The sequence below is a fragment of the Salinisphaera orenii subsp. halophila YIM 95161 genome, assembly GCF_003732545.1.
GTDB lineage: Bacteria > Pseudomonadota > Gammaproteobacteria > Nevskiales > Salinisphaeraceae > Salinisphaera > Salinisphaera orenii_A.
In genome coordinates this window covers 1-53,913 of record NZ_AYKF01000071.1, presented here as the reverse complement: position 1 = coordinate 53,913, position 53,913 = coordinate 1, and the positions used below count along the sequence as shown (strand labels likewise).

47 protein-coding genes are annotated in these 53,913 nt (G+C 70.1%); 27 read left to right on the top strand and 20 right to left on the bottom strand.

Annotated elements, in window-relative coordinates; all coding sequences use genetic code 11:
* The 6 genes from SAHL_RS06940 to SAHL_RS06915 all read right to left on the bottom strand — a co-directional run.
* On the bottom strand, nt 1–373 hold a 373-nt coding region (locus tag SAHL_RS06940; protein WP_184947465.1), incomplete at its 3' end, for an O-methyltransferase.
* A 65-nt stretch (nt 374–438) separates the two neighbouring features.
* Complete coding sequence (locus SAHL_RS06935; protein ID WP_123590680.1) at nt 439–1,284, bottom strand: ABC transporter ATP-binding protein; 846 nt, start codon at nt 1,282–1,284, stop codon at nt 439–441.
* Entirely contained in the window at nt 1,281–2,315 is a 1,035-nt protein-coding gene (locus SAHL_RS06930) for a FecCD family ABC transporter permease (RefSeq protein ID WP_123590683.1), read from the bottom strand. Before SAHL_RS06930 ends, SAHL_RS06935 begins: the two co-directional genes overlap by 4 nt.
* Nucleotides 2,316–2,377: 62 nt before the next feature.
* Nucleotides 2,378–3,370, bottom strand: a complete 993-nt coding sequence (locus SAHL_RS06925) for a FecCD family ABC transporter permease (RefSeq protein WP_123590682.1) — start codon at nt 3,368–3,370, stop codon at nt 2,378–2,380.
* A gap of 47 nt (nt 3,371–3,417) precedes the next feature.
* Nucleotides 3,418–4,344 carry an ABC transporter substrate-binding protein gene (locus SAHL_RS06920; protein ID WP_123590679.1) on the bottom strand — a complete coding sequence of 309 codons (927 nt, stop codon included), beginning with the start codon at nt 4,342–4,344 and terminating at the stop codon, nt 3,418–3,420.
* 94 nt (nt 4,345–4,438) lie between these two features.
* The gene (locus tag SAHL_RS06915; RefSeq protein WP_123590678.1) at nt 4,439–6,400 is read right to left on the bottom strand and encodes a ligand-gated channel protein; all 1,962 of its coding nucleotides are present in this window, start codon (nt 6,398–6,400) and stop codon (nt 4,439–4,441) included.
* Nucleotides 6,401–6,546: 146 nt separating this feature from the next.
* Here SAHL_RS06915 and SAHL_RS06910 point away from each other — a divergent pair, with 146 nt between their 5' ends.
* The 3 genes from SAHL_RS06910 to SAHL_RS06900 all read left to right on the top strand — a co-directional run bounded on the left by SAHL_RS06910 (nt 6,547) and on the right by SAHL_RS06900 (nt 10,759).
* Complete coding sequence (locus SAHL_RS06910) at nt 6,547–7,473, top strand: LysR family transcriptional regulator (RefSeq protein ID WP_123590677.1); 927 nt, start codon at nt 6,547–6,549, stop codon at nt 7,471–7,473.
* Between the two features lie 77 nt (nt 7,474–7,550).
* Nucleotides 7,551–8,837: a Glu/Leu/Phe/Val family dehydrogenase gene (locus tag SAHL_RS06905; protein WP_123590676.1), complete on the top strand. Its 1,287-nt coding sequence runs from the start codon at nt 7,551–7,553 to the stop codon at nt 8,835–8,837.
* 593 nt (nt 8,838–9,430) lie between these two features.
* Nucleotides 9,431–10,759 carry an alpha/beta hydrolase family protein gene (locus SAHL_RS06900; RefSeq protein WP_245968426.1) on the top strand — a complete coding sequence of 443 codons (1,329 nt, stop codon included), beginning with the start codon at nt 9,431–9,433 and terminating at the stop codon, nt 10,757–10,759.
* Nucleotides 10,760–10,929: 170 nt separating this feature from the next.
* Here the strand turns inward: SAHL_RS06900 and SAHL_RS06895 are convergent, their stop codons facing one another.
* Nucleotides 10,930–11,916, bottom strand: a complete 987-nt coding sequence (locus tag SAHL_RS06895; protein ID WP_123590675.1) for a TerC family protein — start codon at nt 11,914–11,916, stop codon at nt 10,930–10,932.
* Nucleotides 11,917–12,151: 235 nt separating this feature from the next.
* On the opposite strand from SAHL_RS06895, the gene SAHL_RS06890 reads away from it, so the two are divergent.
* From SAHL_RS06890 to SAHL_RS06870, 5 genes are read left to right on the top strand one after another with little or no spacing between them, the layout of a single operon-like run.
* Nucleotides 12,152–13,528, top strand: coding sequence for a hypothetical protein (locus SAHL_RS06890; RefSeq protein WP_123590674.1), 1,377 nt, complete (start codon nt 12,152–12,154; stop codon nt 13,526–13,528).
* A 39-nt stretch (nt 13,529–13,567) separates the two neighbouring features.
* Nucleotides 13,568–14,167 carry an LOG family protein gene (locus SAHL_RS06885; RefSeq protein WP_123590673.1) on the top strand — a complete coding sequence of 200 codons (600 nt, stop codon included), beginning with the start codon at nt 13,568–13,570 and terminating at the stop codon, nt 14,165–14,167.
* A complete protein-coding gene (locus SAHL_RS06880) occupies nt 14,164–15,645 on the top strand; it encodes an SLC13 family permease (protein ID WP_123590672.1) in 1,482 nt (493 codons plus the stop codon). Before SAHL_RS06885 ends, SAHL_RS06880 begins: the two co-directional genes overlap by 4 nt.
* A gap of 25 nt (nt 15,646–15,670) precedes the next feature.
* The gene (locus tag SAHL_RS06875) at nt 15,671–16,267 is read left to right on the top strand and encodes an exonuclease domain-containing protein (protein ID WP_184947463.1); all 597 of its coding nucleotides are present in this window, start codon (nt 15,671–15,673) and stop codon (nt 16,265–16,267) included.
* A gap of 57 nt (nt 16,268–16,324) precedes the next feature.
* Nucleotides 16,325–17,272: an oxygenase MpaB family protein gene (locus tag SAHL_RS06870; RefSeq protein WP_123590670.1), complete on the top strand. Its 948-nt coding sequence runs from the start codon at nt 16,325–16,327 to the stop codon at nt 17,270–17,272.
* A gap of 178 nt (nt 17,273–17,450) precedes the next feature.
* On the opposite strand, the gene SAHL_RS06865 is transcribed toward SAHL_RS06870, so the two are convergent.
* The gene (locus SAHL_RS06865; protein WP_221177869.1) at nt 17,451–18,497 is read right to left on the bottom strand and encodes a M23 family metallopeptidase; all 1,047 of its coding nucleotides are present in this window, start codon (nt 18,495–18,497) and stop codon (nt 17,451–17,453) included.
* Between the two features lie 161 nt (nt 18,498–18,658).
* On the opposite strand from SAHL_RS06865, the gene SAHL_RS06860 reads away from it, so the two are divergent.
* From SAHL_RS06860 to SAHL_RS06845, 4 genes are all read left to right on the top strand, one after another.
* Nucleotides 18,659–20,080 (top strand): amidase, encoded by a 1,422-nt coding sequence (locus tag SAHL_RS06860; RefSeq protein WP_123590668.1) that lies wholly within the window; start codon nt 18,659–18,661, stop codon nt 20,078–20,080.
* A gap of 194 nt (nt 20,081–20,274) precedes the next feature.
* Nucleotides 20,275–20,937, top strand: a complete 663-nt coding sequence (locus SAHL_RS06855; RefSeq protein ID WP_123590667.1) for a hypothetical protein — start codon at nt 20,275–20,277, stop codon at nt 20,935–20,937.
* 322 nt (nt 20,938–21,259) lie between these two features.
* Nucleotides 21,260–22,552, top strand: a complete 1,293-nt coding sequence (locus SAHL_RS06850; protein ID WP_148045513.1) for an alpha/beta hydrolase — start codon at nt 21,260–21,262, stop codon at nt 22,550–22,552.
* Entirely contained in the window at nt 22,549–23,325 is a 777-nt protein-coding gene (locus tag SAHL_RS06845; RefSeq protein ID WP_123590665.1) for an MlaA family lipoprotein, read from the top strand. Before SAHL_RS06850 ends, SAHL_RS06845 begins: the two co-directional genes overlap by 4 nt.
* A 278-nt stretch (nt 23,326–23,603) precedes the next feature.
* Here SAHL_RS06845 and corA read toward each other — a convergent pair whose 3' ends face one another.
* On the bottom strand, nt 23,604–24,560 hold the full coding sequence (gene corA / locus SAHL_RS06840) for a magnesium/cobalt transporter CorA (protein ID WP_123590664.1): 957 nt from the start codon (nt 24,558–24,560) through the stop codon (nt 23,604–23,606).
* A 37-nt stretch (nt 24,561–24,597) separates the two neighbouring features.
* A complete protein-coding gene (locus SAHL_RS06835) occupies nt 24,598–25,734 on the bottom strand; it encodes a glycerate kinase (protein WP_123590663.1) in 1,137 nt (378 codons plus the stop codon).
* A 114-nt stretch (nt 25,735–25,848) separates the two neighbouring features.
* Here SAHL_RS06835 and SAHL_RS06830 point away from each other — a divergent pair, with 114 nt between their 5' ends.
* From SAHL_RS06830 to SAHL_RS06820, 3 genes are all read left to right on the top strand, one after another.
* Nucleotides 25,849–27,186, top strand: coding sequence for a sigma 54-interacting transcriptional regulator (locus tag SAHL_RS06830; RefSeq protein WP_184947461.1), 1,338 nt, complete (start codon nt 25,849–25,851; stop codon nt 27,184–27,186).
* A 300-nt stretch (nt 27,187–27,486) separates the two neighbouring features.
* Nucleotides 27,487–28,203 carry an RNA polymerase sigma factor FliA gene (fliA, locus tag SAHL_RS06825; RefSeq protein WP_184947459.1) on the top strand — a complete coding sequence of 239 codons (717 nt, stop codon included), beginning with the start codon at nt 27,487–27,489 and terminating at the stop codon, nt 28,201–28,203.
* Between the two features lie 346 nt (nt 28,204–28,549).
* Nucleotides 28,550–29,092: a gamma-glutamylcyclotransferase family protein gene (locus SAHL_RS06820; RefSeq protein WP_148045511.1), complete on the top strand. Its 543-nt coding sequence runs from the start codon at nt 28,550–28,552 to the stop codon at nt 29,090–29,092.
* 271 nt (nt 29,093–29,363) lie between these two features.
* On the opposite strand, the gene SAHL_RS06815 is transcribed toward SAHL_RS06820, so the two are convergent.
* The 6 genes from SAHL_RS06815 to SAHL_RS06790 form a co-directional block, all read right to left on the bottom strand.
* The gene (locus SAHL_RS06815) at nt 29,364–29,690 is read right to left on the bottom strand and encodes a hypothetical protein (protein WP_148045510.1); all 327 of its coding nucleotides are present in this window, start codon (nt 29,688–29,690) and stop codon (nt 29,364–29,366) included.
* A gap of 163 nt (nt 29,691–29,853) precedes the next feature.
* The gene (locus SAHL_RS06810; RefSeq protein ID WP_123590658.1) at nt 29,854–30,963 is read right to left on the bottom strand and encodes a glycosyltransferase family protein; all 1,110 of its coding nucleotides are present in this window, start codon (nt 30,961–30,963) and stop codon (nt 29,854–29,856) included.
* Nucleotides 30,964–31,034: 71 nt separating this feature from the next.
* Nucleotides 31,035–32,000: a chorismate transformation FkbO/Hyg5 family protein gene (locus tag SAHL_RS06805; RefSeq protein WP_123590657.1), complete on the bottom strand. Its 966-nt coding sequence runs from the start codon at nt 31,998–32,000 to the stop codon at nt 31,035–31,037.
* Between the two features lie 70 nt (nt 32,001–32,070).
* Nucleotides 32,071–33,171, bottom strand: a complete 1,101-nt coding sequence (locus SAHL_RS06800; protein WP_123590656.1) for a glycosyltransferase family 9 protein — start codon at nt 33,169–33,171, stop codon at nt 32,071–32,073.
* Between the two features lie 80 nt (nt 33,172–33,251).
* The gene (locus SAHL_RS06795; RefSeq protein ID WP_123590655.1) at nt 33,252–34,535 is read right to left on the bottom strand and encodes a sensor histidine kinase; all 1,284 of its coding nucleotides are present in this window, start codon (nt 34,533–34,535) and stop codon (nt 33,252–33,254) included.
* Entirely contained in the window at nt 34,525–35,205 is a 681-nt protein-coding gene (locus SAHL_RS06790) for a response regulator transcription factor (protein ID WP_123590654.1), read from the bottom strand. Before SAHL_RS06790 ends, SAHL_RS06795 begins: the two co-directional genes overlap by 11 nt.
* Before the next feature lie 121 nt (nt 35,206–35,326).
* Between SAHL_RS06790 and SAHL_RS06785 the strand changes: the two genes are divergently transcribed.
* The 3 genes from SAHL_RS06785 to SAHL_RS06775 all read left to right on the top strand — a co-directional run bounded on the left by SAHL_RS06785 (nt 35,327) and on the right by SAHL_RS06775 (nt 38,159).
* Nucleotides 35,327–36,157 carry an HAD-IIB family hydrolase gene (locus SAHL_RS06785; protein WP_123590653.1) on the top strand — a complete coding sequence of 277 codons (831 nt, stop codon included), beginning with the start codon at nt 35,327–35,329 and terminating at the stop codon, nt 36,155–36,157.
* 1 nt (nt 36,158) lies between these two features.
* Complete coding sequence (locus tag SAHL_RS06780) at nt 36,159–37,391, top strand: glycosyltransferase family protein (protein ID WP_123590652.1); 1,233 nt, start codon at nt 36,159–36,161, stop codon at nt 37,389–37,391.
* Between the two features lie 324 nt (nt 37,392–37,715).
* Entirely contained in the window at nt 37,716–38,159 is a 444-nt protein-coding gene (locus tag SAHL_RS06775) for an Ivy family c-type lysozyme inhibitor (protein ID WP_184947457.1), read from the top strand.
* A gap of 46 nt (nt 38,160–38,205) precedes the next feature.
* Here the strand turns inward: SAHL_RS06775 and SAHL_RS06770 are convergent, their stop codons facing one another.
* Nucleotides 38,206–39,921, bottom strand: a complete 1,716-nt coding sequence (locus SAHL_RS06770; protein WP_123590650.1) for a sugar phosphorylase — start codon at nt 39,919–39,921, stop codon at nt 38,206–38,208.
* A 266-nt stretch (nt 39,922–40,187) separates the two neighbouring features.
* Between SAHL_RS06770 and mnmG the strand changes: the two genes are divergently transcribed.
* The 6 genes from mnmG (at nt 40,188) to SAHL_RS06740 (ending at nt 47,907) form a co-directional block, all read left to right on the top strand.
* Nucleotides 40,188–42,101, top strand: coding sequence for a tRNA uridine-5-carboxymethylaminomethyl(34) synthesis enzyme MnmG (mnmG, locus tag SAHL_RS06765; RefSeq protein WP_123590649.1), 1,914 nt, complete (start codon nt 40,188–40,190; stop codon nt 42,099–42,101).
* 66 nt (nt 42,102–42,167) lie between these two features.
* Complete coding sequence (locus SAHL_RS06760) at nt 42,168–43,808, top strand: peptide ABC transporter substrate-binding protein (protein ID WP_184947454.1); 1,641 nt, start codon at nt 42,168–42,170, stop codon at nt 43,806–43,808.
* 19 nt (nt 43,809–43,827) lie between these two features.
* Complete coding sequence (gene oppB, locus SAHL_RS06755; protein ID WP_123590647.1) at nt 43,828–44,745, top strand: oligopeptide ABC transporter permease OppB; 918 nt, start codon at nt 43,828–43,830, stop codon at nt 44,743–44,745.
* On the top strand, nt 44,742–45,626 hold the full coding sequence (locus SAHL_RS06750) for an ABC transporter permease subunit (protein WP_123590646.1): 885 nt from the start codon (nt 44,742–44,744) through the stop codon (nt 45,624–45,626). Before oppB ends, SAHL_RS06750 begins: the two co-directional genes overlap by 4 nt.
* Before the next feature lie 20 nt (nt 45,627–45,646).
* The gene (locus tag SAHL_RS06745) at nt 45,647–46,459 is read left to right on the top strand and encodes an ABC transporter ATP-binding protein (protein ID WP_123590645.1); all 813 of its coding nucleotides are present in this window, start codon (nt 45,647–45,649) and stop codon (nt 46,457–46,459) included.
* Nucleotides 46,456–47,907, top strand: coding sequence for a phospholipase D-like domain-containing protein (locus tag SAHL_RS06740; protein WP_123590644.1), 1,452 nt, complete (start codon nt 46,456–46,458; stop codon nt 47,905–47,907). Before SAHL_RS06745 ends, SAHL_RS06740 begins: the two co-directional genes overlap by 4 nt.
* A gap of 291 nt (nt 47,908–48,198) precedes the next feature.
* Here the strand turns inward: SAHL_RS06740 and SAHL_RS06735 are convergent, their stop codons facing one another.
* Nucleotides 48,199–49,005, bottom strand: coding sequence for an endonuclease/exonuclease/phosphatase family protein (locus tag SAHL_RS06735; protein WP_245968425.1), 807 nt, complete (start codon nt 49,003–49,005; stop codon nt 48,199–48,201).
* Nucleotides 49,006–49,088: 83 nt separating this feature from the next.
* On the opposite strand from SAHL_RS06735, the gene SAHL_RS06730 reads away from it, so the two are divergent.
* Nucleotides 49,089–50,096 carry an ABC transporter ATP-binding protein gene (locus tag SAHL_RS06730; RefSeq protein WP_123590642.1) on the top strand — a complete coding sequence of 336 codons (1,008 nt, stop codon included), beginning with the start codon at nt 49,089–49,091 and terminating at the stop codon, nt 50,094–50,096.
* A gap of 6 nt (nt 50,097–50,102) precedes the next feature.
* Complete coding sequence (locus SAHL_RS06725) at nt 50,103–51,308, top strand: amidohydrolase family protein (RefSeq protein WP_123590641.1); 1,206 nt, start codon at nt 50,103–50,105, stop codon at nt 51,306–51,308.
* A gap of 342 nt (nt 51,309–51,650) precedes the next feature.
* Here SAHL_RS06725 and SAHL_RS06720 read toward each other — a convergent pair whose 3' ends face one another.
* Together SAHL_RS06720 and SAHL_RS06715 are read right to left on the bottom strand one after the other, a co-directional pair.
* Nucleotides 51,651–51,923: an RNA recognition motif domain-containing protein gene (locus SAHL_RS06720; RefSeq protein WP_123590640.1), complete on the bottom strand. Its 273-nt coding sequence runs from the start codon at nt 51,921–51,923 to the stop codon at nt 51,651–51,653.
* Nucleotides 51,924–52,106: 183 nt separating this feature from the next.
* A complete protein-coding gene (locus tag SAHL_RS06715; RefSeq protein ID WP_123590639.1) occupies nt 52,107–52,886 on the bottom strand; it encodes a M48 family metallopeptidase in 780 nt (259 codons plus the stop codon).
* Between the two features lie 151 nt (nt 52,887–53,037).
* On the opposite strand from SAHL_RS06715, the gene SAHL_RS06710 reads away from it, so the two are divergent.
* On the top strand, nt 53,038–53,913 hold an 876-nt coding region (locus SAHL_RS06710), incomplete at its 3' end, for a UvrD-helicase domain-containing protein (protein WP_148045509.1).

Below are 53,913 nucleotides of genomic sequence, written 5' to 3'. Positions count from 1 at the left end.
CGGTGAAGATGTCGAAGACCCGATATCCGCTCAATCGGCAAGCCGCGCCGCTTAAGTGAACGGCATTACGCGCATGGTCGGCCTTGTGGGCGTGCATCTCCATGGTGGTGACGTGCCCGCCGGCCGCACGTGCCGCCTCGCCGAGCCAGATCGTCGAATAACCGTAGGCGGTGCCCAGTTCGAGAATATGCGGCGCCGTGAGACTGCGCGCGAGCACGTTGATCAGGCGGCCGGTCTCCGGCCCGACGGCGAGCAGGCGGCGGTCGCGGTCGGTGTGTCGGTTGCGGGCCGCCGCGGGGTCGTCGCGCTGCGCGCGCTCTGCGTCCCGCAGTGTGTCGTAGTGTGCGAGTACGTTGTCGATGCGTTCGTCCATGCAGTCTCCGGTGGGAATGAAATGAGATGCGGCGCCCGGCATTCCGGTGTGCGTTGTGTGGCGGATCAGGTGTCGGCCGACGCGGACTTGGGCGCCCGCGCGCGGCGTACGTTGGTGAGCATCGGTGCGCCGGTGCCGGGGTCGGTGAGCAGCGTGCAGTCGACGCCGTAGAGCTCGTGCACCAGCGCGCGCGTCACGACCTCGCTCGGCGCGCCGGCGGCGACGATCTCGCCGGAGCGCATCGCCACCAGATAATCGGCATAGCGGCAGGCGTTGCCCAGATCGTGCAGCACCATGACGATTGTCTTGCCGGCGGCCGCGAGATCGCGCACGAGCTCGAAGACTTCGATGGCGTGCCCCAGATCGAGGGCGGTCGTGGGCTCGTCTAGCAAAAGCAACGACGTCTGCTGGGCGATGGCCATGGCGATCCAGGCGCGCTGGCGCTGGCCGCCGGACATGGCGTCGAGGGGCCGGTCGGACAGTGCTTCGAGATCGGCGGCGGCGAGCGCGGCCTTGACCACGCGGGCATCCTCGGCGGACCACTGGCGCAGCCAGCCCTGATGCGGCTGGCGGCCGAAGCGGATCAGCTCGGCGGCCGTCAGGCCCTCCGGTGCGGTCACGCTCTGCGGCAGCAGGGCGAGCGCGCGGGCCAGTTCGCGTGCGCCGAAATCGCGGATGTCCCGGTCGTCGAGCGTCACGCGGCCGGCCTCGGGAGCGTGCAGGCGTGCCAGCCCGGCCAGCAGCGTCGACTTGCCGCAACCGTTCGGGCCGACAATGGCCGTCACCCGGCCGCGCGGCAGGGCCAGGTCCAGATCGCGGATGACGGGTACGCGGCCGTGGGCCAGCGTGAGGCCGTGGGCGCGGAGTGGGCTGGGCGTGTCGGCCGGCGGGTCGTAGGCCAGGTGGTTCATGCGCCGATCCTGTGGCCAGGGCGCAGCAGTATCCAGAGCAGAAACGGCGCGCCGACCACGCTGGTGATCAGGCCGGCGGGGATCTCGATCGGCGCCAGCACGCGGCGGCCGACGAGATCGGCGACCACCATGATCAGCGCGCCGGCGAGCGCGGCGCCGAACAGCGGCACGCCGCGGCGCGACGACAGATGGCGCGCGATCTCCGGGCCCATGAGGGCGATCAGGCCGACCGGCCCGGCCACCGCCACCGCGAGCGCGCTGAGCAGCACGGCGAGCGCGAGCGCATGCAGGCGGCACCGGCCGACGCGAATGCCCAGTCCGCGGGCTACGGCGTCCGAGAAACGCACGGCGGCGAGCGCGCGCGCCAGCAGGCCCGCGCCGACCAGTGCCGCCGGCAGGCCCACGGCGAGCAGTTCGACCGCGAGCGGGTCGGCGGCGTTCAGGCTGCCGACGGTCCAGGGGTAGGCCGTGTTGGCGTTGTCGATGGGCGCGCGGGCCAGCATCAGCTGGGTGCCGGCGCCAAAGGCCGCGCCGACGCCGATGCCCGCCACGATGAAGCGATAGCCGCGGGTGCCCACGCCGCCGGCCAGGCCGAAGGTGATCGCTGTGGCCGTGGCCGCCCCGGCCAGCGCCATGGCCGGCGGCGCGAGGCCGAACCCCGTGCCGACGACCGAGGCCACCGCGAACGCCGTGGCGCCGTTGTCGATGCCGATGATGCCGGGTGTGGCGAGCCGATTGCGGGCCAGTGTCTGCATCAGACAGCCGGCGAGGGCGAAGGCGGCACCCGAGAGCAGGCCGGCGGCCAGCCGGGTCAGGCGCAGTTCCCGAATCACGAACACGGTCATGGCGTCGCCGTGACCGAACAGGCCGCGCAGCGCGGCCGTCGCGCCGATCGAGGCGCTGCCCAGACACAGCGACGCCAGGCTGGCGGCCAGCAGCAGTCCGGTCAGCAGCAGATTGGCCGCGGTGGCGCGCTTGTCGACCAGGATCGACCAGCGTCCGTCGTGCCCGCGCGCGGCGATACGCCACATCGCTGGCGGCGGCGCCACGGGCGACGCGGCGGCGCGGGCCCGCGTGGTCGTCTCGAGCGCGCTCACAGGCCGGGCAGCCGTCGCAGCCGGACCACGGCCACCAGCACCGGCGCGCCGACGAGTGCGGTCAGTACGCCGAGCGGCAGCTCCGAGGGCCGCACCAGCAGCCGCGAGGCGATATCCGCGCCCACCGTCAGCAGGGCGCCGATCGGCAGAGACAGCCACAGCGTGCGGCGGATGTCCGGGCCGGCGAGCAGGCGCGCGGCGAATGGCGCCACCAGGCCGACGAAGGCGATGGGCCCCGCGATGGCGGTCGCCGAGCCCACCAGAAGCGCGACTGCGACGATCACGAGCAGGCGCACGGTCCGCGGCCGGTGACCGAGCCCGGTCGCCACCCGCTCGCCGAGCGCGAGTGCGGCCAGCGGCCGGGCGATCACGACCACGATCGCCAGTGCCACGCCCAGGCCGGGGAGCAGCGCCATGATGTCGGCGGGCCGGCGCCCGGCGAGGCTGCCCACGACCCAGAACCGGATCTCGTCGGCGGTGCGCTCGTCGAAGAGCAGGATCATCGAGGTCAGCGATCCCAGCAGCCCCGAGAGTACCGCACCGGCGAGCACGAGGCGGATCGGGTCATCGCCGACCCCGCGCACGCGCGAGGCCGCGAGCACGGCGACGCAGCCGGCCAGGGCGCCGAGCTGGGCCACCGGCACGCGCAGGGTCGCGGCACTCGCGCCCAGGGCGATGGCGATCGCCACCGCCAGCGCGCTGCCGGCGCTCACGCCGAGCAGGCCCGGCTCGGCCAGCGGATTGCGCGTGACCGCCTGCAACAGCGCGCCGGCCGCGCCGAGCGCGGCCCCCACGAGCACGCCGATGAGCGTGCGCGGCGCGCGCAGCGACTCGACCACGAAACGGGCCCGGGCGTCGTCGGGCCCGGCGTCGAGCCCGGCGATCCAGGCCAGCAGGCCGCGCAGCGACGCCCCGGGGCCTGTCGATCCGGCGCCGAACAGCAGGCTCGCCACGCAGGCGGCGGCCAGCCCGGCAGACAGCAGCGCCAACCACAGGCGTGGCCGGTTCCGGGGCACCGATACGAGCGGCAGGCCGGTCAAGGCTGACGATCGAGATCCAGCGCCGCGGCGATGTCGTCGAGAATCGCGTTGGCGGCGATCGGGCCGGAGGCGCTGGTCCAGAGCTGGCCGTCCACGGCCACCACGCGATCACGCTGGACCACGTCCAGACGCTCGAAGCCGGGCGAGGACCGGGCCTGGGCCAGTGCGTTCTCGCCGTCGGCGTTGAGCGTGGCGAGGAACAGCCAGTCGCTGTCGATGCGATCCAGGTTCTCGAGGCTCAGCGGGTCGCTGTGCGGGCGCCCCTCGGCGACGACGCCGGCGTCGTTGACGGTGAAGCCCGCAGCCGCGAGCACGCGGCTGGCGAAGATGATGTCGGCCATGACCAGCGGCCCCTGAGGCATCCAGCGCGCTAGCGTCGCTTCGGCGGCCTCCGGCACCTGCGTGGCGATTGCCGCGGTGCGCGTGTCGAAGTTGTTGATCAGCGCTTCGGCGCGATCGGTTGCGTTCAGGGCGCGAGCGTAGAGGCGGGTGTGCGCCTGCCAGGCGTCGGGGGCGAAGTTCGAGCCCTTCGGTACCACCGTGGGCGCGATGTTCGACAGCAGTCGATACTGGGACTCGGGCAGCGTCGCGGCGGCGAGGATGACGTCGGGCCGTTGCGCGACCACCGCCTCGATATGGGTCTCGCGCGCGGTGCCGACGATGGCGATGTCGTCCACGCGACCGTCCATGTAGCGGGCCACGCCGTCGCCGCCCCGGGTGGCGACGGCGGCGACCGGTGTCGTGCCGAGCGCGACCGCGGCATCGAGTGCGCCTTCGTGGAGTGTGACCACGCGCTCGGGGGTGCCGTCGATCTCGATCGTGCCGTAGCGGGTGTCCAGCGTGCGCGCGGCGCCCGGCAGGCTGACGGCGAGCAGAGCCGTCAGCGCCAGGCAGAGGCCGGTCTTGCGAATGGTGATGAGCATGCGTTCGGGTCTTCCGGTAAGCGGCGCGGGCGTCTCGCGCCCACGCAGAATTGATGAAGGGCCGCCACGCTACGGCGGCGGCTGTGTCGCGGCGCTAGAACTCCAGGTTCATACCGACCCAGTAGCGGCGGCCGTCCTCGACGTAGCCGTATTCGTCGTAGGTGATGTCCTCGTCGAACAGGTTGTAGACGCCCAGGTTGACGGTGGTGGCCTCGGACAGCTGGTATCCGAAGCCGGTGTCGACGAAGGCGTAGGAGGGGGCCACAAGCGCGCTCTGCGAGGGGCCGGTTGTGGGCTGGCTCTCCTCGCCGCGATAGGTCAGCCGCGCCCAGGGCGACAGCCGCTCCGTCGGCTGCCAGTTCAGTGAGGCGGTGGCCAGATGCTTGGGCAGCTGGGTCAGCGGTTCGCCCTCGTATTCGCCGGTCTTCTGTTCGGAATCGGTGTAGGTATAGCTGGCGCTGGCCTCGAGCGTGTCGGTCAGCGGGGCCGAAAGGCTGACTTCGACGCCCTGGGTGACCGCCTCGTCGACGTTGATGCGGTAGGTCGGATCGGCGCCGAACTGGTTCGGCCCGTCCGTGCAGATGTCGATCGGGCAGGCCACGCGCGTGATCTTGTCGTCGAAGTCGTTGTGAAAGACCGTCACGCCCGCGTTCGCGCCCCAGTCGGCGCTGTAGAGCACGGCGAACTCCTTGTTGAGCGAGGTTTCGGGCTCGAGATCCGGGTTGCCGTAGACGTCGCCGCCGCGGCTGACCTGGCCGAAGTCCGGAGTGATCTCGCGCAGATCCGGGGCCCGGAACCCGGAGGACACGCCGCCCTTGAGGGTCCAGTTGCGGGTCGGGTTCCAGACGCCGTAGAGACGCGGGCTGACTTCGCTATCGAAATTCTCATCGTGATCCAGGCGCACGCCGCCGGTCAGCGCGAAGGTCTCGGTGAGCATCCACTCGTCCTCGGCGAACAGAGCCCAGTTGTCCTTCTCGATGTCGGTGCGGTCGGAGATCTGGTTGGTCGTGCCGTCGGACAGCTCCTGGCGCTCGACCGTGCCGCCGAAGGTGAGCACGTGCATGCCCAGGGGCACGACGACGCTGGATTTGGCCACCGTATTGGTGATCTCGATCTCGCGGCGCTTGTTTTCGGAGGTTTCGCGCTGGATGTGGGAATCGGTGGTGCCGAAGCCCCAGCGGCCCTCGTGCGACAGGGCATAGTGCTCGCGCGTGTAGCGACCGAACACATCGGTGCAGCCACCGCGGCAGCCGGTAACCTGCCCGGAGCGGCCGACGTTCTGCTCGCGCGTCTGTTCCTCGGCGCCGGCCTCCAGGGTGATGTCCTGGTTCTCGGTCGGGGTGAAGGCGAGCTTGGCCGTGAGGTTGCGCAGATCCTTGCCCTCATAGCCGTTGATGATCTCGTCCTCCTCGCGCCGGCTCACTTCGCCGTAGAGTTGTAGACCGACGCGATCCTCGACCAGCGGACCGGCGGTGTAGAAGTTCGCCTGCTGGCGATCGCCCGAGTCGCCGTCCTCCTGAATGAAGGTGTCGAACTGGACGGCGCCGCCCCACTTCGAGGGCACCTTGCGGGTGATGACGTTGATCACGCCGCCGATGGCGTCCGAGCCGTAGAGCGTGGACATTGGCCCGCGGATGACCTCGATGCGCTCGATCGCCTGCAGCGGCGGCAGAAAATCCTGCTCGAAGCCGGCGCTGCCGTTCGGACGCGTCTCGCGCGTGTTCTGACGCTTGCCGTCGACGAGAATGAGCGTGTATGAAGAGGGCATGCCGCGGATGCTGATATCGCGGCCGTTGTCCCCGGCGCCGCCGCCGGTCACGATCACGCCGGGGACCTCGCGCAGGGCGTCGGTGACGTTGCGGTAGTAGCGATCCTCGAGGTCCTCGCGATCGAGTACGCTGATCGAGGCAGGGGCTTCCTTGACGTCCTGCTCGTGGCCGGAGGCGGTGACCACCACCTCGCCGAGTGCCATGCTCTCCTGGGCCTCGGCGCCGAAGCCCCAGCACAGGGCGGCGGCCGCCGCCATCGAGATGCCCGTGCGTTGCGTCATACGCATGTGTCCCCCTTTTGCGTTTATTAAATACGAATCAATATCATTTGTATTGTGGTATAAATGCCGTTGCGCCGGCGGCAACGTGTCATCCCGATTGCTGCAACATCAGGGGCGCCGGAGGCAGTGCCGAGCGAGGGAGAAGGCGAGCGATGCATCATCTGGACGATCTCGCGGTGTTCGTGGCCGTGGTCGACAACGCCAGTCTCACGGCCAGCGCCCGCGATATGGCGCTGTCGAAATCCACGCTCAGCCGGCGGCTGGGCCGTCTGGAAACACAGGTGGGCCAGCCGCTGCTCGAACGCCGCTCCAACCGTCTGGTACCGACCGAGGCGGGCGAGACCTTCGCCGGCTACTGCCGGCACATGCTCGATCTCAGTCGCGAGAGCCGGCACGCGCTGGACAATCTGCGCGAACGGGTCAGCGGCCAGCTGACCGTCCACGCGCATCCGCTGTTCATGCGTGGCTGGTTCACGCATCGGGTCGAGGCGTTTCTGGAGCGCTTTCCCGAAATGGAGCTGACGCTGGCGACGCTCACCCAGCCGCCCACGGCCGAGTCGGACATCGCCATCTGTCTCTGGCCGGGCGCGCTCGAGGACTGCGGGCTGCGCACCGAAACCGTGGGCCGGCTCACCCGCGGCATCTACGCGCATCCCGATTATCTGGCCGAGCGCGGTACCCCGTTGCACCCGCGCGATCTGGCCGCACATGATTGGGTGGACATGCTGGGGGCCCTGCGTGACGGGCTGACGCTGCGGCGTGCGGACGGCTCGGCCCATCGGCTGGCGCCGCTGCGCTCGCGCTCGCGCGCCGACCAGGATGTGCTCCAGGCCGATGCCATCGTGCGCGGGCGCGGGCTGGGCGTTCTCCCGGACTGGATGGTCGCCCGGCGCCTGCGCGCGCATCCCGGTACGCTCGTGTCCTGTCTTCAGGACTGGACGTTGCCCGCCGTGCCGATCACGCTGGCCTGCCCGCACGGTCGTCTGCCGCGCAAGACGCTGTGTCTGCTCGATCATCTGCGCGCGGCCATCCCGCCGGACTGGCGTCGGGCCGGTGACGCGCCGCCCCGACCGACCTGAAACATCCGCCGGCCCCTTGATTCGGCGTGTTTCCGCGGTCAGGTAGAAGGTATTGCTCAACGCCTGGACGATCGATCATGCCCGGTCTCTTCGATGGCGCCGGCGCGCGTATCAGCGCCGCGCTCGAACACGTCGACATCTCCGAGGACACCGCCCAGCGTCTGGCCCAGCCGGACACCGCGCTCAAGGTGTCGGTGCCGCTGCGCCGCGACGACGGCACGCTGACGCTCTACCCCGGCTACCGCGTGCGCTATGACGACACTCTCGGCCCGGCCAAGGGCGGCATCCGCTTTCATCCGGACGTGGGTGCGGACGAGGTCGCCACGCTCGCGTTCTGGATGACCATCAAGTGCGCGGTGCTTGGCCTGCCCTTTGGGGGCGGCAAGGGCGGCGTCGCGGTCGATCCGAAGGGGCTCTCGCCCGCCGAGCTCGAGCGCCTGTCGCGGGCCTGGGTGGACAAGATCGCCGACTTCATCGGCCCGAACACGGACATCCCGGCCCCGGACGTGAACACGAATCCGCGGGTCATGGGCTGGATGATGGATCAGTACCGGATCATCAACCGCGGCGAGGTGCGCGAGGTCATCACCGGCAAGCCGGTCGAGATGGGCGGCTCGGCCGGCCGCGCGACTGCCACCGGCGACGGGGCCTTCCATACGCTCACCACGATGATGCAGCGCTGGGACCGGCAGGCCGAGGGCACGACGGTCGCCGTGCAGGGCTTCGGCAACGCCGGCGCGCGTTTCGCCCGGCGCTGTGCCGAGGCCGGCTACACTGTGGTTGCGGTCAGTGATTCCAGCGGCGCCATCCACGATCCGAACGGCCTCGACATCGACGCCGTGATCGCGCACAAGGAGGCGCACCGGTCGGTCGCCTCCGGCTACAGCGAAGGCGATCTCGGCGGCGCCGGCCGCGGCGAGACCCTCGGCAACGACGAGCTGATCGAGCTGGATGTGGATATCCTCGCGCCGGCTGCGCTGGAGAACGTCGTCACCGCCGACAACGCGGACCGCGTGCGCGCCGGCACGATCGTTGAGATCGCCAACGGCCCGGTCGCCAGCGAGGCCGACGCGACCCTCGCGGACAACGGCGTGGCCGTGCTGCCCGACATCCTGGCCAACGCCGGCGGCGTGACCGTGAGCTATTTCGAGTGGGTCCAGAACCGCCAGGCCTGGTACTGGGACGCGTCGACCGTGGTCGAGCGGCTCGAGCAGCGCATGGTCGATGCCACGAAACGCGTTGCCGACCGCGCCGAGTCGCTGGAGATAGACCACCGCACCGCGGCCTACGTCATCGCCCTCGAAAAGCTCGACGCCGCCGCCCGCGCCCGCGGTACGAGCAGCTTCTTCCGCGACGGCGGCTGAACACAGGTTCCGATCGCGGGTTCGCGAAGCGGCGCCGCGGCCCGCGTTGCTGCGGCAGGCTCGATGCGTCTGGGCCGTAAGCAGCGGGCGCCGCCCGTTTGTCGGCGCACGATTGGCGCGCGCCTGGCGTGCCGCGCGACGGTTGTTGCTTCGGTGTGTCCGGCACGGGGTGATTGCGCGATCGTGGTGCAGTAACGGCATCCCAAATTACGCGGGGCGCCCCGGCGGCTGATCGAGGGCTTTTCGGTGCCATTCCGGCAAACGACTGACGAATCGAATAAAAAATGGCGTGCTCTCAGGCTTGAGACCACTCGGGTTCGCGTCGTGCTCGTGGCCGCTCGCGTCCGCGCACTTGACTTGTGCAGTGCGACGGTGGATTACTCGATGCTGTCGGTGAAATCGTGTTTCGTTTTACGCCGACCGGGAGCGGATACCAACCGAAAATAATCGCGCCGGAGCGAGACGGTCGCCACAAGGCCGCGGCAACGGTGCGCAGGAGGGGAAGGAGGATCGATCTACGCTGGACTCAGGTCCTGGCGCTCGCCTGTGCGAGTGCGCTGGTGGCGGGGTGCTCGAGCGACGACGGCGATGACGTGGCCGTCGACGACACGGACAACGCCGAAACCGTCAGGCTGCAGGACGACCGCAGTTTTTCCGTCGACGAGTCGACGCTACCGTTCGAGGCGCTGGACGGCGTCGAGACCGACCGCTGGTGGGGTGTTCTGGACGGCGCGGGCTACCGTGTCGAGGTGCCCACCGAGGGCAACTGGAACGGCATGCTCGTCATGTATGCGCATGGTTATCGCGGCGAGGGCGAACAGCTCACGGTGGGTAATGCGCCGCTGCGCAGCTATTACATCAGTCAGGGCTATGCCTGGGCCGCCTCGAGCTACAGCAAGAACTACTACGACGTGCGTGTCGGCGTGGAGGATACGAACGCCCTGGCCAACGCGATCACCGATATCGCCGCCGAGAACGGGCGTACGCTCATGGCGCCGGACAAGATCTATATCACCGGCGATTCGATGGGCGGACACGTCACCGCCGCCGCCATCGAAGCCGAGACCCTGGCCAACGCCAACCACAAGACGAGCTATGCCGGCGCCGTGCCGCGCTGTGGCGTGGTCGGAGGTACCGCCGAGTTCGATTACCTGGGCAACGTCACCTTTGCGGCCCAGCATGCCGCGGATCTCGGACCGAACAGCTATCCGGCCGAGTTCGACCAGTCGGCGATCGATGCGGTGCTCTGGGAAGCACCTCCGAGCTTCGAACAGCAGGGCGTGCCCACCGAGGCCGGCCTGCGGTTGGAGAACATCGTCCGCACGCTCAGCGGGGGCGACCGGCCGGCGTTCGAGCAGGGTTTCCGAGGCGGCTACTACAACGTCGTGATGGGTACCGGGGGGCGTGACGGCACGGTCAACGGCATCCTGGCGCGCAACAGCTTCGGCAACCCGGAGGTGCACTACAACTACGACGGCGACCCCAACGCGGTCAGCGATGACGAGAGCCTGTTCAATCAGAGCATGCTGCGGGTGAACGCGAACCCGGATGCCAATCCCCCGCAGCCCGACGGTCTGCGCTGGATTCCGAAGATCAACGGCGAGTTCAGCGTGCCGGTGGTGACGCTGCACAACACCGGCGATCTGTACGTGCCCTTCCTGCACGAACAGCTCTACCGGGAGCGCGCCCAGGCCAACGGCAACGAGGATCTGCTGGTTCAGCGCGCGATACGGGCCTCGCCGCACTGCGACTGGGAGCCGGCGGAACTCGTCGAGGCCTTCAACGCCATGATCGCCTGGGAGCAGAACGGCCAGAAGCCGGCCGGCGACTCGGTCTCACGTGACGCGATCGACGACGAGAACTACGGCTGCCAGTTCACCCGTGAGCAGCGGGCCGGCATCCCCGCCTGTCCGGCGTCCTGATCGGGGCCGGCGCCCGTCGAGGGCTGGGGCATGCGCTCCAGCCCTTTTTCATGCCCGCAGGCGATAGCAGTTGCGCCGGGTATCACCGCGCCCGCCTTCCGAGTCCCGTGCAGGCGCCGCAATGCCGGAGTGCGTCTCCGCGCTTGGGCCATGGACGCGGGCCTCGGGGGTCAGTGGCCGTTCTTGCGGTCCGCGCGCGCTGACTGGATCAGACTGGCGACGGTGGTGACCACCAGAATGCCGATGATGACCGACAGCGAGAACCAGATCGGGATCTCCGGTACCGCGTGCACCGGCTCGCCGCCGTTGATGAAGGGCAGTTCGTTGCCGTGCAGCGCCTCCACGATGAGCTTCGCGCCGATGAAGCCGAGCACCAGCGCCAGACCCTTGCTGAGATAGATCAGCCGGTCGAGCAGGCCGCCGAGCAGAAAGTAGAGCTGGATCAGGCCGAGCAGGGCGAAGGCGTTGGCCGTGAACACGATATAGGGCTCCTTGGTGAGCCCGTAGATCGCCGGGATCGAGTCCAGCGCGAACAGGATGTCGGTGGCGCCGATGGCGATCATCACGATCAGCATGGGCGTGATCATGCGCTTTCCATTTTCGACGACGGTCATCTTCGCGCCGTTGTATTCGTCGGTCGCCGGCAGATACTTCTGCGCCAGCCGCACCATGATGTTGGGCTCGAACGCTTCGTCCTCGTCGTGGGAAGAGGTCGCGAGGCTGTAGGCGGTGTAGAGCAGGAACAGGCCGAAGATGTAGAACACCCAGGAGAAATGCTCGATGGCGGCCGCGCCGAGGGCGATGAAGATGGTGCGCAGGATGAGCGCGATCACCACGCCGATCAGCAGCACCTTCTGCTGGTAGGCCTTGGGCACGGCGAAGGCGGACATGATGATGACGAACACGAACAGGTTGTCGACCGAGAGGCTCTTCTCGGTGACGTAGCCGGCCAGATATTCGACCCCGTGCTGGTGGCCCCAGACGTACCAGAGCCCGGCGCCGAACAGCAGCGCGAGCACCACGTAGAACACTGACCAGCCGCCGGCCTCCCGCAGGCTCGGCTCGTGCGGCTTGCGCACGTGGGCGACGAAATCGAAGATCAGCAGGGCGATGATGCCCGCAATGGTGGTAGCCCAGACCCAGACCGGCACATGCATGTGGATTCTCGCTTTGATGATCGCGTTCGGGCCGCGGCGCGGCCGGCGCGAGCTTAACGCCGTTCGCCTCAACGCGCTGTTAAGACCGCGGCGCCTGTACTCGGTTCGGTGGCCACGCCTGCTTCGCTCACGCGGCCGGCCCGAGTTAGTCGCCGACGAGAAATCGCGAACAGTTGCGTGTTCGGCTCCCGGGTCAATAATCTTGCGGCCTGTTCAGCGACCGTAACGCAAGCATATGACGCACTGGGGAGATCGCACCCGCGGCGAAGCGCCGTACTGGGGCATGGGGCCGTTCAAGCTGCGCCTGCCGTTCCTTCACTACCGCTTCGAGTGGCCCGATTATCTGCAGGGGCTGCTCATGTGTGCGGTGGATCTGGCCGCGATCCCGCTGATGACGGACCTGCTGGGCATGCCCTTCGAGGCCGCACTCGCGGTGGTCATGCTCAACGGCCTGCTCTATCTCACCCATCATCTGCTCGGCGATCCCGTGGTCCCCGGCTGGATCACGCCCGCGATCCCGCTGCTGATCGCCTACTGCGAGGGCTTTCCCGAGGGCACCGATCGCGTCCACGCGCTGATCGCCTTTCAGTTCATGCTCGGCGCGCTGTCCATCGGGCTGGGCGTGACCGGGCTCGCGCGACAGGTGGTGCGTTTCGTGCCGCCGGCGCTCAAGGCCGGGATCATCATGGGCGCGGGGCTGGCGGCGGTGAACACCGTGTTCGCCGACGACGGCCGGTTCTGGACCTTCCCTTTCACCATCTCGATCGCGGTCGGGCTGGCCTTCCTGCTGATCTTTTCTCAGGGATTCAACGCCCTGAAGCAGCGCAGCGTCGTCTTCGGCTTGATCGGCAAGCTCGGGATATTCCCCATCATCGCCCTGGCGATCGTGCTCGCGCCGCTGTTCGGCGAGGCGCCGTGGCCGGATGTGGAATGGGGCTTCTCCAAGCCCGATTTCGTCACCCTCTGGCGCGAGTACACGGTCTTCGGTGTGGGTCTGCCGCCGCTATGGTTCTTCATCCAGGCCCTGCCGATGGTGGCCGCGACCTATATCGTGCTCTTCGGCGACGTGCTCCAGTCCAAGGCGCTGCTGGACGAGGCCGAGGGGTCGCGTCCGGACGAGTCCATCGACTACAGCCCGGACCGGGCGCACATGATCTTCGGCAGTCGCAACGCCGCGATGAGCGTGTTCGGCCCGGACGTGGCCATGTGCGGCCCGTTGTGGGCGGCGATGCACGTGGTCATCACCGAACGCTACAAGGAAGGCCGAAAGGCGATGGATTCGATCTTCGGCGGCGCGGGCTCGTTCCGCTGGGGCACCAACACCGGTCTGCTGCTGCTGCCGATCGTCTCGGTCATTCAGCCGATTCTGGGCGTGGCTCTGGCGCTGACGCTGCTCATTCAGGGCTATGTCAGCGTGCGCATCGGCATCATGGAGGCGCGCAGCCAGCGCGATCTGGGCATCGCGGGCGTGACTGCCGGGGTGCTGGTGACCCAGGGCGCGGCCTGGGCGTTCGGGGTCGGCATCGGCCTGTGCCTGCTGATCTACGGTCGGCGGTTCTTCCGGGGCGAGACCGATGAAACCTTCGTCAAGGACCGCGACGATGCGCGCTGACCGTCGCCGGCGGCGGGCCGGGGCCGGTATGCTGTTGACATGAGTCAGGCGCCCGCGCGTATCCAATCGGTCTGTGTCTACTGCGGCTCGCGCGACGGTGGGCGGCGGATCTACCGCGAGGCTGCGGCCGGACTCGGCTGCGCGCTGGCGGCGGCGGGGCTGCGGCTGGTCTACGGCGGCGCCCGGATCGGCCTGATGGGGGCGATGGCCGACGCCGCGCGCGCGGCCGGCGGCGAAGTGCTGGGCGTGATCCCGCAGTCGATGCTCGACCGCGAGCTGGCCCACGACGGGCTCACCGATCTGCGCATCGTCCACAGCATGCACGAGCGCAAGCGCCTGATGATCGACAACGCCGACGCCTTCATTGCCCTGCCGGGCGGCTTCGGCACCCTCGAGGAGCTGTTCGAAGTGCTCACCTGGCATCAGCTCGGTCATCACGACAAGCCCTGCGGCCTGCTCGACATCGACGGCTTCTATGCGCCGCTGCGCGACTGCCTCGCGCACATGTGCGCCGAAGGCTTCGTCGCCGCCGCCCAGGTCGAGCGCGTGCGGGTCGCCGCCGAGCCGACGACCCTGCTCGCGCGTCTCGGCGCCGCCGAGGCCGACCCCACCACGACCGACGAGGCCATCCGCCCATGAGTTCCAGCCAGGAAAGCGTCAGCGCGAATCAGCAGAACGCCCATGCCGCCAGTCGCGCCGGACGCATCGGCCTGGCGCTGGGGCCGTTGTTCCTGATCGCGACGCTGCTGCTGCCGGCACCCACCGGCATGGATGCGCCGGCCTGGCACTGCGCCGGGCTGGCGCTGTTCATGGCCACCTGGTGGGCCACCGAGGCGATCCCGATCCCGGCCACCTCGCTGCTGCCGCTCGCGCTCGGCCCGGCGATCGGCATCGGCGACTTCCAGGATCTGGCCAACGGCTACGCCGACGACATCATCTTCCTGTTTCTTGGCGGCTTTCTGATCGGGCTGGCGATGCAGCGCTGGAACCTGCACCGGCGCATCGCCCTGACCACGCTGCTGGCTGTCGGTACCCAGCCGAAGCGCCAGATCGCCGGCTTCATGATCGCCACCGGCTTCATCAGCATGTGGGTGTCCAACACCGCGACCTCGATCATGATGCTGCCGATCGGCATGTCGGTGGTCAGCCTGATGGCCGACGACCCCGAGGGCGAGCAGGCGCCCGCGGTCGAGCGCTACGCCACGCGCCTGCTGCTGGCGATCGCCTATTCCGCCTCCATCGGCGGTGTCGCCACCCTCATCGGCACGCCGCCCAACGCGCTGCTGGCCGGCTATCTCTCCTCGGATCAGGGCATCGACATCGGCTTCGCCCAGTGGATGATGGTGGGGCTGCCGGTTTCCATCGTCATGATGGCCGCGGCCTGGGCCTGGCTGGTGCGCGGCGGTTTCGAGCTGGACACCGGCAAGGCCGGCCGCGACATGCTCAAGGGCGAGCTGGACGAGCTCGGGCCGATGTCGAGCGCGGAAAAGCGCGTCGGCGGCATGTTCCTGCTCGCCGCCGCGCTGTGGATCAGCCGGCCGCTGCTGACCGACTACGGCCTCGACTGGCTGTCCGACGCGCTCATCGCCATGGCCATCGGCGTGTCGCTGTTCGTGATTCCGGCCGGCGACGGCAAGGGCGCGCGGCTGATGAGCTGGGAGAACGAGGCGAACGTGCCCTGGGGCGTGCTGCTGCTGTTCGGCGGCGGTCTGGCGCTGGCCGGCGCGATCAAGGAGACGGGGCTGGCCGAATGGATCGCCACCCAGATGGAGATCTTCGGCGCGCTGCCGGCCGTCCTGTTGATCGGCGCCGTGGTGCTGGTGATCATCTCGCTGACCGAGGTCAGTTCGAACACCGCGACCGCGGCCGTGTTCATGCCGCTGCTCGGGGCCCTGGCCGGATCGGTCGGCGTCGACGTGCTGTTGCTGACCGTGCCGGCCGCGCTCGCGGCCAGCTGTGCGTTCATGATGCCGGTGGCCACGCCGCCCAACGCCATCGTGTTCGCCACCGGTCGCATGCGCATCCAGTCGATGATCCGCGCCGGCTTCGTGCTCAACGTCATCTGCGTGATCATCGCCACGCTGGTGCCCTATCTGCTGATCGGCTGGCTGTGGTAGCCGCCGCGCGCGGCGGCGGCTGAGCGTGGCGCGGCCCATCGGGCGCGCCGCGCCGGCGCCGGATTTCATCGCCGTCGACGTCGAGACCGCCAACGCCGATCCGGGCAGCATCTGCCAGATCGGTCTGGCGAGTTTCGCCGGCGGCGCGCTGGTCGACTGTGCGGTGTGGCGGGTCAATCCGCGCGCCCATTTCTCGCCGCACAATATCGCCATCCACGGGCTGCATGCGGCCGATGTGCGCGACGCGCCGGACTGGCCGGCGCTGCGGCCGACGATCGCGGCGCGCCTGGCCGGCCGGATCGCGGTCTCGCACACGGCCTTCGACGTCACCGCGCTGGCCCGCGCCTGTGCGGCCGATGATCTCGCGCCGATCGCCGCCCGCTGGCTGGACTCGGCCCGGGTCGCGCGGCGTGCGTTTCCGCAGTTCGCCCGCCGCGGCTGGGGGCTGGCCGGTCTGGCCGAACATCTGGGCATCGTGTTCGCGCATCACGACGCCGGCGAGGATGCGCGCGCCGCCGGCGAGGTGCTGCTGGCGGCGATCGCGGCCAGCGGTCGCGGCGTGGAGGACTGGCTGCTGGCCGCGCACCGGCCGCTGCGGGAATTCGTGGACGCCGCGCGCTGACGCATCCGCGTACCGCCGCCGCCGGTATTGTCTCGACACGCCCGCTATCCTGAGCCCATGTCCCGACTCGATCGCCTGTCCCGCCGCCTGCCGGGCCCCGACGCACTGCTGACCCCGGTGTACGCCCGCCTGCGCCAGGCCATCGTCGGCGTGGTGGCCACAACCGAGGACTTCGGCATCGACTACGACGCGCCCGCGGGCGATCCGGGTCTGTTCGGGCCGGGGTCGGTGACCTGGAAAGTCCACGCCGATTTTCCGGGGATGATGGCCGGCGGCATCGCCGCGCTCATGCTGCAGACGCTGCACCCGCGCGCGCTGGCCGGCGTGGTCGACCACTCCAACTTCCGCGACGACGCGCTCGGGCGCCTGCGCCGCACGACCATGTTCGTGGCCGCGACCACCTATGCGCCGACCGCGGACGCCCGCCGCATCATCGAGATGGTCGATCGCATCCACGACCGCGTGCGCGGCACCACCGATGCCGGCGAACCCTACTCCGCCCACGATCCGGACCTGCTCACCTGGGTGCACTGCACCGAGATGGCCAGTTTTCTGGCCGGCTACCGGCGGTATCGTCGGCCGGATCTGAGCCGCGCGGCCCAGGACGCCTACTTCGACGAGACGCGGCGTATCGCCGAGGCTTTGGGCGCGACCGACGTGCCGGCATCCAAGGCGCAGATGGACGAGTACTTCGCGGCGATGCAGCCGGCGCTGCGCTTCGACCATCGCTCGCGCGAGACCCTGGCCGTGCTCGAATCCATGGCGCTGCCGATCCCGGTGGCCGGCGTCTCCCGCCGCATGTTCCTCGGCGCGGGGGCGGCGCTGCTGCCGCCCTGGGCGCGAACCCTGATCCAGCGGACCCCGCGCCAGCGTCTGGTCGATCGTGCCTCGGCGGAAAGCCTGCACCGCATCGGCCCGCTCATCCGCGCGGCGATGTCCGAGGGCGTGGCCGTGCGCTCGGCCCGGCGCGCCGGGGCCGAGCGAGACTGTCTGCGCTTCGAGTGATGGGCGGGGCGGCAACCCGTGCGCGCGACGCGCGCTGTGGGCTCGGGCCGCCGGTCCGCATGCGCTGATTCTCGCCCGATAGGCCCAGGGCGCGCGGGTCCGGCCCGGCCACCGCCTGCCGTCGAGGCGGTATGCCGGGCCAGGCCGACTCGAACGCCGCGCCGGCCCTGGGCGCCGGTTACTGTGCCGGTAGCCGCGGCGGCGGCCCGAGAAAGGGCGCCGGATCGACCGGGCCGCCGCTCAGATAGATGCCGAAGTGCAGGTGCGGTGGCGTGGTGCGGGCGTTGCCGGTGTTGCCCACGGTGCCGAGCACGTCGCCTGCGGCGACCGAGTCGCCGGACTCGACCTCGAATGCATCGAGGTGGGCGTAATAGTAGCGGGCGCCGCCGATACCGAGCATGCCCGACGACAGCCAGACGTGATTGCCGCCGATGCCTTCGGTGCCGGTGCGCACCCGGCCGTCGGCCACCGCGCGCACCGGGGTACCCCGGGCGGCGAAGATGTCCACGCCGTGATGGTCGCGGGTGCCGCCGTCGCGGGGCGCGCCGAAGCCGCTGCCGATGTCCCGCTCGGCCGCGCCTTCCACCGGAAACGCCAGCGAGCCGCCCGTGGCCGCGGCCAGCGTGAACGCCACGTCGGCCGCCAGTTCCGGCTGCAGCACGACACGGTAGTCGCCGTCGGCCTCGGCCATGATCCGGCGACGCGTGCCGTCGGTCGGCAGCGAGGCCACGGTCGACCAGTCCGCGTCGCCGTCGCTGCGATGCTCGACGCTGGCATAGAGCCGGTCGCGGTCGTCGTCGGTTCGGGTCACGCGGAGCGCGAGCTGCCGGCCGCGTTCCAGCGTGGTCCGGTAGACGCGCGCCTCGATGGTGTCGGGGGCGAAGCGGTGCGTGTCGCGGTAGCGCTCGCCCAGCACGATCGGGTCCGCGCCGGCGCGCTCGACCGCCGATGCCCAGCGCCGTCCCAGCGCGCTGTCGTCCAGCCCGGCGAGCCACAGCCGCCAGGCGTAGATCCGGCGCGGGGCGATGTTCAGCCCGTCGAACACGGCCGAGCGGGCGCTGGCCGCGGCGTCCCGGCGCAGCTCAGGCCGGCTGGCCAGCAGCGCGATCAGGGCGGCGAGCAGCAGTAACAGCAGCCACGGCCGCAGGGGCGACCTCGAACGGTCGCGGTCATCGGCCCGGAACCGGGTCCGGGCCGGGGTGTCTGTGTCCTTGGATGCGTTCATGGTCGCGCCCGCGAATGATACCCGCATTACGCCGCGGTCCCCGACCTGGATGTGGGCCGTGCGGGGCGCTCGCCGTTGGGTAGTTTTCCGGATTGGTCGACGGCGACGGCCCGGTTAGCCTCCGCACGCCGAACACCGATGCCGAACGAACAAGGGGACTCATGAGCGGCAACGATACGGATCTTGGAACCCTGGACGCCGGCCGGCTTGCGGAACTGTTCCGCAGCGGCGACGCCTCGCCGCTGGAGGCGACCCGCGCCGCGCTCGATCGCATCGAGCGCTTCAACGACAAGGTCAACGCCTACGTCTACGTCGACCGCGAGGGGGCGGAGGACGCCGCCCGCGCCTCGGCCCGCCGCTGGGGCCAGGGCCAGCCGCTGTCGCCGATCGACGGCGTGCCGGTGTCGATGAAGGATCTCACCGAGGTGGCGGGCATGCCCGCGCGCGAGGGCTCCCTGACCACGTCGGAGGCGCTGTGCGACGCCGACGCGCCGCCAGCGGCCAGGCTGCGCGAAGCCGGCGCGGTGATGCTGGGCAAGACCAACACGCCCGAGTTCGGCTGGAAGGCGGTCACCGACAACCGTGTGTTCGGTGCGACCTGCAATCCCTGGGACACGCGGCTGACGCCCGGCGGCTCCTCCGGCGGCGCCGCCGCGGCGGCCGCGCTCAACATGGGGGTGCTCCACCAGGGCGGTGACTCCGGCGGCTCGATCCGCATCCCCGCCGGCTTCACCGGCGTGTTCGGCTTCAAGCCGACCTTCGGCTGGACGCCGCAGTGGCCGCCGGCCAAGATGCCGACGCTGTCGCACATCGGCCCGCTCACGCGCAGCGTTCCCGATGCGGCGCGCATGCTCAACGTCATCGGCCGCTACGACTATCGCGATCCCTACGCCACGCGCGGTCAGCCCGAGGACTGGGGCGTCGATCTGGAGTGCGATCTGCGCGGCCTGCGCATCGCCTATTCCCCGGATCTCGGCTATGCCGAGGTCGATGAACAGATCGCCGCCCGCGTGCGCGAGGCGGCGGACAAGCTCGAGGAGCTGGGCGCGGAGATCGTCGAGATCCATCCCGGCTTCGAGACCCCGATCGATATCTTTAGGCGGCTGTGGTTCACGGCCTCGCTCGAGGTCTGGTCGCAGTGCGACCAGACCGGGCGCCAGGAGCTGGACCCGGGGCTGGTGGCCAACGCCCGCCATGCCGAGAACTGGTCGGCCCTGGATCTGTTTCGCGGCTATGCCGATCGCGCCCGCCTGACCCAGCGTCTCGAGCACTTCAACCAGGACTATCATCTGCTGATGACGCCCACGGTTCCGCTCGAGCCGTTCGAGGTCAATCACGAGGTGCCGCCGGGCAGCGACATGCGCGACTGGGAGGAATGGGCCCCGTTCTCCTATCCGTTCAACCTCAGCCAGCAGCCGGCGGCCTCCGTGCCCTGCGGTTTCACCGACCAGGGACTGCCGGTCGGCTTTCAGCTCGCCGGCGGCAAGTTCGACGACGTCCGGGTGCTGCGGGCCTGTCATGCCTACATGTCGGCGCATCCGCCGCGTTTCCCGGCGGTCCCGGATCCGGCCGAGTACGGCTGAATTGATCGGGGCCGTATCGTCGTCTTTCGATCTGCGTACGCCATGTCGATGAGGCGTTCGTCGGACCGGCCGCCCGTCGCGCGTATGCGCCGCCGCCGCGATACGGGGCAGGACCCGGTCGCGGCGACCCGCTTCGGGGGAGCGCTCGCTTGAGACAGAAACCGGGCATACCGTCCGACGATGCGGCGAATGCCATGAACCGCGCGATCGCCGGGCTGGCCGCGGGCGGCGCCCCGGACGATGACGAGCCCGGCCAGCGAATGCGCCGCGAGGCGACGGGCCGGATCGCGAGCTATGACCCGGTGGACGGCTGCGGCGAGATCGTCGACGCCTCGGGCCGCTACGATTCCTTTGGGCCGCTCGCCTGGCGCGATCGCGAATCACCCCGCGTGGGCGCCGAGGTGCGTTTTCGCCGGCTGGGCGGTGTGGTGACCGACGTCTCCAGTTCGCGCGCGGCCGGCCCCGCGCCGGTCGAATCCCCAAGGCGCGGACGTGTCTCCAGCGGCCGCCCGCGCAACGGCTACGGTTTCGCCGCGGCCGTGTCGCTGGGCGCTTCGATCGTGCTGGCGAATCTGGGCACTGCGGGCATGCGTTTCGACCTCCCGGAAGCCGGCGTGCTGCTGCTGGCGGCCCTGAGCGCGGTCCTGTTCCATCGCGGCGCGCGGCGGGGCTATGTGCGCGCGGCCTGCATCGGTCTGGGCCTCCTGCTGATCGGCACTTACGTGGAGATCTTCGCCAGCCTGCGGGCACTGGCGATGCAGCCCATGGCGGGCCCGGTCGGGCCGCCGGACTGGGCGCTGCTGCTGCCGCCGATCGCCGGCGTGGTGCTGGCGCATGCGGCGTTCCGGCGCCGCTGACGTCGGTCGTGCCGCCGCTGCTCCCGGCGCTGGAACGGCTCCGAGTCTGTTCTTCCGGCTCCGGCGCCGGCGCGGATCGCGGACGCTCGCCCGCAGGCCCTGCGCCGGCGGTGTGTTCGGCGGCATGCGGGGCGGTCGCCCGGTGCCCGACTGTCGCGGCGTGGCCTCTCGTGGCAAGCTGTCGCTGTCATGTGCAGCAGTACCCGCGTAATCGTCCGGCGCCCACGGCGCCTGCCCGGCGGGCCGGCGACCGCTGGCGGGCGTCGTAATCGCGTATGATGCGGCGCGTCATGTTCCGGATCTATGCGGTGGACAGGCGATGATGCGAATGCGTGCGGGGTTGCTCTTCCTGTGGCTGGTGCTGTGCGCCCCCGCAGCGCTGGCGCAGGCCCAGGCCGAAGGCGGCGCTGCCGCCGGCTATCCCATCACCGACGGTCTGGCTGCCACGGTCGTCGGTACCCCGGCCGATCTCAAAGCCGAGCTGCCCGCCGATCTGGATTTCGCGGTGCGTACGCTCGAGCCGCTGGTCGAGCGTGAGACGCCGGCATCGCTGCGCTATGCGCGGCCGCTGCAGTATCTGCTGGTCACGCAGGACGAGCCGGCGCCGCTGGCGTTCGTGATCGCCGGTACCGGCGCGAGCGCGCTGTCCAGCAAGTGCGTGCTGCTCTCGCGCGCATTGCACGAGGTGGGCTACAGCGTCGCCTGCCTGCCATCGCCCACCAGCGTTCCGTTCATGCTCGGGGCCGCGGAGCACCCGGTGCCCGGCCGCATGTCGGCGGACGTCGAGGAGCTTTACCGGCTGATGGGCGCGGTGCGCGACGATCTGCCGGAGACGACCGAGGTCACCGGCTATGCCTTGACGGGCTGGAGCCTGGGCGCGACCGAGGCCGCCTTCGTGGCGGCGCACGACGCCAAGGTCGGCACCTTCGATTTCTCGCGTGTGCTGCTGCTCAATCCGGCGGTCAGCGTCTGGGATTCGGTCCGGCGCATGGATGCGCTGCTGGAACGCAATCTGGACGGCGGCATCGACGGCATCCCCGCGTTCGTGGCGCGCGGTCTCGGCGGGCTCAGGCGGATCTATTCCAGCGGCGACAGCCTGCGCTTCAATGAGGACTTCCTCTATCGCGCCTATACCAGCCAGTCGCCCGACCGGGCCGACATCGCCGCGATCGTGGGCCTGGCCTTCCGGCTGGCGCTGGCGAACATGTCGTTCGCCGCCGACGTGCTCACCCAGTCCGACGTGATCGTGCCGCGCAACGTCGAGCTCGGCCCCTACGACTCGATGGATCCCTATATCAAGCGTTCGTTCCGGATGTCGTTCACCGACTACATCGACGAGCTGCTGCTGCCGTACTGGAACCGCGACGGCCGCGATCTCTCGCGGCGCCGGCTGATCGCCGAGGCCGACCTGCGCCATATCGAGGATTTTCTCGCGCGGCACGAGGACATCGCCGTGTTCGCCAACGCCGACGATCCGATTCTGGGCGACGGCGACGTGTCGTTCCTGCGCTCGACCTTCGGTTCGCGCGCGCGGATCCGGCCGCACGGCGGTCATCTGGGCAATCTCGGCTATCGCGACACCATCGCCGCCCTACAGGACTTCTTCTCGCCATGAACGGCCCTGCACGCCCCATCCGCCGATTTGCCGCCCAGCAGCGACTGCTGTGGGCGACGCTCGTCTGCCTGACCCTGGGCGCCTGTGCGAGCACGCCACCGCCGCGGACCATTGACGCGGACACGCCGGACCGGGTGCCGGTGGTCGAGACCACCGCCAACCCGCTGGCGATCTCGGACCCCTTCGAGGGCTTCAACCGGCGCGTGTATCGCTTCAACGCGCTCGCCGACCGCTATGTCCTGATGCCGGCGGTCCAGGTCTATCGCACGATCACGCCGGGCTTCGCGCGCACGGGGGTGCAGAACTTCTTCTCCAATCTGGGCGAGATCAACACCTTCGCCAACAGTGTCCTGCAGGCCAAGCCCGAAAGCTCCGCGGTGACGCTGTCGCGGTTCGTGATCAACTCGACGGTCGGCCTGGGCGGGCTGTTCGACCCGGCCGGCGCCATCGGCCTGGAACAGCGCGACGAGGATCTGGGCCAGACGCTGGGCTATTACGGCGTGGGCGCCGGGCCGTACCTGGTGCTGCCGTTCTTCGGGCCGTCGTCGCTGCGTGACAGCATCGGCCTGGCCGGCGATCAGGGGCTGTTCTACGCCATCGACCCGCTACAGCTCGACGAGCATCCGTGGGCGCGCCTGCCGTATTGGACCCTGTACGTGATCAATACGCGCGACACCGTCAATTTCCGCTACTACCAGACCGGATCGCCGTTCGAGTACACCCTCGTGCGGCTGGTCTACATGAACTATCGCGCCCTGCAGGTGGAACAGTGAGTCGGGCGTCGCGCGCCGCGGCCGGGGCCTGCTAACGCTTCTTGCGAGCGCCGCATTGGAGATCGCAGATCGTGTGCGGCAAGACGCGAGTCGCCGATCGGGGCGCGCCACGGACCAGGCCGGCAACGCCGCAGTGGCCCATGGTCGTTTGTTCATGGGCGGTCCGGCCTTCGGGCCAGGCGCTGTCGTGCGGCAACCCGGCGTCCTGGCACGCTTGCGAGGACGACCGCACGACGCCTCGTCTCGCCGCAAGACAGCGCTTGGCGCGGACTGGGCGCCTAGAGCCAGTTCTTGTACTTGAAGTAGGCGTAGGGCGCGATGCCGGCCAGCACCATCGCCACCAGCGCGATCGGATAGCCGTAGGTGAGCGCCAGTTCCGGCATGTGCTGGAAGTTCATGCCGTAGATGCTGGCGATCAGCGTCGGCGGCAGAAACACCACGGCCGCGATCGAGAAGATCTTGATGATCTGGTTCTGTTCGATGTTGATGAAGCCCTGGGTGGAATCCATCAGGAAGTTGATCTTGTCGAACAGGAACGCGATGTGGCTCATCAGCGTGTCCAGGTCGTGCAGGATCTCGCGGGCGGTGTCGCGCACCGGCGAACGGGCCGGCAGATGCCGTAGCAGAAACGAGATCGAGCGCTGCGTGTCCATCAGGCACAGGCGGATCTTGCCGTTGGAGTCCTCCAGCTTGGCGAGCCGATCGATCGCGTCCTCGAGGTCCGCCTCTTCGTCCTCGAGCACCAGGTGACTGACCTGCTCGAGCTTGAAGTGGATGTCCTCGACCGTATCGGCGAGATTCTCCACCTTCTGCTCGAAGATCGTGGCCAGCAGGGCGGCGGGCGAGTCGGCCTCGACCTGGTGACGCCGGGCGCGCATGCGCAGCAGCCGGAAGTCGGCGAGATCGCCCTCGCGGAAGGTGATCAGGCGTTCGGGCTGCAGGATGAAGGCCACGGTGTCGGTGTCGTGGCGGCCTTCGCTCTGGGACAGGAACAGCGAGTGCACGTGGATGCCGTCGACGTCCACGAAAAACCGGGCGGAGGCCTCGATCTCCTCGACGACATGGCTTTCCGGCAGTTCGTCGGCCAGGAACCGGCCGAGACTCTCGCGTTCCTCGGCGGTCGGGTCCTGGGCGTCGATCCAGCTCGCCGCGGCGAGGTCCGCGCCCCGGTCGTCGGGCGCGGGGGCGCTGCGTTCGACGATGGTCTGGCCGACGATTTCAAAGGTGCGAAGCATGGGTCTCGATGGTGATGGAATGCCCGTGCGCTGCGCCTCAGCCGCGGGCGCGCAGCCGGTCGATATCGTGGCCGATCTGGGCGGCGACCGTGCGTATCCAGTACAGGGGGTCGGCGAGTGCCGCCTCGGTCGAGCCGGCCCGCTCGACCAGCGTGTAACAGCCGGCGAAGGCGCCTTCGAGTGCGTCTCGGGCGTCGTCCGCAATGGCGCCGGACAGGAGCGCGGTCGGCACTGGCGCGGCCGCGCGCGCGATCGCCAGCGGCAGTTTGCCGGACAGAGTCTGGGCATCCGAGCGGCCTTCGCCGGTGATCACGAGATCGGCGGCGGCCATCTGTCGCTTCAGCCCGGTCAGCTCGATCAGGGTGTCGGCGCCGGGCTCGAGTGTGGCGCCGAGCGCGGCCAGAGCGAAGCCCAGGCCACCGGCCGCACCGCTGCCGGGCGCATCGACATCGGCGCGTGCTCCTGTGGCCCAGGCCAGCCGGGCGAAAGCCTGCTCGACCGCGTCGATCTCGGCCGCGGTCAGGCCCTTCTGCGGGCCATAGACCCGGCTCGCCCCGGTCGCACCGAGCAGCGGATTGTCGACGTCGCAGAGCACGCGCAGCCGGGTATCGGCCAGCCGCGGATCGATGTCGTCGAGTGACAGCGTATCGAGGGCGAGCAGGCCGGCCAGGGTCGGCGCGACGTCACGGCCGCCGGCGTCGCGCGCCCGGGCGCCGAGGGCGAGCAGCAGGCCCAGGCCGGCATCATTGCAGGCGCTGCCGCCCAGGCCGACGGCGATCTCGCGCACGCCGGCGTCCAGCGCCGCACGGATCAGCCGGCCGAGCGCGCCGCTGCCGCGGTCGACCAGTCCCGGGGCGCGGTCACTGCGCTCGATCAGGGGCAGTCCGAGCACGCGGGCGGATTCGATCGCGCCCAGCCCGGTTTCGGTCCGGTACCAGGGCGCCGTCACGCGTTCGCCGTGGATGGCCTCGACGGAGGCGTGCTGCCAGCGTCCGGGGCGCGCGGCGGCGATGCAGGCCAGCGTGCCCTCGCCGCCGTCGGCCATGGGCGCTTCGGCGATCGTCGCGTCAGGGCAGCTGTGGGTCAGGCCCGCGGCCAGCGCCGCTGCGACGTCGGCCGCCTCGGCGCTGCCCTTGTAGCTGTCCGGCGCGATGATCACGGTCGGCGATCTCATGGGCGGCGCGGTCCGTGGATTTTTTCGATGCGGTGTCTGTAGGTCATGTCGAGGTCGGCCGATACAGCTTTACAGGATAACGGTACGCGCGCAGACACAGGTGGCAAGCAGCCCATGGCGGCAACGGCTTCGGATCATACCGCCTCGGTGCTCGTGGTGGCCTCGGATCGTGAGGCGATCGAGTCGCTGCTGGATCATCTCGACGCCTGCGGGGTCGCCTGCGGCTTCGCGCGCCCCGGGGATCTGGCGCACGATCCGCCGTATCGGCTGACGCCCTACGATCTCGCGGTGTTCGTGGATTTCGGCAGCGAGTCCTCGATTCATAAAGGCGTCCTCGCGCTGACCTCTGAAATCCGCTGTCTCCTCGTCTCTGATACGCCGCCGGACCGGCTGGATGCGCAGGTGACCGTGCTCCATACCGACACCTCGCCGGAGACGCTGCATCGCCGGGTCCGGGCCGAGCTCGCGGCCGGCGCCCGGGCAACGGGGCTGGTGGGCGAAACCCCGACCATGCGGACCGTCAACGAGATGATCGCCCGGATCGCGGGCACAGGCTCGACTGTGCTGCTGGTCGGCGAGTCCGGAACGGGCAAGACGCGGGCGGCCCGGGAGATACACCGCCGATCCGGGCGCTCGGGGGCGTTCGTGACGCTGGGCTGCGGCGCGATTGTGCACGCACGCCTCGAATCCGAGCTGTTCGGTGGCGACGATGACGGCGCTAAGTCTGCGTCGGGGCCCCGCGCCGGCTGTCTGGCACGGGCGGCGGGCGGCACCCTGTTTCTCGACGGCATCGACGACATGAGCCTCGATCTGCAGGTGCGGATGCTGCGCCTGCTCGAGGATCGATGTTTCCAGGCCGGCGGCAGCGCGGGCGACCGCGCCGTCGATGTGCGCATCGTCGCGGCGGCGCAGCGGGATCTGACGCAGGCGATCGAGCGAGGCGATTTTCGTGCCGACCTGTATCACCGGCTGGCGGTGTTTCCGATCCGGCTGGCTCCGCTGCGCGAGCGCCGGGCCGATATCCCGGCTCTGATGGAGGCGCTGGCGGCCCGGCTCGACGGGCCGACCGCGCGTTTTGATGCGACCGCCACCGCGCGGCTCAAGCGCCACGACTGGCCCGGTAACGTGCGCGAACTCGCCAACGTCGTCGAACGTCTGGCAATCCTGTATCCCGGCGAGCCGATCGATGCCGCGCATCTCGACGGTCATCTGGCGTCATCGCCAGCGTGCGATCCGGCCACGGAGCAGGCTGCGACCGTGCGCCCGCCGAGCCTGCGCCTGCCCGACGAAGACCTCGATCTGCGCCTGTTCGTCGAGGACGTCGAGAGGCAGCTGATACGACAGGCCCTGGACAGTCAGAACGGCGTCGTGGCGCAGGCGGCGCGGCGGCTGGGGCTGCGCCGTACCACCCTGATCGAAAAGCTTCGCCGCTACGGCATCGCGGTCGACTGACGCGGCGCGACACCCCGGCGCCGTGCCGGGCATCACTTGCACCCGCATCGGATGTGACATATAACGTCATCAAATGACGTTTTAGGTCACTTTTGCGCCGTGCTGGCGTGCCGCTTTGGATTATTCTTTTTCAATTATTTGAAAACGAATGATTTTATTTTCAGGCACGGCGTTTGCGAAAGCGATTGGGAAAATGTGCGCAGCGGGCGCCAAAACAGGACTTCCAATCCGCGCTTCGCATGGCACATGGCGTCGATCATGCCCCGGCAGGTCGACATCCACGATACGGGGGGATCAGTCATGCAAAACGCTGCGGTGATGTATGCCGGGGTGGGGAATGTGGCACCGCTGCTCGACGACCACGCCGAGCTGGTCAAGCGGATCGCCTGGCGGTTGCACCGTCGTCTGCCGACCTGCGTTCAGATCGAGGACCTCATCCAGGCCGGGATGATCGGCCTGCTCGAGGCGGTCGAGCGTTTCCAGTCCGACGAGGAGGCCAGCTTCGCGACCTTTGCCGGTATCCGGATTCGCGGCGCCATGCTCGACGAGATACGGCGCGGGGACTGGGCGCCGCGGTCGCTGCATCGGGCCGCGCGCGCGCTCAAGCGGGCCCGCAGCGACATCGAGCGGCGCGACGGCCGCAGCGCGACGAGCGCCGCCATGGCCACCGAGCTGGGCATGACGAGCGAAGAGTACCGGCGCCTCTGCGACGACATCACGCTCACGCACCTGACCAGTCTGGACGCGACGCTGGCCGATCAGCCGGCGCTCGAGGTCTCGGCCGATGCGGCGGCGATCCCGGAGCGCCTGGTCGAGCGCCAGGACCTGTGCGAGGCCATCGTGCGCGCGGCACAGGATCTGCCGGAGCGCGAGCAGTGGCTGCTCGAGCTCTACTACGAGCAGGGCTACAATCTGCGCCAGATCTCGGAACGGCTCGGCGTGTCCGAGTCCCGCGCTTGCCAGCTGCACGGGCGGGCCATCCGCAAGGTGCGCGAGCAACTCGGGGAATTCGCTTAGGCCTGTCAATACGCCATGCGAGCCCGTGCCAAGCGCTTCCTGCAAATTGACTATGGTCGGCAAGGCAAGGCGCAGTGTGCGCCGCGCAGTCACTCTGGTCGTTACATAGGGCGCTTGGCACTACGGGTTGGGCCGCCCATGAAACAACCAGGGGCGCGCTGCGGCGTTGCACGTCTGGATCGTGGTGCGCCACGATCCAGACTCGTGCTTGACCGCACACGATTTGCGGTCTTCAACGCGACGTTTGCATGAAGTGTTGGCGGGCCGTACGAACACCGCTGTACCGGCTTCTCCGATTGGACCGCCTTCGGGCGGTCTTTCTTTGTCTGCGGTACGCTCCGGTGTTTTGACGCTTCAGATCGCGATGTACTACTTCGCCTACGGCTCCAACATGCTGACCGCGCGGCTGGCCGCGCGCGTGCCCACGGTCCGTCCGGCCGGGCGCGGCTGGCTTACCGGCCACCGGCTGCATTTTCACCTGAGCGGCAGCGACGAATCCGGCAAGTGCAACGTGCTGCACACCGGCGACGGCGCCGATATCGTCCACGGGGCGCTCTACGAGCTGGACGCCGACCGGCTCGAGCGGCTGCATGCCGCCGAGGGCCCGCCCTACGCCTTTCTCGAACTCGAGATCGGCACGCCGGCGGGCGCGGTGCGTGCCGCCACCTATCGCGGCCGCCCGGAGTTTCTCGATGACACGCTGGTGCCCTTCGACTGGTACTGCGACTTCGTCGTTCACGGCGCCCGCGAGCACGGCCTGCCGGCGGATTACGTCGCGATGCTGGCCGCCGTCCCGAATCGGGCGGATTCCGACCCCGACCGCGCCGCACACAACCGCGAGATCCTGCACCGACGCGCGACCAACGTACGGCCGATGGCCGGCGGGTAGGCAGCCCGGCGCACGGATGGCCCGCACCGCGATCGGGTGACCGGCCCTGCCCGGCGGCGCTGGAAGGCGCCCGTCGTATCGCTGACGTCGATCCAGCCCGATGCCCCGCCGGCTACGGCCGTCGTTTGCACGCGTCCCGGTGGACGATCCGGGCCGCATGGCAGCAGCGGACTGCCAGGCGACGGCGGCGACCGTAAGGAAAAGGAATGGCGCCGCCCGTGCCGGCGCGGCGCCTGAGGGCGAGCGGGCCCGGTGTGCCCGCATCGATGCGCTATTGCATGCCGGCTGCCGGCGCGGCGCCGGCAGCCGGAGCGGCATCGGTGTTGCTCGGCACGCGTTCCCGTGCGAGCCCGCGGCCCGCGCAGGGCATCTGCGTGAGCTCCAGGCAATCGATCCGTAGTTCGAGGTCCCGGATCACCGCGGCCTGTGCGGCATCCGGTTCCGGATAGGTCACGGTCTTCGAGGCGCGGTTATCCAGATAGCGGTTGTAATCCGCGATCGCTTCCTCCTGGGCGAGGCTGGCGCCGGCGAAGCCGAGCAGGCCCGTCAGCATTGCCCCGCAGAGGGCATTGTCGAGCGCATGGTGAGGTGCGTGCATCACAAGTCTCCAGTAGTCGGACAGACTCCGAAGCTTGGACCGCGCCGGACCGCACCCATCGCATTGTTTTCGACGCTTTTCGGGCGCGGCACCGCAAGTGTCGGGAGACGTGGGACATTCTCCTGGCACGCCGGGCGACCGGCGGTACCGGCGTGGCCGCGGCTCAGTAGGCGCCGGTCAGTCGCGCGAGCGGCCCCGGCGCGGGGCGCGGCGCGGCCGTCAGCTCGCGTATATGGCGCTGTAGCGCCGTGATCGCGGGCGCGAGCCCGTCGCTGCGATGGCGCGCGGTGGCACGGGCGTAGGCCGGCACGTTGTCCAGAAAACCGCCGAGCCGGTTCAGCGGCAGCCGGTGCAGCGACGCGCTTTCGCCGACGCCCATCGTCACCAGCGCGCGGGCGTTGAGGCGTTGCTCGACGGCGTCCTCGGGCAGGGCGAGTACCGGTTTGCCGAGATGGATCGCCTCCGAGAGCAGCTGATTGCCCGCGGTCGAGACCACCGCCCGAGCGGCGGCCAGATCGTCGATGAAGCCCTGCTGCGACGGCGCCTTGAAGTGGAGATTGGCGCTGCGGCCGCGATGGGCCGTGCCGTAGACGATCACCGGTTCGCCGCAGGCGCGCAGGGCGGTGTCGAGCGCGGCGGTGTACTGGTGCGCGCCCTTGTTGAGGTAGACGACCAGCGCATCGCCGGCCTCGGGCCGGGCCGTGCGCACTGGTGCGCGCAGGATCGGACCCACCACCTGCACGTTCGCGCGCCGCGGCGGCGCCGGGTAGAAGCTGGACACGATCACCCGGTCCGGATCACCCATGAAGGCACGGTAGCCGAGGCCGTCGCGGCGCCCTGCGATGGCGTCGCCCGGCGCGAAGTCGCAGTGGCAATAGGCCATGATTCCGACATGATCGAAGCCGATGCGCGGGATACCGTGGTGGCGCGCGAAGCGGTGGCCGTAGGTTTCCGAATCCGAGATCACCAGATCCGGTTCGAAGTCCGCCATCTGCTGCCAGACCGTGCGCGTGCGCGGGCCCGCCGCGAGCAGGTCCGCCACCCGCGGCGCGTTGCGCCAGAGCGTGCGGCGTGCGCAGATGCGCCCGTTGACGCCGTACTGATAGCCGATGACCGGGATCTCGACGCTGTCGTGGGCGCCGCGCAGCATTTCGTGGGCATCGCGGCCGGCGAACACGCGCACGGTGTGCTGGCGCTCCAGAGCGGGCAGCACGGCAGCGCTGCGCATGGCGTGGCCGCGGCCGTAGCCCATGACGGTGTAGGCGATTCGCATGGCACGGCCTCCGCTTCGGGTCTGTCGACGAGGCTAGGCGCCGATGATGACGCGACCGTGACCGGCGTGTGTCAGTCCAGCGTCATCTGGGCCTCGAACTCGACCAGCAGGTCGTCCCGGCACAGCGGCGCGTGCAGCAGCACGCGCGGGATCGCCGGCAGCCGGGCGTCGAGCACCGCGATCACCGTTTCGGCATCGGCCGGGTCGCGCAGATAGGCCTTAACGCACTGCAGATCGCCGGGCTTCATGCGCCGCCCGATGGCCGGCTCCGCGGCCTCGATCACCGCGGTGACATTGTCCAGTGCCTCGCCGGCCTGGGCTTCGACGTCGCCGGCGTGCCGGGTGGCGTGGCCGACGATGCTCGCGGTGCCGGAGATCAGCAGAAAACGGGCCCCGGCCAGATTCGCGACGCCGGCGCGGGCGAAGGCCGGGGCCCGGATGCCGTAGTCCCGCGGATAGCGATAGGCGCTGACCTGGCGCGGGTTCTCGATCGGCCGGACGCTGTCGCGCCCCAGCAGCGCGTGCATGCGCAGGCCGTGGCGGTGGCCGGCGACCAGCGTGGCCGGGGGCAGCGGCTCGATCGCGCCCCCGGGGGCGTCGAGCGCCTCGGCGCGTCCCCGGCAGAAGCGCTGGTAGCGCTGGTCGTCGCCCGCGCCGGCGGTGGGCTCGGACAGCCAGTGCCAGATGCGCTGCACGCGGGGCAGATCGAGCGCGCGCTGGAGTGCGATCAGCTCCCGGTAGGCGGTCTCGCCGGCCCGCTGTATCGCCGCCGGATCGGCGGCATCGTCGTCGATGTGGCAGGCGGCGAAGGCGATGTCGGGGCCGCGTCGATACGACCAGCCCGCCATCGTGCCGGTCTCGACCGGGCCGTCATCCGGGCACTGCCAGCGTTCGGTCTCGAAATCGCCCGCGATCACCGGCAGCGGGCAGCAGAACACGTCGGCGTCGGGCGCGAAGGCCACGCGGGCGAGCGTCGCGTCGTCAGCGTCAGCGTCGGCGTCGGCGCGCCAGCGCAGGCCGGTCGGAGCGTCGGGCATGCGGGTCAAACGGGCGGATGGCGACGAGCAGTCTAGCCGGCACGCGCGCAGCGGGCCAGCGCCGGCCGCCTCAGGCCACGCCCGATGCCTGCTCCGCGGCCAGAACCCGGGCGGCGGCACGCGCGGCCTCGGCGCCGGTGAACGTCTCGCCGGCGACGCTGGTGCAGCCCTGACCGAGGGGCGCGTAGGCTTCGGGACGGGTCGCCCGGAACAGCCCGACGACCGGTACGCCGGCGGCCGCGGCCAGGTGCATGGGGCCGCTGTCGGCGGCCGTGAAGACCGACAGTCGGGACAGCAGCGCGGCGAGCACGTCCAGCTCGGCCACGGCCACGCTGGCGGTGTCGGCGGTCGGCTCCGCCCCGGGCGGGCGGATTTCGAGCAGGGTGGCCGCGGGCGCGAGGCGACGCATCTGCTCGCACCAGTCCCGCCACCAGGCCGCGGGCAGCGCCTTGCGACCGGTCGCCCGGGTGAAGAACCCGATCACCGGGCCGCGGGTCGGACCCGATCCGAGTGCCTCGACCCAGTGGGCGCGGGCGGCCGTCTGCGCGCGATTGTCGGGAAACACCGCCAGCGTGTCGAAGGTCTTGAAATCGAGCTCGTCGACGCTGTCGGTCAGCAGCGCGACCGCCTGCTCGGCCTGATGTCGGCTGTTCGCCCGGCCGGCGGCGTGGGTCAGGCGCAGCCACTGGCTGTTCGAGGCGAAGCCCATGCGCTGGCGGGCCCCGGACAGGGCCACGGCGGTGCGGTTGCTCGAGGAGTTGCCGGTGGGGTCGATGGCGAGGTCGTAGCGTTCCCGGCGCAGGCGCCGGATCAGACCGATCAGCGCGCCGAGGCCGCGCGGCTGCACCCACACGCGGCCGATGCCGGGCAGGCTTTCGAGCAGCGGTTTCTGGCGCGGATCGCGGATCAGGACGTCAATCGAGGCCGTGGGCAGGCTGGCGGCCAGTGTGCGCAGCATCGGCGTCAGGAACAGGATGTTGCCGAGACGCTTGTTCAGACGCACCACCAGCACGCGTCGGGTGTCCGCGGCCAGCGGCGCGCGCACCGGCCGGGCCGTGCCCATGAATCGGGTGAGCCAGCGGTTGAGGCGCTCGCGATTGGCGCGGCGCAGGCGCTTGACCAGCGCGCGCCAGCCGTGGGCGTTGACGGCGGAATGCGAATCCTGGGCCACAAGGAATGCAGGTCGAAATCTCTGCGGCGAGCGTGGCGCACAACGGCTGCGGCGCGCATGAGTGACGCGTGAAGAACGCGTTAAGGGCCGGCCAGACGCAGCTCGATCCGGGTGCCTTCCTCGGGGCGGCTGGCCAGGCGGATGCGCCAGCCGTAGCGGTCGGCGACGCGCTTGACCAGATACAGCCCCAGCCCGAGGCCCGCGCTCGGCCCCGCGCGATAGCCCCGTTCGAAGGCGCGCCGGATCTGTTCGGTCTGCATGCCCTCGCCGTCGTCGGCCACGGTCAGCAGGCCGTGGGCCAGGGTGATGCGAATGGTGCCGCCGCCGTGGCGCAGCGCATTGCGCAGCAGATTGCCCACCACGATCACCAGCGCGATGCGCGGCGCGCTGACGGTGCAGGGATCCAGGGCGGGTACCGAGACGCCGGCGGGCCCCAGCATCGGCCGGTAGGCGTCGATGACCTCGCGCACGACGTGGTCGGCGCGGCAGGTGGTGTGCGCGCCGTCGGCTTCCTGCGGCTCGTCGCGCGCGAGAAACAGCAGCGCCTCGATCAGTTCGGCCATCTGCCGGGTGGCGCGGTCGATGCGCGTCAGCGGCGGGCTGCCGGCCACGCGCTCGTCCTGCTGGAGGACTTCGATCGCGCCCTGGATCACGGCCAGCGGTGTGCGCAGTTCGTGGCTGGCGTCCGCGGTGAAGCTGCGCTCGCGCTCGACGAAACCGTCCAGCCGGTTCATGAAGCGGTCGAAGGCGTGGGCGATCAGGCCGACCTCGTAGCCGTCGAAGCGCCGGGCCAGCGGTTCGGTGCCGGTGCCCGGCTCGAGGTCGCCGAGGTGGTCGGCCAGTGCGTTGATGGGCTTGAGGCTGATCCGGGCGATCCAGATGCCCAGCGGCACCGCCAGCGCCAGCACGATGAGCGCGAAGGCGATCAGCACGATCTTGAACAGCCGCTGGCGATCCTCGATCGCGGTGATGTCGTAGGCCAGAAACGCGCGCTTGCCGTCGACGACCGTGGTGGCCACGCGATAGGTGCGGTCGGAGAACGTCAGATTGAGCCCGCGCTGATGCGCCGGCAGTCCGCGCAGCGCTCGGGGCAGGGTGTCGAGGGCATCCGGCTCGGCCACGAAGGCGCGGATGGTCGCCGAGTTCGGCAGCGCGGCCTCGCCCTCGTGCGGGTACTCGGCCTCGAGCTCGTCGAGTTCGTGCGAGACGATGCCGTTGAGCAGGTCGGTCTCCAGCCGCTCGTTGATCGCGAAAAGGGCCACCGCCATGAGTGTCGACACCACGGCGACGAACAGGGCGAGCGCAGCGGTGACGCGGAACTGAAGGCTGCCCCCGAGACGGCTCAGCCGGGAATCAGGCCGCATCCGGATCGACGAGTCGATAGCCCATGGTCGGCACCGTGTGGAGCAGCGCGCTGGCGAAGGGCTTGTCGATGGCCGCGCGCAGGGCGTGGATGTGTGTGCGCAGCGCCTCGGAGTCCGGCGGGTGGTCGCCCCAGATCGCGGCTTCCAGTTCGGCGCGGCGCACGAGCTTGGGCGAGGCGCGCATCAGGGTCTCCAGCAGCCGCAGTGCGGTGGGCGTCAGGCCGATGCGCTGGCCGGCGCGCTCGGCCTGCCAGGTGTCCAGATCCAGCGTGAGGTCGCCCACCCGCAGCAGATGCTGGCTGCGCCGCGGGCCGCGGTTGCCCAGCGCCGTCAGGCGGGCCTCGAGTTCCAGCAGGGAGAAGGGCTTGATCAGGTAGTCGTCGGCGCCGGAGGAGAAACCGGCGAGCTTGTCCTCGAGCGTGTCGCGGGCGGTGAGCATGAGGATCGGCGTCTGCTTGTCGGCCTCCTCGCGCAGGCGCGCGCACAGCGCGAAGCCGTCGATGCCCGGCAGCATCAGATCGAGCACGATGGCGTCGAACTCGTGGACCACCGCCAGATGCAGCCCGGTGACGCCGTCGGTGGCGCTGTCCATGACGTGCCCGCGCGCCGACAGGAACTCCATGATGTTCGCGGCGAGATCCTCGTTGTCCTCGATGACGAGTATGCGCATGGCGGCGGGCGGCGAGCGGGTGCTGGCGCCATCTTAATCAATTCGCGCGCGGCACGTGCCCGGCACGGGCACCGCTGGTCTACACTGCGGCCATGACCCCACACGGCCGCGCGCCGCACCGATGACGCAGGCGACCCCGCGCGGGGTGGTGTTCACCGACCTCGACGCCACGCTGCTCGATCACCACCACTACGGCTGGGCGCCGGCCGCGCCCGCGCTGGCGGCGCTGGCGGCACGCGCGGTGCCCGTGTGTCTGGTCACCAGCAAGACCCGGGCCGAGGTCGCGGCCCTGCGCCGGGACCTGGACAACGCGCATCCCTTCGCGGTCGAGAACGGCGGTGCGGTGGCGGTGCCCCGCGGCTACTTCGAGGGCGCGCCCGTGGACGCCGACACCCCCTGCGACTGCATCACCCTCGGTGCGCCCTACGCTGAACTGCGGGCGCTGGCGGTCGCGCTGCGCGCCGAGCGTGGCTATCGCTTCACCGGGTTCGGGGACATGGACGTCGGCGAGGTCGTCGCCGCGACCGGGCTGGACGAAGCCGCGGCCGCCGCCGCGCGCCAGCGGGAGGCCTCGGAGCCGCTGCTCTGGCGGGACAGCGAGGCCGCGCTGGCCGATTTCACCACCCGCGTGGCCGCCGCGGGTTTCACCACCCGCACCGGCGGCCGCTTCGTGCATGTGCTCGGCCGGGCCGGCAAGGGCGACGCGCTGGCCTGGCTGCGGGCGCGCTTTGCCGCCCGGCAGGGCCCGATTCTTGCTATCGCACTGGGCGACAGTGCCAATGATGCCGACATGCTCGCCGCGGCCGACATCGGCTACTGGGTCGCGCGGCCGGACGGCAGCTATCACGCCCCGGCCGGCGGGGCCATCCGGCACGCGCCGGGCATCGGCCCGGCCGGCTGGGCCGCGGCGATCCGTGCGCTGATCGACAACAACGAACTTCAGGAGCGCTGACATGGCCGATTTTCACCAGAACGGCATCATCACCACGCTGCACCGGCTCGGCGAGCGCCCCATCGACGCGCTCGAGGCCGAACTGCGGCGCTTCGGCCGGCGTCGGCCCATGTCGCTGGTGCTGCCGTGTCTGTATTCCGAGCTGGAGGGCGACGCGCTGCCGGCGATCGTCGATCAGCTGTCCCGCGTCGACTATCTGGCCGAGATCATCATCGGCCTGGACGCCGCCGACGCCGACCAGTTCGCCCACGCCCACGCCTTCTTCCAGCGCCTCGGCCAGCCGCACCGCGTACTCTGGAACGACGGCCCGCGCCTGAGCGCGCTCTACGACCGGCTCGACGCCGAGTCGCTGGCGCCGGAGCGCCCGGGCAAGGGCGCCAACGTCTGGAACTGCATGGGCTATTTCCTGGCCTCGGGCACCGGGCGCGTGCTGGCCATGCACGACTGCGACATCCGCACCTACGACCGCGATCTGCTCGCGCGCCTGTTCTATCCGATGGTGCATCCGAACTTCACCTACAAGTTCGCCAAGGGCTATTACGCGCGGGTCGCCGGCGGCGAGATCAACGGCCGCGTCGTGCGGCTGTTCACCACGCCGCTGCTGCGGGCGCTGATGACGGTGGTCGGCGACCTGGATTATCTGCGCTACATGGACAGTTTCCGCTACCCGCTGTCGGGCGAGTGCGCGATGACCGCCTCGGTGGCCGAATCCATCCGCATTCCCAGCGACTGGGGGCTGGAGGTGGGGATCCTGGCGGAAGTGCACCGCAACTACACGCCCAACGCCATCTGCCAGGTCGACATCGCCGACGCCTACGACCACAAGCACCAGCCGGTCTCGGACCACGAGGCCGACAACGGCCTGGCCAAGATGAGCACCGACATCGCCAAGGCGCTGTATCGCAAGCTGGCCACCTACGGTGTGGTCCTCACGCCCGAGACCATCCGCACGATCAAGGCCGTCTATCTGCGCAACGCGCTGGACAGCGTCGAGCGGTTCTATTTCGATGCCCAGATCAACGGCCTGGACTACGACCGCCACAAGGAGGAGAAGACCGTGGAGGTCTTCGTCGAGGCGATCATCCGGGCCGGCGAACAGTATCTGGCCAATCCGATGGAAGTGCCGTTCATGCCGACGTGGAACCGCGTGCGCGCCGCGCTGCCGGAGTTTCTGAGCGACTTTCACGAAGCGGTCGAGGCCGACCACGCCGATGCGGTCCGGGCCGCGCGCTAGGGTCTGCCGACACGTCGTACGCACGCCGCGCCGGCCGCCGCATATCGGCTCCTGGAGGGCGCGGCCCGCCGATCTCGGCGCGCCACGATCGAGACGCGCCACGCCGCAGGCCGCCGACGATGCGTTGTTCGCGGGCGGCCCGGCCCGTCGGGTCAAGCGTTCCCTTGCATCAACAGGATGCGACAATCGCGCCCCGTCGCACGCGGGCGCAGCATGGCCGCGTGGTTCGCGCGCCGCCTCGTCTTGCCGCAGAACGGCGCTCGGCGCGGGCTCGCACGACGTGACGACAGAGCCGACTCCATTCCCGCCGAAGAAGACGATGCCATGAACCGCACTCGATTGATCCGCGCCGCCGCGCTGCTGGCGCTTGTGTCGACGGCCGCCGGCGCCACGGCGGCCGAGGGTGACGAGTCACTCTATCCGAGCGAACTCAGACAGCAGCGGCCGGCGGTCGCCGCGCAGTATCAGGCGATGATCGAGCCGGTCGCGGACGAGCACGGCTGGGTCGAGGACGGCGGTACCGAGACGCCGATCAGCCGAATCACGCTCGACGGCAGCGAATACGTGGTCCTGTCGGGCTGCAAGCCGCACGATTGCTCTGCCGAAAGTCTCGTCACCCTCCTGCGGCCGGGCGGCGACGCGGCCGTCGGCGCGCTGGCCGTCAATCGGGGTGACGCCGGCTTCGGCCCGAAACGCTCGACGCTGACCTGGCTCGGCGAGCCCGACCGCGAGCAGCGGCGCTTCATCGCGGCCTATCTCTTCCGCTAGCGGATGCCGGCCGCGACGGGCGAATAAGGCCTCCGAGCGCGGGTCGTCAGTCGCTGATCCAGGCCACCTCGTAGGGGTCGAGTCGGATCGCGCGGCTGGAGCCGCTGATCTCGGTGGCGGCGGTGACGTTGCGGCGCACCCGCGCCTCCGGCAGGACGTGGACCGGTAGCTGGACCGGACGGTCGGTGACGTTGTGCACCGCCAGCAGGGTCTGGTCGCCGCGCCGGCGCTGGAGCGCGAACAGCGACGGGCCCAGGTCGACGACCTGCTGCGCGGCTTCGGGATGAAAGGCCGGCTGGCGCGCGCGGATGGCCAGCAGCCGCTTGAGCCGCGCGAATACCCGGGCGTGCGCGCCGTCGGCGCCGAGCTTGTACTCCAGCTCGCCCATGTCCCAGCGGCGCCGGTTGATCGAACGGTAGCGTCCGCTGTGCTCCACGCCGGCGCGGTCGTTGTGGGTGGCGGTCAGGCTGTGGAAATACAGCGCCGGGATGCCGGCCAGCGCCATCGAGATCGCCTGGCTGCAGATGAAGCGGTCCATATGCGCGTTGCTGTCGTGTTCCTCCGGCGCCGCGAGCAGGTCGTAGTAGGCGATGTTGAGCTCGTAGGGCTGGTGCGAGCCGTCGGCGACCGCGCGCGTGGAGACGAAGCCGCCGCGTTCGCGGGTCGCGTCGACGAGCGTGGTGATGGCCTCGGCGTCGAGGATGCCTTCCACCGCGCGCAGGCCCACGCCGTCGTGGCTGGCGGTGAAGTTCAGGAAATGACAGCCCTCGGGCAGCGCTGGCAGCGTCTTCGCCCACGCCGTGAGCGCGCTCGCTTCGCCGGTGAGCAGGGCGTGCGAGGCCAGCGGCGGCAGCGCGAACTGATAGGCCACATGCGCCTCGTCGCCGTCGACGAGATAGGAGATGTTCTCCGCATGCGGGACGTTGGTCTCGGTGATCAGCTGCACGCCCGGCGCGTAGTGGTCGAGCAGGGCGCGCAGGAACTTGACCAGGCGATGCGTCTGCGGCAGGTGGATGCAGGGCGTGCCGAGTTCCTTCCAGAGAAAGGCCACCGCATCCAGGCGCAGCAGCCGGGCGCCCCGGGCCACGTACTCGAAGATGATGTCGATGAATTCGTCGAGCACCCTCGGGTTGGAGAAATCCAGGTCGATCTGATCCTCCGAGAAGGTCGCCCAGAGATGCCGCGTGCCGCGGGCGGTGGCGACTTCGGCCAGCAGCGGCGTGCTGCGCGGGCGCACCACCGCGCGCAGGTCGGTCTTCGGATCCACCTCGATGAAATAGTCGCGGCCGGGATCGGTGTCGCCCAGATAGTTGGCGAACCACTGGCCCTTGCGGGAGGCGTGGTTGAGCACCAGATCGAACATCAGCGGATGATCCGCGGCCAGGGCGCTGACGTCGTCCCAGTCGCCGAGTTCGGGATGGACGGCGCGATAGTCCATGACCGAGAAGCCGTCGTCCGAACTCTCGGGAAAGAACGGCAGGATGTGGATCGCCGAGATCGCGTCGGCCAGATGCGCGGCCATGAACGCGCGCAGCGTGGCCAGCGGCGATTCCCCCGGACGCTGCACGATGTCGGCATAGGTGATGAGTACGTTGAAGGCGGCGTCGATCGACGTCTCGCTGGCGATCGGCAGGCCGTGACGCACCGCGGCGGCGGCCGCGGCATCGACGCATTCGGCCGCTGCGCGCTCGCCGTAGAGCGGGCTCAGCCAGTCCTGGAGGTCGTCGCGGCTCGGCGCCGCGGTTTCATTCGCATCGAGCATGCGCCATGTGATCCAAGAGTTGTGCCAGCAGCCATTATGACGGCCGTCGCGCGGCGTCACGACCGCGGGCGCCGGTCTGCGGTCGTACGTCGCCGCTCCGGGCCCTTGACGGTGCATCGCGGATGCACCGTTCGCGCGCACGCCGGCTGACAGGCGCGCCCGGCCGGGGCCGTTAGGGCCGCCGCGGGCGGGGCGTTATACTGTGCGGTCGACTCCAGCCATCGCGCCGGTCGCGGACCGCGGCACGGCAGGACGACAACGCCCGCATGAGCAGTCAGACCCATTTCGACGTCATCGTCGTCGGCGGCGGCCACGCCGGCACCGAGGCCGCGACCGCGGCCGCCCGGGCCGGCGCGCGCACGCTGCTGCTGACCGACAACATCGAGACCATCGGCCAGATGTCCTGCAACCCGGCCATCGGCGGTATCGGCAAGGGCCATCTCGTGCGCGAGATCGACGCGCTCGGCGGCGTGATGGGGCGTGCGGCCGATCGCGGCGGCATCCAGTTTCGCCGGCTCAACGCGCGCAAGGGCCCGGCCGTGCGCGCCACCCGCGCCCAGGCCGACCGCGCGCTCTACAAGGCGGCGGTGCGATCGATGGTCGAGAACCAGCCGAACCTGCATCTGTTCCAGCAGTCGGTGGCCGATCTGGTGGTCGACAACGGCCGCATCGCCGGCGTCGAGACCGCCATGGGCCTGACCTTTCATGCGCGGACCGTGGTTTTGACCGTCGGTACGTTTCTGGGCGGCACCATCCATGTCGGCCACAAGCGCTTCGGCGGCGGTCGCGCCGGGGATGCGCCCTCGAACGCGCTCGCCGAGCGCCTGCGCGCGCTCGATCTGCCGGTGGGCCGGCTCAAGACCGGCACGCCGCCGCGTATCGACGCCAAGACCATCGACTATGCGCAGCTCGCCGAGCAGCCGGGTGACGACCCTGCGCCGGTGTTTTCGTTCATGGGCCGGCGCGCCGAGCATCCGCGCCAGGTGAGCTGCCACATCACCTACACCAACGCGCGCACCCACGAGATCATCCGCGACAACATCGGCGAGTCGGCGATGTACTCGGGCCGGATCGACTCGGTCGGCCCGCGCTACTGCCCGTCGATCGAGGACAAGGTGGTGCGCTTCGCCGACAAGGATTCGCACCAGATCTTCATCGAGCCCGAAGGCCTGGACGCGGCCGAGGTCTACCCGAACGGCATCTCCACCAGCCTGTCGTTCGAGACCCAGCTCGCCGTGGTGCGCTCGATCGCCGGCTTCGAGAACGCGCATATCACCCGCCCCGGCTATGCGATCGAATACGACTATTTCGATCCGCGCGCGCTGCGGCCCACGCTGGAGACCAAAGCGCTGGCCGGGCTGTACTTCGCCGGCCAGATCAACGGCACCACCGGCTACGAAGAGGCCGCGGCGCAGGGCCTGCTGGCCGGCATCAACGCCGCGCGCGCCGTGGCCGGCGAGAATGGCTGGTCGCCGGCGCGTCACGAGGCCTATCTCGGCGTGCTCGTCGACGATCTGGTCACCTGCGGCACGCTCGAGCCCTATCGCATGTTCACATCCCGGGCCGAGCATCGCCTGCTGCTGCGCGAGGACAACGCCGACGCGCGGCTCACGCCGATCGGGCGCGAACTGGGGCTGGTCGACGATGCCCGCTGGGCGGCCTTCGAGGCCGGGCGCGACGCCGTGGCGGCCGAGCAGGCGCGCCTGGCCGCGATCACCGTCAAGCCGGCGGATCTGGGCGCCGACGGCGGCGCAGCGTGGCTGGGCGGCGCGCTCAAGCAGGCCACGGCCGCCGCCGATCTGCTCAAGCGCCCCGGTGTGGATCATGCCCACGTGGCCGCGATCGCGTCGGTGGGCGCGCCGGTGCTCGATCATCTCGACGCCGAAGCGGCCGAGGCCGTGTGCGAACAGGTCGAGGTCCAGGCCAAGTACGCGGGTTATATCGATCGCCAGAACGCGGAGATCGACAAGACCCGCGCGCACGAGGCGACGGCGTTGCCCGCCGATCTCGACTACGCGGCCGTGTCCGGGCTGTCGAACGAGCTGCAGGGCAAGCTCGAGGCCGTGCGCCCGGCCACGCTCGGCCAGGCGGCGCGTATTCCGGGCATGACCCCGGCGGCCGTGTCGCTGCTGCTGGTGCATCTGAAAAAGACCGGCGCGGCCCTGGCCAAGAGCGCCTAGCGACGGAGCGCGCGCGGCATGTCGTGTAGTCTGGCCGCTGGTCTGCAACCCCGTTTGGATCGCCCGATGCGCGCTGTTCCGCTTTCCTGCTGGCTGGTGGTGACGTCCCTGCTCCTGGCTGCCTGCGGCGGCGGCGAGGACGAACGGTCGAGTTTCCCGGTGGAGATCAGTCCCGAGGTCCGCGACGACGGTACGACGGTCTTCCGGCGCGGCAACGGCGCCGAGCCGGGGACGCTGGACCCGCATCAGGCGCGCGGCGTGCCGGCGGCCAACATCCTGCGCGATCTCTACGAAGGGCTGGTCTCGATCTCGCCGACGGGCGAGGTGGAGCCGGGCAACGCCGCCGACTGGACGATCAGCGACGACAAGCTGACCTACACCTTCGAGCTGCGCGCCGACGCCCGCTGGTCCAACGGCGAGCCGGTCACCGCGCAGGACTATGTCTACGGGCTGCGCCGGGCGGTGGATCCGGCCACGGCCTCGCCCTACGCCCAGCTGCACACGCCGATCGAGCACGCCGCGGCGATCATCGACGGCGACCGGCCGCCGGACAGCCTCGGCGTGCGTGCCGTCGACGACCATCGGCTGGAGATCACGCTCGCCGAGCCGACGCCGTACTTCCTCGGCACCCTGGCCCATCCGAGCAGCTTTCCGGTCTACGCTCCGGCGCTGGAGGCACACGGCGATGCCTTCACCCAGCCGGGCAACGCGGTGACCAACGGCGCCTACACCATGGACGCGTGGCGGGTGAACTCGCGGATCACCCTGGTGCGCAACGACGCCTACTGGGACGACGCCGACACCGCGATCGATCGCGTCGAGTACTACCCCATCGTGGACGCCAATTCCGAGCTGTCGCGCTATCAGGCCGGCGAGCTCGACTGGGCGTCGATGATCCCGCCGTCGCGGCTGGACGCCGCCCGGGAACACATACCCGACCAGTTGCAGATCGAGCCCACCCTGGGCGTGTACTACTACGGGCTTAACGTGCGGCGGGCGCCCTTCAAGGACGCGCCCGAGCTGCGCCAGGCCCTGTCGATGGCCATCGATCGCGAGGTCATCGTCGACAAGATCACCCGTGGCGGCGAGATTCCGGCCTACGGCTGGATCCCGCCGGCGGTCGACGGCTACGAAGGCGCGCGCTTCGAATGGGCCGATCTGCCGGCGGACGAACGCGAGGCGCGGGCCCGGGAACTCTATCGCGAGGCCGGCTATTCCGAGGACGAGCCGCTGCAGCTGGAGATCCGCTACAACAGCAACGAAGCCAACAAGAAGATCGCCTCGGTGATTCAGGCGATGTGGCGGCGCGTGCTCGGCGCGGAAGTCGAACTGCGCAACGAGGAATGGAAGGTGTTTCTGGACGCGGTGCGCAGCGGCCGCGACACCGAGGCCTACCGTCTGGCCTGGATCGGCGACTACGATGACCCCAACACCTTCTTCGAACTGATGAATTCCGGTTTCGGCCTGAACGGCACCGGCTACGCCAGCGATGCCTACGACCGGCTGCAGGAGAAACAGGCGCACATGCCCGACGGCGCCGAGCGCGACGAGGTCATGCATGCCGCCGAGGCGCGGCTGCTCGCCGACAGCCCGGTGATCCCGATCTATTTCTATACCAGCAAGTATCTGGTCAAGCCCTATGTGACCGGCTTCGAGGGCAATCCGCTGGATATCTACTACAGCAAGGATCTGGCGATCGAACCGTGATGCGGCAGGGACTGCGCTGATGCTCGGCTATACGCTGCGCCGGCTCGCCGGCGCCGTGCCCACATTGTTCATCCTGCTCACGCTGGCGTTCGTGATGATGCGCGCCGCGCCCGGCGGGCCGTTTGACGGCGATCGCGAACTGCCGCCGCAGGTGCGTGCGAATCTGGAGGCGAAGTACCATCTCGACGAGCCGCTGTACGTGCAGTACGGGCGCTATCTCTGGGACGTCGCCCGCTTCGACTTCGGCCCCTCGTTCCAGTATCGCGACGTCAGCGTGAACGATCTGATCGCCTCCGGGTTCCCGGTCTCGGCCACGCTCGGGGCGGCGTCGCTGGCCTTTGCACTGATTCTCGGCGTGCCCCTGGGCATGGCCGCGGCTCTGCGCCAGAACGGCGCGATCGACTACACCGCGATGACCGCGGCCATGCTCGGCATCTCCATTCCCAACTTCGTGCTCGCGCCGCTGATGATCCTCGTGTTCGCGGTCTACAACGACTGGCTGCCGGCCGGCGGGCTCGGCGGGCCGCAGCACTACGTCATGCCGGTGATCGCACTGGGCACGGCGATGATGGCCTATGTGGCCCGGCTCGCGCGGGCGTCGATGATCGAGGTCATGCGCTCGAACCACGTGCGCACCGCCCGCGCGAAGGGGCTGTCGGCGGCGCGGGTGGTCTGGGTGCACGCGCTGCCGGCCGCCCTGACGCCGATCGTGTCGTTTCTCGGCCCGGCCGCGGCCGGCATCATCACCGGTTCCGTGGTCATCGAGACGATCTTCGGCATTCCGGGGCTGGGGCAGTTCTTCGTCTCCGGGGCGCTCAACCGCGACTACACGCTGGTGATGGGCGTGGTGCTGTTCTACGGCATCCTCATCGTCGGCTTCAATCTGCTGGTCGATCTGCTCTACGGCTGGCTCGACCCGCGGGTCGCCTACCGATGAACGCCCGCGCCGAGACGCTCGAGCGGGCCGTGCGCGGGCGCAGTCTCTGGCGCGATGCGCTGGTGCGGCTGCGGGCCAATCGCGCCGCGATCGCCTCGCTGGCGGTACTGGGCGTGATCGTGGCCGCCTGCGTGGCCGGGCCGTGGTTCTCGCCGCACGATCATTTCACCCAGGACTACGGCGCAATCTGGGTCGAGCCCGGCCTGGCCGACGCCCACTGGTTCGGCACCGACGGCCTGGGCCGCGATCTGTTCGTGCGCGCGCTCGAGGGCGGGCGCATGTCCCTGCTGATCGGCTTGGTCGCCACCCTCGTGAGTCTGGTCATCGGCGTGGTCTACGGCGCCACCGCCGGCTATCTCGGCGGCCGGGTGGACGGGGTGATGATGCGCATCGTCGACATCCTCTACGCCATGCCGTTCCTGTTCTTCGTGATCCTGCTGATGGTGTTCTTCGGCCGCAACATCCTGCTCATCTTCGTCGCGATCGGTGCGATCAACTGGCTGGACATGGCGCGCATCGTCCGCGGCCAGACGCTGGCGCTCAAGGGCCAGCCCTTCATCGAGGCCGCGCGCATGGCCGGGGCGCCGGCGCCCGCGATCATCGCCCGCCACATCGTGCCCAACCTGCTCGGCGTGGTGGCGGTCTACATCACGCTCACGATTCCGCAGGTGATCCTGTTCGAGTCGTTTTTGAGCTTTCTGGGCCTGGGCGTGGCCGAGCCGGCCACCTCCTGGGGCGCGCTGATCAAGGACGGCGCCGACGAGATGGGCCGGGCGCCGTGGCTGCTGGTGGTGCCGGCGGTGCTTCTGGCGGCGACGCTGTTCTGCTTCAACTTCATCGGCGACGGGCTGCGCGACGCGCTCGATCCGAAAGACCGCTGAGCCGCGGTTAGACTGGCGCCATGCTGCTCGACGTCCGCGATCTGCAGGTGCGCTTCGATACGCCCGACGGCGTGGTCGAGGCCGTGCGCGGGCTGGATTTCGAGCTCGCCGCCGGCGAGTCGCTGGGCATCGTCGGCGAGTCGGGGTCGGGCAAGAGCCAGAGCGTGCTCGCGCTGCTCGGCCTGCTGGCCGCCAACGCCCGGGTCAGCGGCAGCGCGCGTCTGGCCGGCGGTGACGGCGGCATCGAGCTGATCGGCGCGCGGCGCCGGGTGCTGGAGCGGGTGCGCGGCGCGCGCATCGCCATGATCTTCCAGGATCCGATGACCGCGCTCAATCCGCATCTGCGGATCGTCACCCAGATCGCCGAGGTGCTGGTGCGCCACCGCGGCCTGCGCGGGCGGGCGGCCCGGGCACGCGCCATCGAGATGCTGGAAGCGGTGCGGATCCCCGATGCGGCCCGGCGCGCGCGCTATTTCCCGCACCAGTTCTCCGGCGGCATGCGCCAGCGCGTGATGATCGCGATGGCGCTGGCCTGCGAGCCGGAGATCCTGGTCGCCGACGAACCCACCACCGCGCTGGACGTGACCGTCCAGGCCGAGATCCTGGACCTCCTGGCCGAGGCGCGCGCCCGCACCGGCGCCGCGCTGGTGCTGATCACCCACGATCTGGGCGTGGTCGCCGGCCAGTGCGAGCGGATGCTGGTCATGCGCGAGGGCGAGGTCGTCGAGCGCGGCGGCATCGAGCGTCTTTTCGCCGCGCCGGAGCACGACTACACGCGGGCCCTGCTGGCGGCGGTGCCACGGCTCGACCCGCCCGGCGGGGGCGGGTCGTGACCGGGATCTCGGCCGAGTTCGTCGACGCCCTGCAGTTCTGGGCCACGGTCATCATCGTGGTCGGCAGCGCCCTGGCGGCGGCGATCCACGCCCTGCTCACCCGCGAGACGCCCAGCGGCGCCTTCGGCTGGATCGGCGTCTCGCTGCTGTTTCCGCCGGTCGGGCCGCTGCTCTACTACATGTTCGGCATCAACCGCGTGCGCATCCGGGCGCGGCGGCTGGATCGCGCCTCGCGGCACGGTCTCGGCGCGCACCAGCCGGGCGCCAACGCGCCGCTGCGCGACTACAGCGCCTTTCTGGACCCGCGTCGCTACGGCCTGGCCGCGGCCGGCGACCGGCTCTCGGCCTGGCCGATCGTGCCCGGCAACGACGTCGCCGTGCTGCACAACGGCGAGGCCGCCTATCCGCCCATGCTCGAGGCCATCGAACGGGCGACGCGCTTCGTCTACATGACCACCTACATCCTCGAGACCAATACCGTGGGCCGGCGTTTCATCACGGCGCTGGGACGGGCCGCGGCCCGCGGCGTGGATGTGCGGGTGCTCATCGACGGCGTCGGCGAATACTACGCCTGGCCCGGCCGTCGCGCGGTGGCCCTGCTGCGCCGCGAAGGCGTGCAGGCCGCGCGCTTCCTGCCGCCGCGCCTGATCCCGCCGTCGCTGCAGCTCAACCTGCGCAACCACCGCAAGATTCTGGTCACGGACGCCGGCGTGGCGTTCACCGGCGGCATGAACATCGGCGACCGGCACATGGTCACCGAGACCGGCGGCACCGCCGACCTGCAGTTCCGGCTGGCCGGCCCGGTCGTGCGCCAGATCGAGGCCGTGTTCCTCTCCGACTGGGCGTTCGCCACCGGGCGCCAGAGCGGGGTGAGCCGGCGCCGCATCGCCGCCAACGGGAGCGCCGCCTGCCGCACGGTCGAGAACGGGCCGACGCGCGACACCGAGCGTCTGGCCACGCTGCTGGCCACCGCGGTGACCAGCGCCCGCGAGCGGGTGCTGATCATGACGCCGTACTTCCTGCCCGGCCCGGCGCTGATCGGCGCCCTGCAGGCCGCGGCCCTGCGCGGGCTGGACGTGTCGATCGTGCTGCCCGAGCGCAACAACCTGCCGTTCGTGGCTTGGGCCGCGCGCCACGGGCTCGGCGAACTGCTGGCCCGCGGCGTGCGCATCTATCATCGGCCGCCGCCGTTCGCGCACACCAAGCTGTTCGTGGTCGACGACGACTATGCGCTGGTCGGCTCGCCCAATCTCGATCCGCGCAGCCTGCGCCTGAACTTCGAGCTGGCGGTCGAGATCTTCGATACGGCCGCGGTGGCGCGCCTGGCCGAACACCTGCGCGACACGCGCGCGGACAGCCGTCGCTACACCCTGGCCGATCTCAGACGCCGTCGCTGGCCGGCGCGGCTGCGCGACTCCTTCTTCTGGCTGTTCTCGCCCTATCTCTAGGGGCTGTCAACACTTCATGTGAGCCGGCGCCAAGCGCTTGCTGGAAATCGACTCAGGGCGGCAGGACGAGGCGCCGTGCGCGCCGCGGAGTCACTCGGCGCCAGCGTGCGACAACGCTGGATTGCCGTATCCCGGTCGTCTCATGGGACGCTTGTCTTCGGGGTGGGCCGCCCGTGAAACAACCATGCGTGCGCTGCGGCGCTGACAGTCTGGATCGTCGCGCGCCACCGCCACGATCGGCGACCCGCGCGCGGTCTCAAACGCGGCGCTCGTATGGAGCGCTGACAGGCCTTAGTCGGCCGGCGACGGCTGCGCCGCGCCCGGGAACGCCGCGGCCAGCCGCGGCGGCAGGGCGATGCGCATGTGCACCGGCCGGTGGTCCGAGAGCACGGCGTCGATCACGCGGGCGTCCACGACCTCGAGGCCGGGCGACGTCAGGATATGGTCGATGCCCCGGCGCGGCCGCCAGCTCGGGAACGTCGGCAGGTTCGCCTCGTGGACGCGCAGGCCGCTGCGCGCCAGGACCGGATCGGCGATCAGGGCGGCGGCGCTGCAGTTGGTGTCGCCCATGACCAGGACCGGGTCGTGGCCGTCCACGAGCTCGCAGATCGCCGCCAGCTGCTGCGCCCGGCTGCCGGCGCCCAGGGCCAGATGGGTGATGACCACCGTCAGCGCGTTGCCCGGCTCGCCGAAGCGCGCGAGCAGGGCGCCGCGTCCGGGCAGCCGCCCCGGCAGCTTGTGTTCGCTGACCTCGAAGGGCTGGAAGCGGCTGATCAGCCCGAGACCGTGCTGGGCGACGCGGCCGAGGTCGCGATTGACCTGCACCCGCCAGTAGCCGAAGCCGGCCTGCTCGGCGAGCTGCTCGATCTGATTGCGATAGCCGCTGCGGCGGCTGCCGGCGTCGATCTCCTGCAGGCCGATGATGTCGTGGCCGACGAGCAGCTCGCCGATGCGCTCGAGATTGTCGCGCACCTGCTGGCTGGGCAGCACATGCCGCCAGCCGCGGGTCACGTATTCGCGATAGCGCCGGGTGCCCACGCCGACCTGCATGTTGAAACTGAGAACGGACAGACGGCTCGGAGCGTCAGCGGGCGGCATCGCGCGGGGCGGCATCGTTGGGCGAATCTACGACCGCAGCGTACCATCGGGTTCGGTTTCACGCCCCGGGGTATGGGCCAGGCATGAACGATCCGCTGCTGCGCGTCCGCGATCTCAAGGTGCATTTCCCGCTCGCGCCCGCCTGGCCCTGGCAGACCGCCGGAGCGCTGCGCGCGGTCGACGGCGTCGATCTCGATCTCGACAGCGGCCGCACCCTAGGCCTGGTGGGCGAGTCCGGCTGCGGCAAATCCACGCTGGCGCGTGCGCTGACCGGGCTGGCCCCGGTCAGCGCCGGGCGCATCGAACTCGACGGCCGCGCGCTCGGCGGCGAGCGCGCGGCCGCCGCGCGCCGGCTGCGCCGCGACGTGCAGATGATCTTCCAGGATCCGCTGGCCAGCCTCGACCCGCGCATGACCGTGGGCCAGATCGTGGCCGAACCGCTGCGCCATCTTCGGCGCGAGTGGTCCCGCGCAGAGCGCGGCCGCCGGGTGCGGACCATGCTCGAGGAGGTCGGCCTGTCGGCGCATCACATCAACCGCTATCCGCACGAATTCTCCGGCGGCCAGTGCCAGCGCATCGGCATCGCCCGGGCGCTGGTGGTGGAGCCGCGGGTGCTGATCTGCGACGAGCCGGTCTCGGCGCTGGACGTGTCCATCCAGGCGCGGATCCTGGAGCTGCTCGCGCGGCTGCGCGATCGCTTCGGCATCGCGCTGCTGTTCATCGCCCACGACCTGGCGGTGGTGCGCCAGATCAGCGATGCGGTGGCGGTGATGTATCTCGGCCGGCTGGTCGAGCGGGGGCCGGCGGCCACGCTGTTCGACGCGCCGGCGCACCCCTACACGCGGGCGCTGGCCTCGGCGGTGCCGCGGCCGGATCCGGCGAGCGAGCGCAGCCGGCGGCGCATCCGGCTGCACGGGGAATTGCCCTCGCCCGCCGATCCGCCCTCGGGCTGCGTGTTCCGCACCCGCTGTCCCTGGACGCAGGCCGACTGCGCCAGCCAGGTGCCGCCGCTGCGCGAGCACGGCCCGGGCCGCCGGGTGGCCTGTCATCACGCCGAGGCGATCGCCGCCGGCGAGATCGTCGCGGCCTGAACGGCCATGCGCGCATTCGGTCTGCGGCTGCTGGTGCTGGCCGTCGTGCTCGCCGGGCTGGCGGCGCTGGCGGTCACGCTCTGGCACGGCGCGCTCGATCGCTACGCCGGGGCCTGGCGCCACGCCCCGGAGGACGCGGCCTGGGTGTTGTCGGATCGGGCGCGGTCGCTGGTGGACGCCGCCTTCGCCGACGTCGACGGCCGTCCGGTGCGCGATGGGCGGTTGGCCGCCGGGATCGGCTTCGCCGCGCGCGAGGCGGATGCGCTGGGCGGCGGCCGGCATCCGCTGGCCTGGCTGGCCGACCGGGTCCGGGCCCATGCGGCGGGTGTGGACGGCGACGCCGACGCGCCGCAGGCCGAGTATGCGGCCCGTCTGATGCGCCAGATTACGGCCATGCCGGGCGATTATCGCGCCCGGGTCTTCGCCCGCGACGCGGTGTTCGCCGCCGACGGCCGCGCCGAGCCCGAACGCAGCCTCAACGTGATCGCCAACACCCGGGCCCGGGATCTGGCCGCGCGGGCGCCGGCGCAGCTGGGCGCCGCGGTGTCGGTACACCCCTATCGCGCGGACGCGGTCAACGCGATCGCCGGCTGGGCCGAAGCGGGGATCACGCATCTCGGCTGGTGGCCGGTCGCCCAGGGCATCGATCTGGACGATCCGCGCGTGGCCGAGGCCTATGCGGCGATGGCCGAGCACGGCATGACCCTGCACCTGCCGGTGGGCGCGCGGGCGGCCGACAACGGGGCCAGCGGCTGGGTCGACCCGTCGGCGCTGCGCGCGCCGCTGGAAGCCGGGGTGCGGGTCGTGGCCACGCTCGGCGGCGCCCACGGCGAGGACGGCCAGCGCCTCATGCCCGGCCTGTTCGCACTGCTGCGCGAGCCCGCCTGGCGGGACGCGCTCGCCGTCGACCTGGCCGGCGTGCTGGCCGCCGATCGGCTCGACGAGGTCCTGCGCCCACTGCTGCAACACCCCCAGTTCTTCGGGCGACTTCGCTACGCCAGTGATTATCCGCAGTCGGCGATCGCCGCGTCCATCCGGCTGTCGGCGCTGGTGGACGGCGGTTTTCTCGATCCCGCGCTCGTCGCGCCGCTGCGCGAGCTATACGACGTCAATCCGCTGCTGTTCGTGTTCGTCACCCTGCGCCAGGTGCGCCTGCCCGCCACCGAACTGCGGCTGCCGGACGGCGTGTTCTTCGGTGAGCCGGCCTCGTGAGGGCCGACCGCTCGGGATAGGCGGATGCGCGGCGACGCCGCGGCCGGCAACGCGGACGGCCGCCGCGTCGGACTGGCGTGGTGCCGGCGAGGAACAGCCGCCACGCGCGGGTCGGGCCACGAGCACGGTGCGGCGGCTCGGCCGGATTGCCCGGGCGGCGTGCCGCGGGCGCCGCGGCGTCTCGGTGGCGGCGGTTGCACCGGGATGGCGCGGCCGAAGGCGGGACACCGCGGCCTTGAAGCGATCGGCGCTTCCGGGCCGGGATCGGCCGACCGGGTGGGGCGGCCGGACACAAAAAAGCCGCCCCGGAGGGCGGCTTCTCCGCACGGGTCGTGCGGCGCTCTAGAAGCGACGCGGGCCCCGCGGGCGGTCGTCACGCGGGCGCGCTTCGTTCACGCGCAGGGTGCGGCCACCGAGGTCCTTGTCGTTCATGCCCTCGATCGCCTGCTTGGCGGCGTTGTCATCGGGCATTTCCACGAAGCCGAAACCGCGCGAGCGGCCGGTTTCGCGATCCATGATCACCTTGGCGGAGGAGACCTCACCGAAGGCTTCGAACGCGCTGCGGAGTTCGTCGTCGTCGGTGGCCCAGGCCAGGTTGCCTACGTAAATATTCATCTCAACTTGATCCTAGCGATGCCGTGTCATTGCTGTTTCAGAACCGTCCGGACTCGTCAATGACACCAAACTAAGACCAACGGAGAACGGCCGAGCCGTACGCTTTCGCAGTCTACATAAGTTTGTGCGGCCGACAAGAGCGTGCCGATGAATTTAGTTTGAAATTATCGGCCCCGAAACGGGCTAGCCGCATTCGGGGTGATTCGGCGCCTGTTGGTAGAGTTGCATGGCCTCGTCCATATGGCTCGACAGGTTGTTGATCCGGCTGTCGTTGGAGGGGTGGGTGGACAAGAATTCGGCCTGGCCGCCACCGCCGCTGGCCTCGGCCATGTTCCGCCACAGGTCCACCGACTGGCGCGGGTCGAAACCGGCGCGCGCCATGAGCTCCAGGCCCACGGTGTCGGCTTCGCTCTCCTGGGTGCGCGAGAACGGCAGCAGGATGCCGACCTGGGCGCCGAGGCCGAGCGCCGACATGATCGCCTGGCTGCCGGCACCGCCGGAGCCGCCGAGAAACGCCGAGACCACCTGCAGGCCACCCTGCGTGGCGAACTGCTGGGAGACGCGTTCGTTGCCGTGATCGGCCATCACGTGCGCGACCTCGTGTCCGATCACGGCGGCGAGCTGGTCGTCGGTCTCGGCGACATCCAGCAGGCCGGAGTAGACGCCGATCTTGCCGCCGGGCAGGGCGAAGGCGTTGACCTGGTCGTCCTCGAAGACCGTGACCTCCCATTCACCCTGCGGGTCGCTGGCCGAGATGATGGCGTCGGCCACGCACTTCACGTAGCGGTTCTCGGCCGTGCTGGTCTCGATCTGTTCCTCCTGCTTCATCTGCTGGTAGCTCTGGATGCCCATCTTGGCGATCTCGTCGCCGGAGAACAGCTTGAGCTGGCGCCTTCCGGTGGGTGAGGTCGCGCAGGCCACGAGCAGGGACAGCAGGACGGACACGATGATGATGCGGCGCATGATGTTGTCTCTCGAACGCGTTTGAAAGGCCGGCGATGCCGGCGTTCGGTCGTCTGGCGGCTCGCGCGGAACCATCCATCGATGGTAACGCGCCCGGCTTGCGGGTGAATGAACACGAACCCGCCGCCGGCCTTTGTTTACAATCGCGGCCATGGACGACGTATCGACGATTCTGGACCCCCTCAACGAAGCCCAGCGCGAGGCGGTCGGCGCCCCGCCGGGCCACATGCGTGTGCTGGCCGGCGCCGGTTCCGGCAAGACGCGCGTGCTCATTCATCGTATCGCCTGGCTGATCGCGGTGGAAGGCGTCTCACCGCAGTCGATCCTGGCGGTGACCTTCACCAACAAGGCCGCCGGCGAAATGCGGGCGCGCCTGGAACCGATGATCCGGGTGCCGGCGCGGGCGATGTGGGTGGGCACCTTCCACGGCATCGCCCATCGTCTGCTGCGGCTGCATTATCGCGAGGCGAAGCTGCCGCAGGCCTTCCAGATCATCGATGCGGACGACCAGCAGCGTCTGGTCCGGCGCACGCTCAAGAGCCTGGAGATGGACGAGCAGCGCTGGCCGGTCCGTCAGATGGCCGGGTTCATCAACAGCTGCAAGGAAGCCGCCGAGCGCCCGCGCGATCTGGCCGACACCGGCGACTACGCCCGCGCCCAGATGATCCGGCTCTACCAGGCCTACGAGAACGCGCGCGAGGCCGCCGGGCTGGTCGATTTTCCCGAGCTGCTGCTGCGTGCCTACGAGACCTGCCGCGACGACGCCGAACTGCTGGCGCACTACCGCCGGCGCTTCTCGCACGTGCTCGTCGACGAGTTCCAGGACACCAACGCCCTGCAGTACGCCTGGATCCGGCTGCTGGCCGGGGACGCCGGGCGCGTGTTCATCGTCGGCGACGACGACCAGTCGATCTATTCCTGGCGCGGGGCGCGGGTGGACAACATCCTGCGCTTCGAGACCGATTTCAAGGACACGCACACGGTCCGCCTGGAGCAGAACTATCGTTCCACGGGCAGCATTCTGTCG

Excerpts from the sequence above, each read along its gene's own strand:
- SAHL_RS06730 (WP_123590642.1), top strand. The coding sequence starts at position 49,089 with ATGAACGATCCGCTGCTGCGCGTCCGCGATCTCAAGGTGCATTTCCCG.
- SAHL_RS06810 (WP_123590658.1), bottom strand. The coding sequence starts at position 30,963 with ATGCGAATCGCCTACACCGTCATGGGCTACGGCCGCGGCCACGCCATG.
- SAHL_RS06785 (WP_123590653.1), top strand. The coding sequence starts at position 35,327 with ATGACGCAGGCGACCCCGCGCGGGGTGGTGTTCACCGACCTCGACGCC.
- SAHL_RS06915 (WP_123590678.1), bottom strand. The coding sequence starts at position 6,400 with ATGCGTATGACGCAACGCACGGGCATCTCGATGGCGGCGGCCGCCGCC.
- SAHL_RS06930 (WP_123590683.1), bottom strand. The coding sequence starts at position 2,315 with ATGTGGCGTATCGCCGCGCGCGGGCACGACGGACGCTGGTCGATCCTG.
- SAHL_RS06735 (WP_245968425.1), bottom strand. The coding sequence starts at position 49,005 with ATGCCGCCCGCTGACGCTCCGAGCCGTCTGTCCGTTCTCAGTTTCAAC.
- SAHL_RS06855 (WP_123590667.1), top strand. The coding sequence starts at position 20,275 with ATGAACCGCGCGATCGCCGGGCTGGCCGCGGGCGGCGCCCCGGACGAT.
- SAHL_RS06880 (WP_123590672.1), top strand. The coding sequence starts at position 14,164 with ATGAGTTCCAGCCAGGAAAGCGTCAGCGCGAATCAGCAGAACGCCCAT.
- SAHL_RS06720 (WP_123590640.1), bottom strand. The coding sequence starts at position 51,923 with ATGAATATTTACGTAGGCAACCTGGCCTGGGCCACCGACGACGACGAA.
- SAHL_RS06745 (WP_123590645.1), top strand. The coding sequence starts at position 45,647 with ATGCTGCTCGACGTCCGCGATCTGCAGGTGCGCTTCGATACGCCCGAC.
- SAHL_RS06905 (WP_123590676.1), top strand. The coding sequence starts at position 7,551 with ATGCCCGGTCTCTTCGATGGCGCCGGCGCGCGTATCAGCGCCGCGCTC.
- SAHL_RS06805 (WP_123590657.1), bottom strand. The coding sequence starts at position 32,000 with ATGCCCGACGCTCCGACCGGCCTGCGCTGGCGCGCCGACGCCGACGCT.
- SAHL_RS06890 (WP_123590674.1), top strand. The coding sequence starts at position 12,152 with ATGACGCACTGGGGAGATCGCACCCGCGGCGAAGCGCCGTACTGGGGC.
- SAHL_RS06835 (WP_123590663.1), bottom strand. The coding sequence starts at position 25,734 with ATGAGATCGCCGACCGTGATCATCGCGCCGGACAGCTACAAGGGCAGC.
- SAHL_RS06790 (WP_123590654.1), bottom strand. The coding sequence starts at position 35,205 with ATGCGCATACTCGTCATCGAGGACAACGAGGATCTCGCCGCGAACATC.
- SAHL_RS06815 (WP_148045510.1), bottom strand. The coding sequence starts at position 29,690 with ATGCACGCACCTCACCATGCGCTCGACAATGCCCTCTGCGGGGCAATG.
- oppB (WP_123590647.1), top strand. The coding sequence starts at position 43,828 with ATGCTCGGCTATACGCTGCGCCGGCTCGCCGGCGCCGTGCCCACATTG.
- SAHL_RS06750 (WP_123590646.1), top strand. The coding sequence starts at position 44,742 with ATGAACGCCCGCGCCGAGACGCTCGAGCGGGCCGTGCGCGGGCGCAGT.
- fliA (WP_184947459.1), top strand. The coding sequence starts at position 27,487 with ATGCAAAACGCTGCGGTGATGTATGCCGGGGTGGGGAATGTGGCACCG.
- SAHL_RS06830 (WP_184947461.1), top strand. The coding sequence starts at position 25,849 with ATGGCGGCAACGGCTTCGGATCATACCGCCTCGGTGCTCGTGGTGGCC.
- mnmG (WP_123590649.1), top strand. The coding sequence starts at position 40,188 with ATGAGCAGTCAGACCCATTTCGACGTCATCGTCGTCGGCGGCGGCCAC.
- SAHL_RS06885 (WP_123590673.1), top strand. The coding sequence starts at position 13,568 with ATGAGTCAGGCGCCCGCGCGTATCCAATCGGTCTGTGTCTACTGCGGC.
- corA (WP_123590664.1), bottom strand. The coding sequence starts at position 24,560 with ATGCTTCGCACCTTTGAAATCGTCGGCCAGACCATCGTCGAACGCAGC.
- SAHL_RS06715 (WP_123590639.1), bottom strand. The coding sequence starts at position 52,886 with ATGCGCCGCATCATCATCGTGTCCGTCCTGCTGTCCCTGCTCGTGGCC.
- SAHL_RS06920 (WP_123590679.1), bottom strand. The coding sequence starts at position 4,344 with ATGCTCATCACCATTCGCAAGACCGGCCTCTGCCTGGCGCTGACGGCT.
- SAHL_RS06775 (WP_184947457.1), top strand. The coding sequence starts at position 37,716 with ATGAACCGCACTCGATTGATCCGCGCCGCCGCGCTGCTGGCGCTTGTG.
- SAHL_RS06865 (WP_221177869.1), bottom strand. The coding sequence starts at position 18,497 with ATGAACGCATCCAAGGACACAGACACCCCGGCCCGGACCCGGTTCCGG.
- SAHL_RS06935 (WP_123590680.1), bottom strand. The coding sequence starts at position 1,284 with ATGAACCACCTGGCCTACGACCCGCCGGCCGACACGCCCAGCCCACTC.
- SAHL_RS06860 (WP_123590668.1), top strand. The coding sequence starts at position 18,659 with ATGAGCGGCAACGATACGGATCTTGGAACCCTGGACGCCGGCCGGCTT.
- SAHL_RS06845 (WP_123590665.1), top strand. The coding sequence starts at position 22,549 with ATGAACGGCCCTGCACGCCCCATCCGCCGATTTGCCGCCCAGCAGCGA.
- SAHL_RS06725 (WP_123590641.1), top strand. The coding sequence starts at position 50,103 with ATGCGCGCATTCGGTCTGCGGCTGCTGGTGCTGGCCGTCGTGCTCGCC.
- SAHL_RS06850 (WP_148045513.1), top strand. The coding sequence starts at position 21,260 with ATGCGAATGCGTGCGGGGTTGCTCTTCCTGTGGCTGGTGCTGTGCGCC.
- SAHL_RS06760 (WP_184947454.1), top strand. The coding sequence starts at position 42,168 with ATGCGCGCTGTTCCGCTTTCCTGCTGGCTGGTGGTGACGTCCCTGCTC.
- SAHL_RS06780 (WP_123590652.1), top strand. The coding sequence starts at position 36,159 with ATGGCCGATTTTCACCAGAACGGCATCATCACCACGCTGCACCGGCTC.
- SAHL_RS06895 (WP_123590675.1), bottom strand. The coding sequence starts at position 11,916 with ATGCATGTGCCGGTCTGGGTCTGGGCTACCACCATTGCGGGCATCATC.
- SAHL_RS06870 (WP_123590670.1), top strand. The coding sequence starts at position 16,325 with ATGTCCCGACTCGATCGCCTGTCCCGCCGCCTGCCGGGCCCCGACGCA.
- SAHL_RS06770 (WP_123590650.1), bottom strand. The coding sequence starts at position 39,921 with ATGCTCGATGCGAATGAAACCGCGGCGCCGAGCCGCGACGACCTCCAG.
- SAHL_RS06910 (WP_123590677.1), top strand. The coding sequence starts at position 6,547 with ATGCATCATCTGGACGATCTCGCGGTGTTCGTGGCCGTGGTCGACAAC.
- SAHL_RS06795 (WP_123590655.1), bottom strand. The coding sequence starts at position 34,535 with ATGCGGCCTGATTCCCGGCTGAGCCGTCTCGGGGGCAGCCTTCAGTTC.